Source organism: Actinomadura sp. NBRC 104412 (assembly GCF_030269515.1).
In the GTDB taxonomy this organism is placed as follows: Bacteria; Actinomycetota; Actinomycetes; order Streptosporangiales; family Streptosporangiaceae; genus Spirillospora.
Window position 1 is genome coordinate 335,274 of record NZ_BSTM01000003.1, and the last position, 56,591, is coordinate 391,864.

The 56,591-nt window shown below is 72.8% G+C and carries 52 protein-coding genes and 2 pseudogenes (1 of these 54 only partly in view); 27 read left to right on the plus strand and 27 right to left on the minus strand.

The features are described 5' to 3' along the window. From QSK21_RS05960 to QSK21_RS06020, 13 genes and pseudogenes are all read left to right on the plus strand, one after another. Positions 1-863 (plus strand): annotated as a pseudogene (locus QSK21_RS05960) (chromosome segregation ATPase); the annotation flags it as partial. 331 nt (positions 864-1,194) lie between these two features. Continuing rightward, positions 1,195-2,913, plus strand: coding sequence for a CTP synthase (pyrG, locus tag QSK21_RS05965; RefSeq protein ID WP_285694217.1), 1,719 nt, complete (start codon positions 1,195-1,197; stop codon positions 2,911-2,913). After that, complete coding sequence (locus tag QSK21_RS05970) at positions 2,910-3,575, plus strand: NUDIX domain-containing protein (RefSeq protein WP_285694218.1); 666 nt, start codon at positions 2,910-2,912, stop codon at positions 3,573-3,575. Before pyrG ends, QSK21_RS05970 begins: the two co-directional genes overlap by 4 nt. Positions 3,576-3,762: 187 nt before the next feature. After that, positions 3,763-4,692 (plus strand): site-specific tyrosine recombinase XerD, encoded by a 930-nt coding sequence (gene xerD / locus QSK21_RS05975; RefSeq protein ID WP_285694300.1) that lies wholly within the window; start codon positions 3,763-3,765, stop codon positions 4,690-4,692. A 93-nt stretch (positions 4,693-4,785) separates the two neighbouring features. Then, positions 4,786-5,772, plus strand: coding sequence for a ParA family protein (locus QSK21_RS05980; protein ID WP_502871515.1), 987 nt, complete (start codon positions 4,786-4,788; stop codon positions 5,770-5,772). Between the two features lie 115 nt (positions 5,773-5,887). Then, the gene (locus QSK21_RS05985; RefSeq protein ID WP_285694219.1) at positions 5,888-6,748 is read left to right on the plus strand and encodes a segregation and condensation protein A; all 861 of its coding nucleotides are present in this window, start codon (positions 5,888-5,890) and stop codon (positions 6,746-6,748) included. After that, the gene (gene scpB / locus QSK21_RS05990; protein ID WP_285694220.1) at positions 6,741-7,346 is read left to right on the plus strand and encodes an SMC-Scp complex subunit ScpB; all 606 of its coding nucleotides are present in this window, start codon (positions 6,741-6,743) and stop codon (positions 7,344-7,346) included. The genes QSK21_RS05985 and scpB overlap by 8 nt, the downstream gene beginning before the upstream one ends. After that, entirely contained in the window at positions 7,343-8,074 is a 732-nt protein-coding gene (locus tag QSK21_RS05995; RefSeq protein ID WP_285694221.1) for a pseudouridine synthase, read from the plus strand. Before scpB ends, QSK21_RS05995 begins: the two co-directional genes overlap by 4 nt. Positions 8,075-8,109: 35 nt before the next feature. Then, positions 8,110-8,472 carry a chorismate mutase gene (gene aroH / locus QSK21_RS06000; protein WP_285694223.1) on the plus strand — a complete coding sequence of 121 codons (363 nt, stop codon included), beginning with the start codon at positions 8,110-8,112 and terminating at the stop codon, positions 8,470-8,472. 39 nt (positions 8,473-8,511) lie between these two features. Then, entirely contained in the window at positions 8,512-9,615 is a 1,104-nt protein-coding gene (locus QSK21_RS06005) for a prephenate dehydrogenase (RefSeq protein WP_285694224.1), read from the plus strand. A 423-nt stretch (positions 9,616-10,038) separates the two neighbouring features. After that, positions 10,039-10,740, plus strand: a complete 702-nt coding sequence (cmk, locus tag QSK21_RS06010) for a (d)CMP kinase (protein WP_285694225.1) — start codon at positions 10,039-10,041, stop codon at positions 10,738-10,740. After that, positions 10,737-12,122, plus strand: a complete 1,386-nt coding sequence (gene der, locus QSK21_RS06015) for a ribosome biogenesis GTPase Der (protein WP_502871516.1) — start codon at positions 10,737-10,739, stop codon at positions 12,120-12,122. Before cmk ends, der begins: the two co-directional genes overlap by 4 nt. 83 nt (positions 12,123-12,205) lie before the next feature. After that, positions 12,206-12,409: a hypothetical protein gene (locus QSK21_RS06020; RefSeq protein ID WP_285694226.1), complete on the plus strand. Its 204-nt coding sequence runs from the start codon at positions 12,206-12,208 to the stop codon at positions 12,407-12,409. Between the two features lie 26 nt (positions 12,410-12,435). Here the strand turns inward: QSK21_RS06020 and QSK21_RS06025 are convergent, their stop codons facing one another. Beyond that, positions 12,436-13,152 carry a hypothetical protein gene (locus tag QSK21_RS06025; RefSeq protein WP_285694227.1) on the minus strand — a complete coding sequence of 239 codons (717 nt, stop codon included), beginning with the start codon at positions 13,150-13,152 and terminating at the stop codon, positions 12,436-12,438. A 137-nt stretch (positions 13,153-13,289) separates the two neighbouring features. Between QSK21_RS06025 and QSK21_RS06030 the strand changes: the two genes are divergently transcribed. From QSK21_RS06030 to soxR, 5 genes and pseudogenes are all read left to right on the plus strand, one after another. Continuing rightward, positions 13,290-14,459 (plus strand): nucleoside 2-deoxyribosyltransferase domain-containing protein, encoded by a 1,170-nt coding sequence (locus QSK21_RS06030; RefSeq protein WP_285694228.1) that lies wholly within the window; start codon positions 13,290-13,292, stop codon positions 14,457-14,459. Positions 14,460-14,650: 191 nt separating this feature from the next. Further along, the gene (locus QSK21_RS06035; protein ID WP_285694303.1) at positions 14,651-15,394 is read left to right on the plus strand and encodes an ABC transporter permease; all 744 of its coding nucleotides are present in this window, start codon (positions 14,651-14,653) and stop codon (positions 15,392-15,394) included. Beyond that, positions 15,391-16,440 carry an ABC transporter ATP-binding protein gene (locus QSK21_RS06040; RefSeq protein ID WP_285694229.1) on the plus strand — a complete coding sequence of 350 codons (1,050 nt, stop codon included), beginning with the start codon at positions 15,391-15,393 and terminating at the stop codon, positions 16,438-16,440. The genes QSK21_RS06035 and QSK21_RS06040 overlap by 4 nt, the downstream gene beginning before the upstream one ends. 173 nt (positions 16,441-16,613) lie before the next feature. Then, entirely contained in the window at positions 16,614-18,443 is a 1,830-nt protein-coding gene (locus QSK21_RS06045; RefSeq protein ID WP_285694230.1) for a phosphoenolpyruvate carboxykinase (GTP), read from the plus strand. 117 nt (positions 18,444-18,560) lie between these two features. Then, positions 18,561-19,028: pseudogene (gene soxR / locus QSK21_RS06050) on the plus strand (redox-sensitive transcriptional activator SoxR); the annotation flags it as partial. A gap of 131 nt (positions 19,029-19,159) precedes the next feature. Here the strand turns inward: soxR and QSK21_RS06055 are convergent. Both QSK21_RS06055 and QSK21_RS06060 read right to left on the minus strand, forming a co-directional pair. Further along, complete coding sequence (locus QSK21_RS06055) at positions 19,160-21,580, minus strand: glycoside hydrolase family 65 protein (protein ID WP_285694231.1); 2,421 nt, start codon at positions 21,578-21,580, stop codon at positions 19,160-19,162. Then, positions 21,577-22,329 (minus strand): HAD family hydrolase, encoded by a 753-nt coding sequence (locus tag QSK21_RS06060; RefSeq protein WP_285694232.1) that lies wholly within the window; start codon positions 22,327-22,329, stop codon positions 21,577-21,579. Before QSK21_RS06060 ends, QSK21_RS06055 begins: the two co-directional genes overlap by 4 nt. Before the next feature lie 248 nt (positions 22,330-22,577). Between QSK21_RS06060 and gnd the strand changes: the two genes are divergently transcribed. The 3 genes from gnd (at position 22,578) to QSK21_RS06075 (ending at position 27,579) form a co-directional block, all read left to right on the plus strand. Next, a complete protein-coding gene (gnd, locus tag QSK21_RS06065) occupies positions 22,578-24,017 on the plus strand; it encodes an NADP-dependent phosphogluconate dehydrogenase (protein WP_285694233.1) in 1,440 nt (479 codons plus the stop codon). A 60-nt stretch (positions 24,018-24,077) separates the two neighbouring features. Further along, entirely contained in the window at positions 24,078-26,591 is a 2,514-nt protein-coding gene (locus tag QSK21_RS06070) for a DEAD/DEAH box helicase (protein ID WP_285694234.1), read from the plus strand. A 178-nt stretch (positions 26,592-26,769) separates the two neighbouring features. Further along, positions 26,770-27,579, plus strand: a complete 810-nt coding sequence (locus QSK21_RS06075; RefSeq protein ID WP_285694235.1) for a carbon-nitrogen hydrolase family protein — start codon at positions 26,770-26,772, stop codon at positions 27,577-27,579. Positions 27,580-27,588: 9 nt separating this feature from the next. Here the strand turns inward: QSK21_RS06075 and QSK21_RS06080 are convergent, their stop codons facing one another. The 5 genes from QSK21_RS06080 to QSK21_RS06100 form a co-directional block, all read right to left on the minus strand. Beyond that, the gene (locus QSK21_RS06080; RefSeq protein ID WP_285694236.1) at positions 27,589-28,641 is read right to left on the minus strand and encodes an NAD-dependent epimerase/dehydratase family protein; all 1,053 of its coding nucleotides are present in this window, start codon (positions 28,639-28,641) and stop codon (positions 27,589-27,591) included. Positions 28,642-28,706: 65 nt separating this feature from the next. After that, entirely contained in the window at positions 28,707-30,077 is a 1,371-nt protein-coding gene (locus QSK21_RS06085) for an FAD-binding oxidoreductase (protein ID WP_285694237.1), read from the minus strand. 107 nt (positions 30,078-30,184) lie between these two features. Beyond that, positions 30,185-30,322: a helix-turn-helix domain-containing protein gene (locus QSK21_RS06090; RefSeq protein ID WP_502871517.1), complete on the minus strand. Its 138-nt coding sequence runs from the start codon at positions 30,320-30,322 to the stop codon at positions 30,185-30,187. Positions 30,323-30,404: 82 nt separating this feature from the next. Then, positions 30,405-31,424 (minus strand): hemolysin family protein, encoded by a 1,020-nt coding sequence (locus QSK21_RS06095; protein ID WP_285694238.1) that lies wholly within the window; start codon positions 31,422-31,424, stop codon positions 30,405-30,407. 7 nt (positions 31,425-31,431) lie between these two features. After that, a complete protein-coding gene (locus tag QSK21_RS06100; RefSeq protein ID WP_285694239.1) occupies positions 31,432-32,778 on the minus strand; it encodes a hemolysin family protein in 1,347 nt (448 codons plus the stop codon). A gap of 110 nt (positions 32,779-32,888) precedes the next feature. Between QSK21_RS06100 and QSK21_RS06105 the strand changes: the two genes are divergently transcribed. Beyond that, positions 32,889-33,848 (plus strand): MBL fold metallo-hydrolase, encoded by a 960-nt coding sequence (locus QSK21_RS06105; protein ID WP_285694240.1) that lies wholly within the window; start codon positions 32,889-32,891, stop codon positions 33,846-33,848. A gap of 57 nt (positions 33,849-33,905) precedes the next feature. Continuing rightward, positions 33,906-34,940, plus strand: a complete 1,035-nt coding sequence (locus QSK21_RS06110; protein WP_285694241.1) for a hypothetical protein — start codon at positions 33,906-33,908, stop codon at positions 34,938-34,940. A gap of 472 nt (positions 34,941-35,412) precedes the next feature. On the opposite strand, the gene QSK21_RS06115 is transcribed toward QSK21_RS06110, so the two are convergent. The 10 genes from QSK21_RS06115 to QSK21_RS06160 all read right to left on the minus strand — a co-directional run bounded on the left by QSK21_RS06115 (position 35,413) and on the right by QSK21_RS06160 (position 43,088). Then, positions 35,413-36,222 (minus strand): acyl-CoA thioesterase, encoded by an 810-nt coding sequence (locus tag QSK21_RS06115; protein ID WP_285694242.1) that lies wholly within the window; start codon positions 36,220-36,222, stop codon positions 35,413-35,415. An 85-nt stretch (positions 36,223-36,307) separates the two neighbouring features. Continuing rightward, entirely contained in the window at positions 36,308-37,069 is a 762-nt protein-coding gene (locus QSK21_RS06120; RefSeq protein WP_285694305.1) for a DeoR/GlpR family DNA-binding transcription regulator, read from the minus strand. 74 nt (positions 37,070-37,143) lie between these two features. After that, positions 37,144-37,437: an HPr family phosphocarrier protein gene (locus QSK21_RS06125; protein ID WP_285694243.1), complete on the minus strand. Its 294-nt coding sequence runs from the start codon at positions 37,435-37,437 to the stop codon at positions 37,144-37,146. A gap of 24 nt (positions 37,438-37,461) precedes the next feature. After that, positions 37,462-38,502, minus strand: coding sequence for a zinc-dependent dehydrogenase (locus QSK21_RS06130; RefSeq protein ID WP_285694244.1), 1,041 nt, complete (start codon positions 38,500-38,502; stop codon positions 37,462-37,464). Positions 38,503-38,536: 34 nt separating this feature from the next. Beyond that, the gene (locus QSK21_RS06135; protein WP_285694245.1) at positions 38,537-39,004 is read right to left on the minus strand and encodes a PTS mannitol transporter subunit IIA; all 468 of its coding nucleotides are present in this window, start codon (positions 39,002-39,004) and stop codon (positions 38,537-38,539) included. Next, the gene (locus QSK21_RS06140; RefSeq protein WP_285694246.1) at positions 38,997-39,308 is read right to left on the minus strand and encodes a PTS lactose transporter subunit IIB; all 312 of its coding nucleotides are present in this window, start codon (positions 39,306-39,308) and stop codon (positions 38,997-38,999) included. The genes QSK21_RS06135 and QSK21_RS06140 overlap by 8 nt, the downstream gene beginning before the upstream one ends. Before the next feature lie 42 nt (positions 39,309-39,350). Further along, the gene (mtlA, locus tag QSK21_RS06145; RefSeq protein ID WP_285694247.1) at positions 39,351-40,574 is read right to left on the minus strand and encodes a mannitol-specific PTS transporter subunit IIC; all 1,224 of its coding nucleotides are present in this window, start codon (positions 40,572-40,574) and stop codon (positions 39,351-39,353) included. 33 nt (positions 40,575-40,607) lie between these two features. Further along, positions 40,608-41,534 (minus strand): 1-phosphofructokinase, encoded by a 927-nt coding sequence (gene pfkB, locus QSK21_RS06150; protein ID WP_285694248.1) that lies wholly within the window; start codon positions 41,532-41,534, stop codon positions 40,608-40,610. 198 nt (positions 41,535-41,732) lie between these two features. Further along, entirely contained in the window at positions 41,733-42,233 is a 501-nt protein-coding gene (locus tag QSK21_RS36065) for an HU family DNA-binding protein (protein ID WP_352231255.1), read from the minus strand. A gap of 96 nt (positions 42,234-42,329) precedes the next feature. Continuing rightward, positions 42,330-43,088: an IclR family transcriptional regulator gene (locus QSK21_RS06160; RefSeq protein WP_285694249.1), complete on the minus strand. Its 759-nt coding sequence runs from the start codon at positions 43,086-43,088 to the stop codon at positions 42,330-42,332. Positions 43,089-43,202: 114 nt separating this feature from the next. On the opposite strand from QSK21_RS06160, the gene QSK21_RS06165 reads away from it, so the two are divergent. From QSK21_RS06165 to QSK21_RS06180, 4 genes are all read left to right on the plus strand, one after another. Continuing rightward, on the plus strand, positions 43,203-43,994 hold the full coding sequence (locus QSK21_RS06165) for a 2-keto-4-pentenoate hydratase (RefSeq protein ID WP_285694250.1): 792 nt from the start codon (positions 43,203-43,205) through the stop codon (positions 43,992-43,994). Continuing rightward, positions 43,991-44,923, plus strand: coding sequence for an acetaldehyde dehydrogenase (acetylating) (locus QSK21_RS06170; protein WP_285694251.1), 933 nt, complete (start codon positions 43,991-43,993; stop codon positions 44,921-44,923). The genes QSK21_RS06165 and QSK21_RS06170 overlap by 4 nt, the downstream gene beginning before the upstream one ends. Next, positions 44,920-45,969 carry a 4-hydroxy-2-oxovalerate aldolase gene (dmpG, locus tag QSK21_RS06175; protein WP_285694252.1) on the plus strand — a complete coding sequence of 350 codons (1,050 nt, stop codon included), beginning with the start codon at positions 44,920-44,922 and terminating at the stop codon, positions 45,967-45,969. The genes QSK21_RS06170 and dmpG overlap by 4 nt, the downstream gene beginning before the upstream one ends. 81 nt (positions 45,970-46,050) lie before the next feature. After that, entirely contained in the window at positions 46,051-46,899 is an 849-nt protein-coding gene (locus QSK21_RS06180; RefSeq protein WP_285694253.1) for an MOSC domain-containing protein, read from the plus strand. A gap of 72 nt (positions 46,900-46,971) precedes the next feature. On the opposite strand, the gene QSK21_RS06185 is transcribed toward QSK21_RS06180, so the two are convergent. The 9 genes from QSK21_RS06185 to QSK21_RS06225 all read right to left on the minus strand — a co-directional run. Next, positions 46,972-47,793, minus strand: a complete 822-nt coding sequence (locus QSK21_RS06185; protein WP_285694254.1) for a class I SAM-dependent methyltransferase — start codon at positions 47,791-47,793, stop codon at positions 46,972-46,974. Positions 47,794-47,933: 140 nt separating this feature from the next. After that, the gene (locus tag QSK21_RS06190; protein WP_285694255.1) at positions 47,934-48,788 is read right to left on the minus strand and encodes an SMP-30/gluconolactonase/LRE family protein; all 855 of its coding nucleotides are present in this window, start codon (positions 48,786-48,788) and stop codon (positions 47,934-47,936) included. Between the two features lie 63 nt (positions 48,789-48,851). Next, entirely contained in the window at positions 48,852-50,048 is a 1,197-nt protein-coding gene (locus tag QSK21_RS06195) for an aldose epimerase family protein (protein ID WP_285694257.1), read from the minus strand. A 58-nt stretch (positions 50,049-50,106) separates the two neighbouring features. Further along, the gene (gene mmsB / locus QSK21_RS06200) at positions 50,107-51,369 is read right to left on the minus strand and encodes a multiple monosaccharide ABC transporter permease (RefSeq protein ID WP_285694259.1); all 1,263 of its coding nucleotides are present in this window, start codon (positions 51,367-51,369) and stop codon (positions 50,107-50,109) included. Next, the gene (locus tag QSK21_RS06205) at positions 51,366-53,015 is read right to left on the minus strand and encodes an ATP-binding cassette domain-containing protein (protein ID WP_285694261.1); all 1,650 of its coding nucleotides are present in this window, start codon (positions 53,013-53,015) and stop codon (positions 51,366-51,368) included. The genes mmsB and QSK21_RS06205 overlap by 4 nt, the downstream gene beginning before the upstream one ends. 2 nt (positions 53,016-53,017) lie before the next feature. Next, positions 53,018-54,148 (minus strand): multiple monosaccharide ABC transporter substrate-binding protein, encoded by a 1,131-nt coding sequence (gene chvE, locus QSK21_RS06210; protein WP_285694262.1) that lies wholly within the window; start codon positions 54,146-54,148, stop codon positions 53,018-53,020. After that, entirely contained in the window at positions 54,145-55,122 is a 978-nt protein-coding gene (locus tag QSK21_RS06215) for a hypothetical protein (RefSeq protein ID WP_285694264.1), read from the minus strand. Before QSK21_RS06215 ends, chvE begins: the two co-directional genes overlap by 4 nt. Then, positions 55,122-56,204 carry a zinc-dependent alcohol dehydrogenase gene (locus QSK21_RS06220; protein WP_285694265.1) on the minus strand — a complete coding sequence of 361 codons (1,083 nt, stop codon included), beginning with the start codon at positions 56,202-56,204 and terminating at the stop codon, positions 55,122-55,124. Before QSK21_RS06220 ends, QSK21_RS06215 begins: the two co-directional genes overlap by 1 nt. Continuing rightward, positions 56,201-56,591, minus strand: partial view of a mandelate racemase/muconate lactonizing enzyme family protein gene (locus tag QSK21_RS06225; protein ID WP_285694266.1) — the final stretch only. 782 nt of this gene lie beyond the right edge of the window; the window shows 391 of its 1,173 coding nt (coding positions 783-1,173); the start codon falls outside the window, past its right edge — the gene reads right to left on this strand; the stop codon is at positions 56,201-56,203. The genes QSK21_RS06220 and QSK21_RS06225 overlap by 4 nt, the downstream gene beginning before the upstream one ends.

The following is a 56,591-nucleotide window of genomic DNA, read 5'->3' on the forward strand; positions in this document are numbered from 1 at the left end:
CGCAGAAGGAGGCCGCCGCCCAGATCCAGGCCATCCAGGCCGAGAAGACCGCGCAGGTCCAGGCCATCCAGGCGGAGAAGACCGCCCAGGTCCAGGCGATCCAGGCCGAGAAGGAGTCCGCGCAGCGCGACGCGGCGGCGGCCTGGAACCAGGCCCAGCAGGGCCGCGCCCAGGCCGACCAGGCCCGAGCCCAGGCCGAGAAGGCCCAGGCGGGGCTGGAGCAGGCCGAGCGGGCCCTTGAGGAGGCCGCCAGCGCCAGGCGCGCCGTCGAGGCCGAGCGCGACCGGCTCAAGGACCAGGCCGCCGAGCTCTCGCGGGCGCTGGAGGCGGCGCACGCCGATCTGTCCGGCCTGCGCGCCAAGCTCACCGACGCGGAGATGAAGACCCAGAACCTCCAGCACTCCGCCGCGGCCGCCGCCAAGGAGGCCGAGGACGCCCGGCGCCGCGCCCAGACCGCCGAGGCCGAGCGCCAGCAGGCCCTCGACACCGCCGCGCAGTCGCTTGAGGCCGCCAAGAAGGCCGAGCGCGAGCGCGACACCGCCGTCCAGGCCCAGGCCCGCGCGGAGTCGGAGACCACGCTGGCGCGCGGGCAGGCCGAGCAGGCCGGCCGGGAGCGCGACCAGGCCGCGAGCGCGATGCGGCAGGTCGCCGCCGAGCGCGACGCGATCAGCGAGAAGCTCAAGGAACGCGACCAGTGGGTCGACCAGCTCGCCCAGGCGGTCACCGAGCAGCGCGCCGCGATCGCCGAGCTGTCCCAGGAGCGCGACGCCGCCCGCCAGGCCGCCGACCAGGCCCGGTCGCTGATCGACGAGCTCACCCGGCAGCTCCGCACGATCATGCCGACCGCCGCCCCGCGGATCTGACCCGCTCTGATCCGCCCGCCCCGCTCCCGGCCTCCCCGGGACGCGGGGACGGCGCCGACGGGGCCCGGCCGCCGGATCGTCGGCCGTGAACGTCCCGTCACGCCCGATTCGTCCGTGGGAGCGGGCGGGGCGTCCATGACGCGCGGCCGGTCGCGCCCGGACGGGCACGACGCGGACGCCGCCCCCTTCCGGCCCTGTTATCCTGGTGGCCCGTGGACCTTGAGTCTCTCGTACCCGGCCCGCCCAGGGGCGCGGCAGCGTCCGGCCCGCGGAGGCCGGTGAGGGCTCAGCGCGGTACCGTCCGCATCGCTACGACCACGGGAGCGCCTCCTTGCCTTCGGCAGCCACTGGTAGAACTCGTCCTACCAAGCATCTCTTCGTCACCGGCGGCGTCGCCTCCAGCCTCGGCAAGGGCCTGACGGCGTCCAGCCTTGGCCGGCTGCTCACGCTGCGCGGCCTGCGCGTCACGATGCAGAAGCTCGACCCCTATCTCAACGTCGACCCCGGCACGATGAACCCGTTCCAGCACGGCGAGGTCTTCGTGACCGACGACGGAGCCGAGACCGACCTGGACGTCGGCCACTACGAGCGGTTCCTCGACACCGACCTGCACGGATCGGCCAATGTCACCACCGGCCAGGTCTACTCCAACGTGATCGCCAAGGAGCGGCGCGGCGCCTACCTCGGCGACACCGTCCAGGTGATCCCGCACATCACCAACGAGATCAAGGACCGGATCCGGGGCATGGCCACCGCCGGGGGGTCGTCCTCCCGGGCGGGGCACGCCGAACCCGAGGTGGACATCGTGATCACCGAGGTGGGCGGCACGGTCGGCGACATCGAGTCGCAGCCGTTCCTGGAGTCGGTCCGCCAGATCCGGCACGAGATCGGCCGGGAGAACTGCTTCTTCCTGCACGTGTCGCTGCTGCCCTACATCGGGCCCTCGGGCGAGCTGAAGACCAAGCCCACCCAGCACTCGGTGGCCGCGCTGCGCTCCATCGGCATCCAGCCCGACGCGATCGTGTGCCGCTCGGACCGGCCGATCAGCGACGGGCTGAAGAACAAGATCAGCCTGATGTGCGACGTCGACCGGGAGGCCGTGGTCTCGGCGGTGGACGCCCCCAGCATCTACGACATCCCCAAGGTGCTGCACGCCGAGGGCCTGGACGCCTACGTCGTGCGCCGCCTGGACCTGCCGTTCCGCGACGTCGACTGGGGCGCCTGGGACGAGCTGCTGCGCCGCGTGCACCGCCCGGCGCGCGAGGTGACGATCGCGCTGGTCGGCAAGTACATCGACCTGCCCGACGCGTACCTGTCGGTGACCGAGGCGCTGCGGCACGGCGGGTTCGGCAACGACGCCCGCGTCAACATCCGCTGGGTCAAGAGCGACGACTGTGAGACCCCCGAAGGGGCCCGCCGCGAGCTGGACGGCGTCGACGGCGTGCTCATCCCCGGCGGGTTCGGGGTCCGCGGGATCGAGGGCAAGCTGGGCGCGATCCGGCACGCCCGCGAGAACCGCGTCCCGCTGCTGGGGATCTGCCTGGGCCTGCAATGCATGGTCATCGAGGCGGCCCGGAACCAGGGCGGCCTGCCCGAGGCGGGCAGCGCCGAGTTCGACCCGGCCACCCCGCACCCGGTGGTGGCGACCATGGCCGACCAGGTCGACGTGGTGGCGGGCGAGCGCGACATGGGCGGGACCATGCGGCTCGGCCTGTACCCGGCCGACCTGGAGGAGGGGTCGATCGTGCGGGAACTGTACGGGAGCGCGAAGGTCTCCGAACGGCACCGGCACCGGTACGAGGTCAACAACGCCTACCGCGACCAGTTGGAGAAGGCGGGGCTGCGCTTCAGCGGCCTGTCGCCGGACGGCCGGCTGGTGGAGTACGTGGAGCTGCCCCGCGAGACGCACCCGTTCTTCGTGGGAACCCAGGCGCACCCGGAGTTCCGCTCCCGCCCGACCCGCCCGCACCCGCTGTTCGCCGGGCTGGTCGCCGCCGCGCTCGACTACGCCGAGGCGCGCGGCGGCGCGGGCGCGGTGACCACCTCATGACGGCGGAGGGGAGCGGCGGGGGTTCCGCCGTGCTCGGCGTGGAGGACGTGCGGGACCGCCCGGAACGGTGGGAGGTCGTGCAGGCGTCCCGCGAGTTCCAGGGCCGGGTCTTCAGCGTCCGCCGCGACTCGGTGAGGATGCCGAACGGCGACGCCACCGAGGTCGTCCACCGGGACGTGATCGAGCATCCGGGGTCGGTCGGCATCCTGGCCGTGGACGCCGCCGACCGGGTGCTGCTGCTCCGCCAGTACCGGCACCCCGCCGGGTACCTGCTGTGGGAGGCCCCGGCCGGGCTGCGCGACGTCCCGGGCGAGCCGCTGCACGTGCTGGCCGCGCGGGAGCTGCTGGAGGAGGCCGGGTACCGGGCCGGCCGGTGGGACGTGCTGGTCGACCTGTTCCCCTCTTCGGGGATGTCGGACGAGCGCGTCCGGATCTTCCTGGCCCGCGACCCGGAGGAGGTGCCCGCCGACGAGATCGACTTCAGGCGGGTGCACGAGGAGGCGGACATGCCGCTGGTGTGGGTGCCGCTGGACGAGGCGGTCCGCAAGGTGCTGGCCGGTGAGATCCACAACATGATCGCCGCGGCCGGGATCCTGGCCGTCCACGCCGCGCGCGCCCGCGGCTATCGCGGCCTGCGCCCGGTGGGAGCACCCGAGGGCTGAGCCCGGCGGCCGGAGCCGGCGTTGGCGTCCCCTCACCCTGCGCGAGGGGGCATGATGGGCAGCGACCCACTCGGCCACCCCGCCCGGGAATGAGGTGCCGCAACTGTCACCGAGCACGACCGGCCGGAGCCTCGCGCGGCCCGGCGCCGGCCAGCCGCACGACGGGACCGCCGGAGACCCCTCGCCCCTGGCCGCGGCCGTGCGGACCTACCTGGGGCATCTGGCCGTGGAGCGGGGCCTGGCCGCCAACACCCTCAGCTCCTACCGCCGCGACCTGCGCCGGTACGTCAGCGTCCTGGCGGGGCGGGGCCGCACCGCCATCGGCCAGGTCACCGAGGACGACGTCCGGGAGTTCCTGGTCGGGCTGCGCGAGGGCGACGACGAGCACCCGCCGCTGGCGGCCGGGTCGGCGGCCAGGGCCGTGGTCGCCGTCCGCGGGCTGCACCGGTTCGCGCTGCGCGAGGGCATGACCGCCACCGACCCGGCGCGCGAGGTCAAGCCGCCCACGCCGCCGCGGCGCCTGCCCAAGGCCATCTCGATCGGCGAGGTGGAACGGCTGCTGGCCGCGGCGGGGGCCGGGGGCGAGGCGGGCGGCGCCGAGGCGGCGCGGGCGCTGCGCGACCGTGCCCTGCTGGAGCTGCTGTACGGGTCGGGCGCACGCATCTCCGAGGCCGTCGGCCTGGACGTCGACGACCTCGACCTGGACGAGGGCTTCGCGCGGGTCGCGGGCAAGGGCGGCAAGTCCCGCGTCGTCCCCATCGGCGACTACGCGCGGCGCGCGGTGGAGAACTACCTCGTCCGGGCGCGTCCCGAGCTGGCGAAGGCGGGACGCGGCGGGCCGGCCCTGTTCCTCAACGCGCGCGGCGGGCGGCTGTCGCGGCAGGGCGCGTGGATGGTGCTGCGCGCCGCGGCCGAACGCGCCCAGTTGTCCAACGTCTCCCCGCACACGCTGCGGCACTCGTTCGCCACGCACCTGCTGGACGGGGGCGCCGACGTGCGGGTGGTGCAGGAGTTGCTCGGACACGCCTCCGTGACGACCACGCAGGTCTACACTCTGGTGACGGTGCAGCTACTGCGCGAGGTCTACGCGACCTCCCACCCACGCGCGCGAGGCTGACCCGAGCGTGACCGGGCGCCGAGGGGAGGCGTACGGCGCTGCCCGGGGGCAACCCGGCAAATCGCTACCAATGCGCGCGTCGGCTTGTGACGGGTGGTGTCAACCCCTAGAGTCCCGGTCCTGGATGGCATCTTCGCGCCACCGGGGAGGGATCTGGTGACGAGCACACAGACCACAGGGGGGGTCCTCTCCTCTGCCACCATTGAGACCGATCCGAGTCGCGCCCTCGGGCCGACCCAGCGTCCCGTGCCCGAGTTCCCCGAGCCGGCGCCGCTGGCCGAGCACGGCCCGGCCCGTATCGTCTCCATCTGCAACCAGAAGGGCGGGGTCGGCAAGACCACCACCACCATCAACCTGGGCGCCGCGCTCGCCGAGTACGGCCGCCGGGTCCTGCTGGTGGACTTCGACCCGCAGGGCGCCCTGTCGGTCGGGCTGGGCAAGGGCGACCCGCGCCAGCTCGACATGACGATCCACAACCTCCTGCTGGAGTCGGACACCGACTGGGAGGACGTCGTCATCGACACCGGCGTCGACGGCATGGACCTGCTCCCCAGCAACATCGACCTGTCCGGCGCCGAGGTGCAGCTGGTGCACGAGGTCGGCCGCGAGTACATCCTGTCGCAGGCGCTGAAGTCGGCGGTGCCGCACTACGACTACATCCTCATCGACTGCCAGCCGTCGCTGGGCCTGCTCACCGTCAACGCGCTGGCCGCCAGCCACGGGGTGCTGATCCCGCTGGAGTGCGAGTACTTCGCGATGCGCGGCGTGGCGCTGCTGATGGAGACCATCGACAAGGTGCAGGGCAGGATCAACCCCGGCTTGGTGATCGACGGCGTGCTCGGCACCATGTACGACTCGCGGACCCTGCACACCCGGGAGGTGCTGGGCCGCATCGTCGAGGCGTTCGGCGACCAGGTGTTCCACACGGTCATCAACCGCACCGTGCGGTTCCCCGACGCCACCGTGGCGGGCGAGCCGATCACCTTCTTCGACCCCAACTCCATGGGCGCCAACGCCTATCGCGGCCTGGCCCGCGAGGTCCTGGTGCGCTGGCGCGAGCTGGAGAAGGCCAAGGTCTGACACACCGCGCGCGGGGCCGGTGCGGGATCTGACCCGCACCGGCCCCGCGCTGCCGTAAGCTGTGGCGTCGCGTTCTTTGGAGGGGTATCGGGTGGGCTCGGCTACCGTGAGTGACGTGGACGAGACCTCGCCGGAGCCGGGCGCCGAGAAAGCGCGCGGCTTCCAGGTCCACCTGGACAACTTCGAGGGACCGTTCGACCTGCTGCTGGGATTGATCTCCAAGCACAAGCTGGACATCACCGAGGTCGCGCTGCACAAGGTCACCGACGACTTCATCGCCCACATCCGGTCCCACGGCAAGGAGTGGGACCTGGACCAGGCCAGCCATTTCCTGCTGGTCGCGGCCACCCTGCTCGACCTCAAGGCGGCCAGGCTGCTGCCGTCCGGCCAGGTCGACGACGAGGAGGACCTGGCCCTGCTGGAGGCCCGCGACCTGCTGTTCGCGCGGCTGTTGCAGTACCGCGCGTACAAGGAGGTCGCCAAGGTCTTCGCCGCCCGCATCGCCGAGCAGGGACGCCGCTTCCCGCGGACGGTGCCGATGGAGCCGCGGTTCGCGAACCTGCTGCCCGAGGTGCTGCTGGGCCTGGGCCCCGACCAGTTCGCCCGGCTGGCCGCCGGGGCGCTGACCCCCAAGGCGCCGCCGTCGGTGTCGGTCGAGCACATCTACCAGGCGCAGACCACCGTCAGGGAGCAGGCCGCCGTCGTCGTGGAGCGGCTGCGGGCCCTGCGCGCCACGACCTTCCAGGTGCTCATCGAGGACTGCGAGGGGACGTTCGAGATCGTCGCGCGGTTCCTGGCGCTGCTGGAGCTGTACCGGGAGCGGGCGGTGGCGTTCGAGCAGCCCGAGCCGCTGGGCGAGCTGCGTGTCACCTGGACGGGGACCGACGAGGGCGAGATCGAGATCGGGGACGCCTACGAGGGCTCACCGCCCCGGGACGCCGATCGAAAGGAGCGGAAGGACGATTCCGATGCATGAGGGACCCCCTGACCGGCCCGCCGCCGACGGCGGCGGCACCCCCGGCGGTGAGGGGCTGCCGGGGCTGCGCGCCTCCATCGAGGCGATCCTGCTGGTGGTGGACGAGCCCGTGGCCGAGATCACGCTGGCGCAGCTACTGGAGCGGCCCACCCACGAGGTCGCCGCCACCCTGCGCGAGCTGTCGGCGGAATACACCGAGCAGGGCCGGGGGTTCGACCTCAGAGAGGTCGCCGGCGGCTGGCGGTTCTACACCAGGGACGCCTGCGCCCCTGTCGTGGAGCGCTTCGTCACCGACGGCCGGCAGGCCCGGCTCACCCAGGCGGCGCTGGAGACGCTGGCCGTGATCGCCTACCGGCAGCCGGTGAGCCGCGCCCGGGTCTCGGCGATCCGGGGCGTCAACAGCGACGGGGTGATCCGCACACTGGCCCTGCGCGGCCTGATCGAGGACGCCGGCCAGGACCCGGAGACCCAGGCGCACCTGTACCGCACCACCGGGTACTTCCTGGAACGGCTGGGCCTGCGGAATCTGGACGAACTGCCGGAGCTGGCGCCCTACCTGCCCGACGACCTGCCAGAAGACATCATTGAGGGACAGTGAAGGACAACGAGGGCGTACGACTGCAGAAGGTCCTGGCCGAGGCCGGGATCGGCAGCCGCCGCCACTGCGAGGAACTGATCGGCGAGGGCCGCGTCACCGTCAACGGGGAGAAGGTGTTCCGCTTCGGCGAACGTGTCGACCCGCAACGCGACGTGATCCACGTCGACGGCCGCCGGGTGGAGACCCGCGCCGAGATGCGCTACTACGCCATCAACAAGCCGCGCGGCGTGGTGAGCACCATGTCCGATGAGCGGGGACGCAAGTCGCTGGCCGACTTCGTGGAGGTGCCCGAGCGGCTGTTCCACGTCGGCCGGCTCGACACCGACACCGAGGGGCTGATCCTGCTCACCAACGACGGCGAGCTCTCGCACCGGCTCAGCCACCCGAGCTGGGGCGTCCCCAAGACCTATCTGGCCGAGATCCACGGGCCGATCCCGCGCGACCTGGGCAGGCGGCTGCGCGCCGGGCTGACGCTGGACGACGGCCCGGCCAAGGCCGACCAGTTCAGGGTGTTCGACCAGGTGGGCAAGCGGGTGCTGGTGGAGATCACCCTGCACGAGGGCCGCAAGCACATCGTCCGGCGGCTGCTGAAGGCGGCGGGCTTCCCCGTCCAGCGGCTGGCCCGCGTCCAGTTCGGGCCGATCAGGCTGGGCTCGCTGCGGCCGGGCACCATGCGCGCGCTGACCGTCACCGAGGTCGGCGAGCTGTACAAGGCCGTGGACCTGTAGCCGGGACGGCGGCGAGGACGAGGAGGGACGACGACGTGGCGGTACGCGCGATCCGGGGGGCGACGCAGGTCGACGCCGACGACCGGGACCAGATCCTGGCGGCGACCACGGAGCTGGTCACCGAGGTGATGGCGCGCAACAGGCTCACCACCGACGACGTGATCAGCGTGCTGTTCACGACGACACCCGACCTGGTGGCCGAGTTCCCGGCGCTGGCGGCGCGCAAGCTCGGCTTCCAGGAGGTGCCGCTGCTGTGCGCGTCGGAGATCGCGGTGCCGCACGCCCTGCCCCGGGCGATCCGGCTGATGGCGCACGTGGAGACCGACCTGCCCCGCGAGAGGATCCAGCACGTCTACCTGCGCGGCGCGACCGCGTTGCGGCTGGACATCGCCCAGTAGCGCCCGGAACGGTGCTCCGGTGCCACTACGCTTGGTGCCGTGGCTGACGAGGGGACACCAGCACGGATCGTCGTGATCGGGACCGGGCTGATCGGGACGTCGATCGCCCTGGCCATGCGCGGGCGGGGCACCGAGGTCCTGCTGGCCGACCGTGACGAGGCCGCGCTGCGGATCGCGGTGGAGCTGGGCGCGGGCGAGGCGCTGCCCGACGGTGCGACCGGGGGGTCACCCGCGGGGCCGGCCGACCTGGCCGTGCTCGCGGTGCCGCCCGCAGCCGTCGCCGTCACCCTCCTGGACGCCCAGAAACGCGGCCTGGCCACCGCGTACACGGACGTGGCCAGCGTCAAGGCGCTGCCGCTGCGCCAGGCGGCCGAGCTGGGCTGCGACCTGTCGTCCTATGTCGCGGGCCACCCGCTCGCCGGGCGCGAGCGGTCCGGACCCGCCGCCGCCCGCGCCGACCTGTTCCTGGGACGCCCCTGGGCGCTGTGCCCGACCGGGGAGACCTCGCCCGAGGCACTGAAGGCCGTCACCGCGCTGGCCCGCGCCTGCGGGGCCGAGCCCGTGGAGGTGGGGCCCGAGGAGCACGACCGCGCCGTGGCGCTGGTCTCGCACGGGCCGCACGTGGTGTCGGCCGCCGTCGCCGCCCGGCTCACCGGCGCCGACGACGTGGCGCTGGGCCTGGCCGGGCAGGGCGTGCGGGACGTGACCCGGATCGCGGCCAGCGACCCCCGGCTGTGGATCGGCATCCTGTCGGCCAACGCCCGTCCCGTCGCGGACGTGCTGGAGGCCGTCGCCACCGACCTGGCCGTGGCCGCCTCGCTGCTGCGCGACGGCAGCGACGAGGCCGCCACGCACGTGGCCGACCTGCTGCTGCGCGGCAACGCGGGCCGTTCCCGCATCCCCGGCAAGCACGGCGGCGAGCAGACCAGCTACGCCGTGGTGCAGGTCGTGATCCCGGACCGTCCCGGCGAGCTGGGCATGATCTTCCAGGCGGCGGGCGTCGCGGGGGTCAACATCGAGGACGTCAGCATCGAGCACTCGCCCGGACGCCCGCTGGGCATCCTGGAGATCTCCGTCAGGCCCGAGGCGGCCGAGACCCTCGCCGCCGAACTACGCGCCCGCGGCTGGTCCGTGCCTGGCTGAGCCCCGCCCGGAGCGCAGCGGAGGGCGGGGCTCAGCCTGCCCGTCGTGGGGGTGTGGGGGTTATCCCCCACTGGGGTGTTGGCCGCCGCCCGGAGCGCAGCGGAGGGCGGCGGTCAGCCCGCTTTTGGTGGGGGTGTGGGGGTTATCCCCCACTGGGGTGTTGGCCGCCGCCCGGAGCGGAGTGGAGGGCGGTGGTCAGCCTGCTTGTGGTGGGGGTGTGGGGGTTATCCCCCACGGGGGTGCTGAGCGGAGCGGGCCTTCCTCCGCGAGGGCGCCGGTTCTCGCCGTGGCGCGGGGGGTGGGCATGGGACGGTAGCCTGACGCGTTAGGACTCACCGGGGGCACAGCAGGCAGCGGCGATCGGGGGCGGCGGCCGCATGCCCCGCCGCCCGCCTCGTCACGCCGCGAAGAAAGGGAACATCCGTGCCGCTCGTCATCGCCATGGACGGCCCGTCAGGGTCGGGGAAGTCCAGCGTGTCCAAGGGCGTCGCCAGGGCGCTGGGCCTGCGCTACCTCGACACCGGCGCGATGTACCGCGCGATGACCTGGTGGATGCTGCGCCAGGGCGTCCCGGTGGAGGACGCCGAGGCGGTCGCGGCCCGCGCCGGAGAGCCGGTGATCGAGGTCGGCACCGACCCCGATCATCCGACCATCACCGTGGACGGGACGGACGTGTCCAAGCCCATCCGCACCCGCGAGGTGACCAACGCGGTCAGCGCGGTCAGCCGGGTGCCGGAGGTGCGGGAGCGGCTGGTGGCGCTGCAACGCCGGATCATCGGCGACGGGCGGATCGTGGTCGAGGGACGCGACATCGGCACGGTCGTCGCGCCCGACGCGCCGGTCAAGGTGTTCCTGACCGCCAGCGAGAAGATCCGCGCCGAGCGCCGCGCCAAGGATCTGGCCGCCGAGCCGGGCGCCACCCTTGAGGTGACGCAGGCCGAGCAGGCCCGCCGCGACCGGCTCGACTCCACCCGTACCGCGTCCCCCCTGCTCAAGGCGGCGGACGCGGAGGAGATCGACTCCTCCGCGATGAGCCTTGAGGAGGTCGTCGCGGCAGTCGTCCGCCTCGCCGAGTCCGCGACCGAGACCACAGCAGCGACCAGAGCCGAAGAGCGAACACAGTGACCGAATACGAGATCGAGACGGTCCCCGGGGACCTGGACGGCGCCGTGCCCGAGGAGCCGCCGACGCCGGTGGTGGCGGTGGTGGGGCGTCCCAACGTCGGCAAGTCGACGCTGGTCAACCGGATCATCGGGCGCCGCGAGGCGGTCGTGGAGGACGTGCCCGGCGTGACCCGCGACCGGGTCGCCTACGACGCGACCTGGAACGGGCGCCGCTTCACCGTCGTCGACACCGGCGGCTGGCTGCCGGAGTCCTCCGGGCTGGCCGCCGCGATCGCCGAGCAGGCCCGGATGGCGGTCGACCTGGCCGACGTGGTGCTGTTCGTCGTGGACGCGACGGTCGGCGCCACCGATGTGGACGAGGCCGTGGTGGAGATCCTGCGCCGCTCGGGCAAGCCGGTGGTGCTGGCCGCCAACAAGGTCGACGACCAGGCCGGGGAGGCCGACGCCGCGCTGCTGTGGGGCCTGGGCATCGGCGAGCCGTGGCCGGTCAGCGCCCTGCACGGGCGGGGCAGCGGCGACCTGCTCGACGCGGTGCTCGACGCGCTGCCGCGGGAGGCTCCGCCGGAGACGTTCGAGGAGGCCGGGGGGCCGCGCCGGGTGGCGCTGCTGGGCCGTCCCAACGTCGGCAAGTCGAGCCTGCTCAACCAGCTCGCGGGGGAGAACAGGGCGGTCGTGGACGCGGTCGCCGGCACCACCCGCGACCCGGTGGACGAGCTGATCGAGCTGGGCGGGAGGACCTGGCGGTTCATCGACACGGCGGGGATCAGGCGGCGGTACCGCGAGAACCAGGGCGCCGACTTCTACGCGACGCTGCGGACCCGGTCGGCGCTGGAACGCGCGGAGGTGGCGGTGGTGCTGGTGGACACCAGCGAGCCGCTGGCCGAGCAGGACCTGCGCATCGTGTCCATGGTGATCGACTCGGGCCGGGCCCTGGTCATGGCGTACAACAAGTGGGACCTGCTGGACGAGGAGCGCCGCTACTACCTGGAGCGCGAGATCGACCGGCAGTTGCACCACGTGCGCTGGGCGCCGCGGGTGAACATCTCGGCCCGCACGGGGCGGCACATGGAGAAGCTGGTCCCGGCGATCGAGACGGCGCTGGACGGCTGGGGCACCCGGGTGCCGACGTCCAAGCTCAACCAGTTCTTCACCGACCTGGTGAACTCGCATCCGCATCCGATCCGCGGCGGCAGGCAGCCCAGGATCCTGTTCGCCACGCAGGCGGGGGTGCGTCCGCCCCGGTTCGTGCTGTTCACGACGGGGTTCCTGGAGGAGGGCTACCGGCGGTTCATCGAGCGGCGGCTGCGCGAGGAGTTCGGCTTCCCCGGCACCCCGCTGGACATCACCATGAAGATCCGGGAGAAGCGCGGCAAGCGCAGGTAGCGCCACCCCGCGGCCCCTCGGCTCCCGGGCCGAAACGCGATAACCTATCGCTTACTTGGTGATCGACGATCGAGGGGTCCGGCGTGAAGCTGTTGCTCTTGCTGGCGGTCGCGGTGGGGTGCGTGGCGCTCGGCTTCACCTGGAAGCAGCCGTGGATCGGCGGGGTCGGGCTGCTGGTGGCCTTCGTCGCGATGTTCACCGACCGCGACGACATCCCGCTGGACGACGAGAAGCGCAGCTACGAGACCACTCACAGCGTCCGCAAGATGCGCACCAGGCGCCGCTGACGCGGCCTCACGAGGTGGGCCGGAGTTCAGGTGCGCGGCTGGTCGCGGTGCTCTCCCGCCACATGCCGGTCGGCGGGGTCGGGCAGGCCGCCCTGGTACGGGGGAGGGTCGCCCGGACCGGCCGTGGCCTCGCGCGAGTACCGTCCGAACGACGGCGCGGGAATGGGCTGCGTGGTGCCGCTCGGGCCCGTCGGGGCGGTGCCGCTCGCGGGGGTCGCCGGGCGGTAGCCCGCGCCCAGACCGCCGTCACCGTAGTCGTAGCCGGCATCCTCGTCCAGCTCCGCGACGTCCCGGATGCCGACCACGGCGAGGCGGCCCAGCGCCAGCGCGGCCAGGAACACCACGACCACCCCGAGCCCGGCGAATCCGGACAGTTGCTCGGCGAGCCGCCGCCCCTCACCGGTGCCCAGCGGCGCCCCGGGGCCCGGCACGTCCCACAGCGCCGCGACCTGGGTCCCGACCACGAACCAGGCGCCGCCCAGCGCGGCCAGCCCGGCGCCGATCATCGCGATCGCGCGGTTGGCCGCGAGCAGGGTGACCAGGCCGCCGAGCGCGGTGGCCGCGGCGGGGGCCACGCTGAGCTGGAGCCGGTCGGTGTCGTAGACCCAGGTCTCGTCGGGGGCGAAGCCGAAGTCGACGTACGGGCCGGCGAAGGGCAGCAGGCCGCCCCACAGGCCCAGCAGCACGAGCAGGATCCCGCTGACGGCGCCCCGGCTGCGCGGTACTCGCACGGTCCCAGTCATGACCTTCTCCTCTTGACCGGGCGATCTCGTCCTGTTGTGAAGCCCTTTACCCGTGGGGCATCCGTCCAAGCACGGCCCGCGTCTCACTGTGCGTCCTGTCGCCGCCGTGGCGGCTCTCTCTCCGGGAGGTACGTCCGATGGGCCCCGAAGTGATCACCGTGTCCGCGCTGGAGGAGCCGCCGGACGGCTGGGATGCCGCGATCTTCCTGGCGGGGCCGACGCCGCGCTCGCCGCAGGTCGCCTCCTGGCGGCCCGCAGCCCTGGACGAGCTGCGCGAACGCTGGCGGCACGAGGGGCGCCTGGTGGTGTTCGTCCCCGAGTACCGGAACGGCGCGCACGACGACCACGCCGCCCAGATCGAGTGGGAGGAACGCTGCCTGCACCTGGCCGACGAGGTGCTGTTCTACGTGCCGCGCGAGCTGAGGACCATGCCCGCCTTCACCACCAACGTCGAATGGGGCATGTGGCACGACAGCGGGCGCGCGGTGTTCGGCGCCCCGCCCGACGCGCCCAAGAACCGCTACCTGCTGCACTACGCCGCCAAGCACGGCGTGCCCACGGCCACCGACCTTCCCGGCACCGTGGCCGCGGCGCTGGACCGGATCGGCGCGGGAGCGTCCCGTAACGGCGGCGAAAGGGAGGTGCCGCTGCTGCTGTGGCGTACCGACACGTTCCAGCGGTGGTACGGGGCGCAGCGCGAGGCGGGCAACACCCTGCTCGGCGCCCGCGTCGTCTGGCGCTTCGGCCTGCACTGGGGACTGCACGTGAGGATGCGGGTAGCGGCGGAGGACCGGATCAAGGACAACGAGATGGTGATCGCCCGTCCGGGCATCTGCGTCGTCGTGCCCTACCGGCCGGGACCCAGTCCGGATGAGACCACGGTGGTGCTGGTGCGCGAGTACCGCAGCCCCGCCGCGACGCCCGACGGCTACGTCCACGAGCCTCCCGGCGGGCACAACCCGCTCGCCGCCACCGACCCGCGGCGGGCCGCCCTGGCCGAGCTGGCCGAGGAGACCGGCCTCACGCTCCCGCCCGGACGGCTGCGCGACCACGGGACGCGCCAGCTCAACCCGACGCTGTCGGCGCACACCGCGCACGTCTTCGGCGCCGAGATCACCGAGGAGGAGCTGGACCGGCTGCGCTCGGCGCCCGGCCCGTACGGCGTCGCCGGGGACGGGGAGCGCACCTTCGTGGAGATCGCCACGCTCGCGGAGATCCGGCGGGGCCGGCTTGTGGACTGGAGCGCCCTCGGCATGATCACCGATGTGGTGCTGGAGGGGCTCCGTTCGCGCGATTACGAGGACTAGCCTCCGATCACCCTCGTATTTTCGGGCGATTCGAGGGCTTCCCTTCGTAGATGCGATCGTTAGACTGCGTCCGTGGCGATGCTCCTGATCAGTGCGGCGGGCGGGGTTCGAGGCGTGGGGGCCCGCGCCACGTGGTGACCGCCCGGGAACGGCCGCCTCGACGCCCGCCGTGGATCCTGCTGGTGCCCGCGATGGCGGGCCTGGCACTGCTCGTCCTGCCGCTGGCCGGGCTGCTGTTCCGCGCGCCGTGGTCGACGCTGGGGACGCGGCTGGGCGAGCCGCAGGTGCTGGAGGCGCTGCGGCTGTCGCTGGTCAGCGCCACGATCGCCACGGTGGTCTGCCTGCTCCTCGGGGTGCCGCTGGCATGGCTGCTGGCGCGCGTGCCGTTCCCGGGGGCCCGGCTGGTGCGGGCGCTGGTCACCGTCCCGCTGGTGCTGCCTCCCGTGGTGGGCGGCGTGGCGCTGCTGCTGGTGCTGGGACGGCGCGGGCTGGTCGGCCGGTGGCTGGACGCCGCGTTCGGCATCACGCTCCCGTTCACCACCGCCGGTGTGGTGCTGGCGGAGACGTTCGTGGCGATGCCGTTCCTGGTGATCAGCGTGGAGGGCGCGCTGCGCGCCGTCGACGCGCGGTACGAGGAGGCCGCGGCCACCCTCGGCGCGACCCGCTGGACCACGTTCCGCCGTGTCACCCTGCCGATGGTCGCGCCCGGCATCGCGGCGGGCGCGATCCTGTGCTGGGCGCGGGCGCTGGGGGAGTTCGGCGCGACGATCACGTTCGCGGGCAACTTCCCCGGGCGCACCCAGACCATGCCGCTCGCGGTCTACCTCGCGCTGGAGACCGACCCGCAGGCCGCGATCGTCCTCAGCCTGGTGCTGCTGGCCGTGTCGGTGCTGGTCCTGGCGGCGCTGCGCGATCGTTGGGTGGACGCCCGATGAAGGGGAGCGGGCTGGAGGCGCGGCTGGTCGTGCGGCGCGGGGCGTTCGAGCTCGGCATCGAGCTGGCGGTCGCGCCCGGCGAGGTGGCGGCGCTGCTCGGGCCGAACGGGGCGGGCAAGACCACCGCGCTGCGCGCCCTGGCCGGGCTCACGCCGATCGCGGACGGGCATGTCCGGGTGGACGGCGAAGCGATCCATCGGCTGCCGCCCGAGCGGCGGGGGATCGGCATGGTCTTCCAGGACTACCTGCTGTTCCCGCACCTCAGCACCCTGGAGAACGTGGCCTTCGGGTTGCGCAGCCAGGGGATGCCCCGGCGCGAGGCGCGGCGCGAGGCCGCCGGATGGCTGGAACGGGTCGGTCTCGCCGAGCACGCCTCCGCCCGTCCCAGAGCGCTGTCGGGCGGGCAGGCGCAGCGCGTGGCGCTGGCCCGCGCCCTGGCCCCGCGGCCGCGCCTGCTGCTGCTGGACGAGCCGCTGTCGGCACTGGACGCGCACACCCGGCTGGAGATCCGGGCCGCGCTGCGCCGCCATCTGGCCGGGTTCGAGGGCGCCGCCGTCCTGGTCACCCACGACCCGCTGGACGCGATGGTGCTGGCCGACCGGCTGGTGGTGGTGGAAGGCGGGAGGGTCGTCCAGGAGGGCGAGCCCGCCGAGGTGGCGCGGCGGCCCAGGACCGGGTACGTGGCGCGGCTGGTCGGCCTGAACCTTTACCGCGGTCACGCGTCCGGCGGGACGGTCACGCTGGCCGACGGCGGTGCCCGCCTGGACACCGTTGACCGTGTGGAAGGTGATGTTTTCCTCACCTTCGCTCCCTCGGCCGTGGCGCTGCACCGCGCCAGGCCCGAGGGCAGCCCCCGTAACCTGTGGCCCGCCACGGTCGCCGCGATCGAACGGCACGGGGACCGGGTGCGGGTCCGGCTGGACGGCCCGCCGCTGCCCGCCGCGGCGGACGTCACGCCCGGTGCCGTCGCCGAACTGCAATTGACCGAAGGCAGCCGGGTATGGGCCGCGGTGAAGGCCACCGAAACCCATGTTTACCCCGCCTGAACTCCGCCAGGCGAAACTCCGGCCGCCCCGCCGGTGACGATGTACTGGTGATATCAGTCACAAAAACCCATGGCAACCCCCTAAAGCGGCGCCGATTGGTCCAGACCAAATGGAAAACACGTGCGTTTTTGTTCATGATGCAAAGATCCTGCGAACAGCTGAAGGAGTTGCCCGTGTCCAAACAGGTCAGCGCGTCGTCGACAGCGGCCACCGACCAGCCCCCCACCAGTCACGCCGGACTGGTCGAGTGGGTCCGCGGGATCGCCGAGCTCACCAAGCCCGACCGCGTCGAATGGTGCGACGGTTCGGAAACGGAATGGGAGCGGCTCACCTCGCTCCTGGTGGAGCAGGGCACGTTCAAACGGCTTAACCCGGAGAAACGGCCCAACAGCTTCTACGCCGCCTCCGATCCCAGCGATGTCGCCCGAGTAGAGGACCGCACGTTCATCTGCTCGGAAAATGAGGCCGACGCGGGTCCCACGAACAACTGGATCGCGCCCGCCGAGATGCGTGCCACCTTCGGCGAGCTCTTCGACGGCTGCATGCGCGGCCGCACCATGTACGTCGTCCCGTTCTGCATGGGCCCGCTGGGCGGTAACATCTCCCAGCTCGGCGTCGAGATCACCGACTCGGCCTATGTCGCGGTCTCGATGCGGATCATGACCAGGATGGGCACCGACGCCCTGCGGCTCATCGAGGAGCGCGGCTCGTTCGTCAAGTGCGTCCACTCCGTGGGCGCGCCCCTGGAGCCCGGCCAGAAGGACGTGCCGTGGCCGTGCAACTCCACCAAGTACATCTCGCACTTCCCCGAGACCCGGGAGATCTGGTCCTACGGGTCCGGGTACGGCGGCAACGCGCTGCTGGGCAAGAAGTGCTACGCGCTGCGCATCGCCTCGACCATGGCCCGTGACGAGGGCTGGATGGCCGAGCACATGCTCATCCTCAAGCTGACCCCGCCGCAGGGCGAGACCCGGTACGTCGCCGCCGCGTTCCCGTCCGCCTGCGGCAAGACCAACCTGGCCATGCTCCAGCCGACCATCCCGGGCTGGAAGGTCGAGACGATCGGCGACGACATCGCCTGGATGCGGTTCGGCGAGGACGGCCGGCTGTACGCGATCAACCCCGAGGCCGGGTTCTTCGGCGTCGCGCCCGGCACCGGCGCCGCCACCAACGCCAACGCGGTGCAGACGCTCTGGGGCAACAGCATCTTCACCAACGTCGCCCTCACCGATGACGGCGACGTGTGGTGGGAGGGCCTCACCGAGGAGCCGCCCGCGCATCTGACCGACTGGAAGGGCAACGACTGGACGCCGGAGTCGGAGACTCCTGCCGCGCATCCCAACGCCCGCTTCACCACCCCTGCCGGCCAGTGCCCGATCATCGCGCCCGAGTGGGAGGACCCCAAGGGCGTGCCGATCTCGGCGATCCTGTTCGGCGGCCGCCGCGCCACCGCCGTCCCGCTGGTCACCGAGTCCTTCGACTGGCAGCAGGGGGTGTTCCTGGGCGCCAACGTCGCCTCGGAGAAGACCGCCGCCGCCGAGGGCACGGTCGGCGAGCTGCGCCGCGACCCGTTCGCGATGCTGCCGTTCTGCGGCTACAACATGGGCGACTACTTCGGTCACTGGCTGAAGATCGGCCGGTCCACCGAGGCCGAGAAGCTGCCCCGCATCTACTACGTCAACTGGTTCCGCAAGAACGCCGACGGGAAGTTCATCTGGCCCGGCTTCGGCGAGAACAGCCGCGTGCTCAAGTGGATCGTGGAGCGGCTGAACGGCAAGGCCGACGCCGCCAAGACCCCCATCGGGCACGTGCCGACCAGGGAGGCCCTCGACACCGAGGGGCTGGAGATCGACCCCGCCGACCTCGACACCCTCCTCTCGGTCGACACCGAGGTCTGGAAGCAGGAGGCCGCGCTGGTCCCCGAGTTCTTCGAGAAGTTCGGCGACCACCTGCCCAAGGAGCTGTGGGACGAGTACAACGCCCTGGTGAACCGCCTGGGCTGACGACGTGCGGGGGCGGGCGGACCGGCCCGTCCCCGCGCCGGTCGCCGACGGACGGCGACGGAGGGCGACGGACGGCGGCGGGCCGGGCCCGGCGGAAACCTCAATTATTGTTGGGGTATGACGCGACTGGAGTACAAGGTCCATGAACTGACCGTCGGGCAGCTCGCCCAGCGCAGCGGGGTGGCCGTGTCCGCGCTGCACTTCTACGAGTCCAAGGGCCTGATCAGCAGCCGCAGGACGGCGGGCAACCAGCGGCGGTACAGCCGCGACACGCTGCGCCGGGTGTCGTTCATCAAGATCTCGCAGCGGGTCGGCATCCCGCTGAAGGAGATCAAGGAGGCCCTCGCCACCCTCCCGGAGGAGCGCACCCCCACGGTGGAGGACTGGGCGCGCCTCTCCAAGGGCTGGCGTGCCCATCTGGACCAGCGCATCCGGCAACTGGAACGCCTCCGCGACGACCTCACCGACTGCATCGGCTGCGGCTGCCTGTCCCTGAAGACCTGCGCCCTGGCCAACCCGTACGACCGCCTGGGCGACGAGGGCCCCGGGCCGCGGCGCCTCATGGTGGAGCCCGCTCGCGACACTGCGGCGGGCACTGCGGCGGGCACTGTGGCGGGCACTGCTGCGGGCACGGACGCGAAGGCCGCGCCCGACCGCGGCCCCCGCGTCCCGGACGGCCAGGCCCAGCCGTGCGCCGGCGAGGCCCCGGCCGGGTGCTAGGCCGTGCCGTCGGCGGTGACGGAGGCGTTGTCGCGCAGGTGCGGGTCGGTACGGCGCGGGAGCGGCTCGCGGCCTTGCGGCTGGGCCGGGCGGGGAAGCGGCGGGATGGGTTCGATGGGCAGCTTGGCGGGCTCGTCGGCGCCCAGGCTGAACTCCTCGCCGTGGTGGCGGAGCCTCAGCCCGGGGCCTTCGAGCAGCTCGTAGACGGCGTGGTCGTGGCGGACGGTGACGCGGAGGCGGCTGCCCCGGTAGCGCATGCGGAAGGACAGGCGGCTGATGCCTCCGGGGAGGCGGGGGGCGAAGGACAGGCAGCCGTTGGAGGCGCGCATCCCGCCGAAACCGGCGACCAGGCCGCTCCACGCCCCGGCCATCGAGGCGATGTGGAGGCCGTCCTTGGTGTTGCGGGCCAGGTCGTGCAGGTCCATCAGGGCGGTCTCGCCCAGGTAGTCGTGGGCGAGGTCGAGATGGCCGCACTCGGCGGCCATCACGGCCTGGCTCTGGGCTGACAGGGACGAGTCGCGCACGGTCACGGCCTCGTAGTACTCGAAGTTGCGGCGCTTCTGCTCGTCCGTGAACGCCTCCCCGCACAGGTGCATCGCCAGCACCAGGTCGGCCTGCTTGACGACCTGTTTGCGGTACAGGTCGAAGTAGGGGAAGTTCAGCAGAAGCGGGTAGTGCTCGGGTTTGGTCGCGGCGAAGTCCCACTTGGCGTGGTTGGTGAAGCCTTCGCTCTGCGGGTGCACGCCGAGCCGTTCGTCGTACGGGACGAGCATGGCCGCGGCCGCGTTGCGCCAGGAGGCGGCCTCGTCGGTGGTCACTCCCAGGCGTTCGGCCAGGTCCGGATGGCGCATCGCCATCGCCGCGGCCTCCTGGAGGTTCCGGCGCGCCATGAGGTTGGTGTAGACGTTGTTGTCGGCGACCGCGCTGTACTCGTCCGGGCCGGTCACGCCGTCGATGCGGAACACGCCCTCCACGTCGTGGTGGCCCAGGTCGCGCCACAGCCGGGCGGTCTCCACCAGCAGCGGCAGCCCCACCTCGCGCTCGAAGCGCTCGTCCTGGGTGGCGTCGACGTACCGGACGACGGCGTCGGCGATGTCGGCGTTGATATGGAACGCGGCCGTGCCCGCGGGCCAGTACCCCGACGACTCCTGCCCGCGGATCGTCCGCCACGGGAAGGCGGCGCCGGCCAGCCCGAGCTGGCGGGCGCGTTCGGTCGCCAGCGGCAGCGTCATGTGCCGCCAGGCCAGCGCGTCGGCCGCCGAGCCCGGATGGGTGTAGATCAGCACCGGCAGGACGAAGGTCTCGGTGTCCCAGAACGTGTGCCCGTCATACCCGGGACCGGTCAGGCCCTTGGCGGGGATCATCCGCCGTTCGGCGCGGGCCCCGGCCTGGAGGATGTGGAACAGCCCGAACCGCGTCGCCTGCTGGATCTCCGCGTCGCCGTCGATCTCGATGTCCGCGCCTCGCCAGAAGTCGCGCAGGTAGTCGCGCTGCTGCTTGAGCAGTCCCGCCCAGCCGGTGTGCCGGGCCGCGGCCAGCGCCGCCACCACCTGGTCGTGCAGCGCGGGACGGGACCGCTGCGACGACCACCCGTAGGCGAGGTACTTCACGATCCGCAGCCGCTGGCCCGGTTCGAGCTCGGTCGCCACGGTCACCCGGCCCACGTCGGGGGAGCTCTCGGCGTCCACCGCCATCCGCCCCGGGCCCTCGATGTCGTGCGACATGCCCGCGGCCATCCGCAGCCCGCTCTTGCGGGTGGCGTGCACCAGGATGACCTTGGTGCCGTTGTGCACGTGCTCCTCGCTGACCAGCGGCGCCTCCAGAGCGGCCGCCACCCGCGGGTCGTCGCCCAGGTCGGGCAGCGACTCGTTGGCCACCAGCTCCGACTGCGCCACCACCCGGAGCGACTGGTCGACCGGCTCGACGTCGTAGCAGATCGCCGCGATCGCCCGCTGGGTCAGCGACACCAGCCGGGTGGAGGTGATCTTGACCCGGCATCCGGCGGGCGAGGTCCACTCCACCGTCCGGGTCAGCGTGCCGGCCCGCAGGTCCAGTACCCGCTCGTGCGCGTGCAGCCGCCCGTACCGGACGTCGAACGGCTCGTCGTCGACCAGCAGCCGGATCAGCTTGCCGTTGGTCACGTTGATCACGGTCTGGCCGGACTCCGGGTAGCCGTAGCCGGCCTCCGCGTACGGCAGCGGGCGCTGCTCGAAGAACGAGTTGAGGTAGCTTCCGGGCAGCCCGTGCGGCTCGCCTTCGTCGAGGTTGCCGCGCAGCCCCAGGTGCCCGTTGGACAGGGCGAACACCGACTCGCTCTGCGCCAGGCGGTCGAGCCGCAGCTCCGGCTCGCGCACGCACCACGGCTCCACCGCGTACACGGGCCGGTCGGTCGCGCTCCGAGGGTCCCGCTCCGTCACCTATTACCCCCCAGCAGCTCGGAGAGGTCGTCCACCACCACGTCCGCGCCCCGTTCGGCCAGTGCCGCCGCGTGCTCGGCGTTGACCCGGTTGACGCCCACCACGTACGCGAACCCGCCGGCCCGGCCGGCCTCGACGCCAGCGAGGGCGTCCTCGAAGACGACCGCGTGCTCGGGCCCCACGCCGAGTTCCCGCGCCCCCTCGAGGAACGTGTCGGGCGCCGGTTTGCCCGGCAGGTTCCGCTCGGCCGCGACCACCCCGTCCACCCGGGCGTCGAAGAGGTCGGTGATGCCGACGACGCGCAGGACCTGGACGGTGTTCCTGCTGGACGACACCACCGCCGTCTTCAGCCCCGCCTGCCGCGCCCGCCGCACGTAGTCGATGGATCCCTCGAAGGTCTCCACGCCCTTCTCTTCGATCAGCTTGAGGACCAGCGCGTTCTTCCGGTTGCCGAGTCCCCGTATCGTCTCGGTCTCCGGCGGGTCGCCCGGATCGCCCTCGGGCAGGGTGATGCCGCGCGACTCCAGGAAAGAGCGCGTCCCGTCCTCCCGCCGCTTGCCGTCCACGTACCGGCCGTAGTCCTTGACCGTGTCGAACGGGACGAACGTGTCGCCCGTGCGCTCGGCCCTCGCGCGCAGGAACCCGTCGAACATCTCCTTCCACGCGGCGGCGTGCACGGCCGCGGTACGGGTCAGCACCCCGTCGAGGTCGAACAGGCAGGCCCGTGCCTCCTCCGGAAGTCCCAGCATCGCTCCTCTTCTCGACGGCGTCCCGGCGCCGGACGTGTGATCTCCACGATCGGGTCCGTTCCCGGCCGGAACAAGGCCATGCCCGCGCGAGTTGCCGGAAACGTGGGCACGGGCGCGGCTCCGGACGGTGCGCGGCCCCGGAGGGCAGGGTGTCACGCGGAGGGCGGCTTCGTGGGCCGGTTCCGCGAACGTGATCGCGTTCCGCGGCGTACAACACGGGTAGGGCGACGACGAGGAGGAGAGGGACTATGGGGAACGCCGGCAGGGGCAGCGCGCGCATCGGGGTGACCGGGCTGGCGGTGATGGGGCGCAACCTGGCACGCAACCTCGCCAGGCACGGCCATCCCGTGGCCGTCCACAACAGGACGCCGGCCCGTACCAAGGCGCTGATCGGGGAGTTCGGGGACGAGGGGACGTTCGTCCCGGCCGAGACGCCGGAAGAGTTCGTCGCGTCGCTGGAACGGCCGCGGCGGCTGGTGATCATGGTGAAGGCGGGCGCGCCCACCGACGCGGTGATCGACGAGTTCGCGCCGCTGCTGGAGCCCGGCGACATGATCGTGGACGGCGGCAACGCCCACTTCGCCGACACCCGCAGGCGCGAGGCGGCGCTGCGGGAGCGGGGGCTGCACTTCGTCGGCACCGGCATCTCCGGCGGCGAGGAGGGCGCCCTGCACGGCCCCAGCATCATGCCGGGCGGGTCCGAGGAGTCCTACGCCGCGCTCGCCCCGATGCTGGAGGACATCGCGGCCAAGGTGGACGGGACGCCGTGCTGCGTCCACGTCGGTCCCGACGGCGCCGGCCACTTCGTGAAGATGGTGCACAACGGCATCGAGTACGCCGACATGCAGCTGATCGCCGAGTCCTACGACCTGCTGCGGCACGCGGCCGGCCTGTCCCCGGCCGAGATCGCCGAGGTCTTCCGCACCTGGAACACCGGCCGGCTGGAGTCGTATCTGATCGAGATCACCGCCGAGGTCCTGGCGCACACCGACGCCGCCACCGGGCGCCCGTTCGTGGACGTCGTCCTGGACCAGGCCGAGCAGAAGGGCACCGGCCGCTGGACCGTCCAGTCCGCCCTCGACCTGGGCGTCCCGGTCGGCGGGATCGCCGAGGCCGTGTTCGCCCGGTCGGTGTCGGGCCACGCCGCGCTGCGCGAGGCCGCCCAGGGGCTGCCGGGGCCCGAGCGGTCCACGGCGGCGGGCTCGGAGTTCGCGGACGCGGTCGAACGGGCCCTGTACGCCTCCAAGATCGTCGCCTATGCGCAGGGCTTCCACCAGATCCAGGCCGGCAGCGCCGAGTACGGCTGGGACATCGACCCGGGCGCGATGGCCACCATCTGGCGCGGCGGCTGCATCATCCGCGCCCGCTTCCTGGACCGCATCCGCGCCGCGTACGAGGCCGACCCGCACACCCCGACGCTCCTCACCGACGACCACTTCGCCGAGGCCCTCGGCGAGGCCCAGGACGCCTGGCGCGAGGTCGTCGCCACCTCCGCCCGCCTCGGCATCCCCGCGCCCGGTTTCTCCACCGCCCTGGCCTACTACGACTCGCTCCGGACGCAGCGCCTGCCCGCGTCCCTCACCCAGGGCCAGCGGGACTTCTTCGGCGCCCACACCTACCGCCGCACCGACCGGGACGGCTCGTACCACACCCTGTGGGGTGGTGACCGGACCGAGGTCGAGGCTTAGGCCCCTGGGGCGGGCCGCTCCCCGGCGCGGGCAGTGCCCGGCGGAGGGCAGGATGGAAGGGTGACCTCTCTCATCGATCAGCTTCCCTCCGCCGACGCCGTCGACGCCGACTCGCTGTACGAGTCGTTCGAGCGATGGGTGTCCGGGCGCGGCATCACGCTGTACCCGGCGCAGGAGGAGGCGCTGATCGAGGTCGTGTCCGGGGCCAACGTGATCCTGTCCACCCCGACCGGGTCGGGCAAGAGCCTGGTGGCCGCCGGGGCGCTGTTCGCCGCGCTGGGACGGGACCAGGTCGGCTTCTACACCGCGCCGATCAAGGCGCTGGTGTCGGAGAAGTTCTTCGACCTGTGCGAGATGTTCGGCCGCGAGAACGTCGGGATGATGACCGGCGACGCCAGCGTCAACGCCGACGCCCCGATCATCTGCTGCACCGCCGAGGTGCTGGCCAACATCGCGCTGCGGGACGGCGCCGACGCCGACATCGGCGTGGTGGTGATGGACGAGTTCCACTTCTACGCCGAGCCCGAGCGCGGCTGGGCCTGGCAGATCCCCCTGCTGGAGCTGCCGCAGTGCCAGTTCCTGCTGATGTCGGCGACGCTGGGCGACGTCACCTTCTTCGAGAAGGACCTCACCCGCCGCACCGGCCGCCCGACCGCCGTGGTGACCTCGGCGGAACGGCCCGTCCCGCTGAAGTACGACTACCGGGTCACGCCGCTGCACGAGACCGTCGAGGAACTGCTCGGCGAGCAGAAGGCCCCGATCTACCTGGTGCACTTCACGCAGGCCGCCGCGATGGAACGGGCGCAGGCGCTGATGAGCATCAACGTGTGCACCAAGGAGGAGAAGGCCAGGATCGCCGAGCTGATCGGCGGCTTCCGGTTCACCACCCGGTTCGGCCGCAACCTGTCGCGGTTCGTCCGGCACGGCATCGGCGTCCACCACGCGGGGATGCTGCCGAAGTACCGGCGGCTGGTGGAACGGCTCGCGCAGGCCGGGCTGCTCAAGGTCATCTGCGGCACCGACACCCTCGGCGTCGGCGTGAACGTCCCGATCCGCACCGTGGTGTTCACCGCGCTCAGCAAGTACGACGGGCACCGGGTGCGGCGGCTGCGGGCCCGCGAGTTCCACCAGATCGCCGGGCGCGCGGGCCGGGCCGGGTTCGACGTCGTCGGGTACGTGGTCGCGCAGGCCCCCGAGCATGTGGTGGAGAACGAGAAGGCGCTGGCCAAGGCGGGCGACGACCCGAAGAAGCGGCGCAAGGTGCAGCGCCGCAAGCCGCCGGAGGGCTTCGTCGGCTGGGACGAGGACACCTTCCGCAAGCTTCAGGCGGCCGAGCCGGAGATGCTCAAGTCCCGGTTCCAGGTCAGCCACGCCATGCTGCTGTCGGTGATCGCCCGTCCCGGCAACGCGTTCCAGGCGATGAAGCGGCTGCTCACCGACAACCACGAGGAGCCGGCCGCGCGCCGCAGGCACATCTCCCGGGCCATCGCGATCTACCGGTCCCTGCTGGCCGGCGGCGTGGTCGAGACCCTGGACGAGCCGGACGAGCAGGGCCGTTACGCCCGCCTCACCGTGGACCTCCAGGAGGACTTCGCGCTCAACCAGCCGCTGTCCACCTTCGCGCTGGCCGCCTTCGAGGTGCTGGACCCCTCCTCGCCCACCTACGCGCTGGACATCCTGTCGGTGATCGAGGCGACGCTGGACGACCCCAGGCAGATCCTGGCCGCCCAGCTCAATCGGGCTAAGGGCGAGGCCGTCCAGGAGATGAAGGCCGAGGGCATCGAGTACGAGGAGCGCATGGAGCTGCTCCAGGACGTCGACTACCCCAAGCCCCTCGAGGAGGAGCTGGAGGCCGCCTACGAGATCTACCGCGCCGGGCACCCGTGGGTCGGCGACCACCCGCTGCGTCCCAAGTCGGTGGCGCGCGACCTGTACGAGCGGGCGATGACGTTCACCGAGTACATCGCCTTCTACGAGCTGGCGCGCGCCGAGGGCCTGGTCCTGCGGTACCTGTCGGGCGCGTACCGGGCGCTGCAGCAGACCGTCCCGGACTCGATCAAGAACGACGATCTGATCGATCTGATCGAGTGGCTGGGCGAGCTGGTCCGCCAGGTCGACTCCAGCCTGCTGGACGAGTGGGAGCAGCTCGCGAACCCGCGGGAGGAGGAGGATCTCGAGGAGGCCCTGGAGGAGCGGGTCACCAAGGTCACCGCGAACGCCCGTGCGTTCCGGGTGCTGGTGCGCAACGCGATGTTCCGCCGCGTGGAGCTGGCCGCGCTGGAGCGCTACGCCGAACTGGGCGAGCTCGACCCCGGCCTCGGCGAGGACGGCTGGCGGGAGGCCATGGCCGCGTACTGGGACGAGCACGACGACCTCAACACCGGCCCGGACGCGCGCGGCCCCCGGCTGCTGCTCATCGAGGAGGTCCCCGAGGACGCGCTGTGGCGCGTCCGCCAGGTCTTCGACGATCCGGAGGGCCACCGCGACTGGGGCATCACCGCCGAGGTCGACCTGGCCGGCTCGGACGAGGCCGGCGAGGCCGTCATCAAGGTCGTCTCCGTCGACCGGCTCTGAGATCGGCGGGGCCGGGGACTCGGTAGGGCCGGGGACTCGGTAGGGCCGGGGACTCGGTAGGGCCGGGGACTCGGTAGGGCCGGGGACTCGGTGGGGCCGGGGACTCGGTGGGGGCGAGGGGCACCAGTAGGGTCGGAAGGGTATACCCGCCGGTTGCCGCCGTCATGGGGAGGCGCAGATGGTCCAGGTCGCCGTGGCGCAGTTCGCGTCCTCAGAGGACAAGGAGCGGAACCTTGCGGAGGCCGCGAAGCTGGTCGCCGACGCGGCCGGGCGCGGGGCGCGGCTGGTGGTGCTCCCCGAATACGCGATGTTCATCGCGCCGACGATGGACGAGCGGTTCGTCACGTCCGCCGAGCCGCTGGACGGCCCGTTCGTGCGGGGGCTGGCGGAGCTGGCCTCCCGGCACGGCGTGCACGTCGTCGCGGGGGTGAACGAGCGGCTGGACGACGAGCCGGGACGCATGTCCAACACCCTCGTGGCGATCGACCCGTCCGGCGCGATCGTGGCCACCTATCGCAAGCTTCATCTGTACGACGCGTTCGGCTACAAGGAGTCGGACGTGGTGCGCGCCGGGGACATCGGCACGCCGGAGACCTTCGCCGTCGGCGGGGTCACCGTCGGCATGCAGACCTGCTACGACGTGCGGTTCCCCGAGGTGACCCGGATGCTGGTGGACGCGGGCGCCGACCTGCTGGCGCTGCCCGCCGCCTGGGTGCCGGGGCCGCTGAAGGAGGACCACTGGCGCACCCTGGTCCGGGCGCGCGCCATCGAGAACACGATCTACGTCGCCGCGGCCGGGCAGAGCGCCCCGATGGGCGCGGGCAACAGCCTGCTCGCCGACCCGATGGGCGTGGTCGTGGCCTCGCTCGGGGAGGGGACGGGCATCGCGTCCGGCGAGGTCTCGCCCGACCGCGTCACCGAGGTCCGCGACAAGAACCCCGCCCTGCGCCTGCGCCGCTTCACCGTGACCCCGGCCGGAGGGGTCTAGGGAAGGGGCCTAGGGGCGGCGGCCGACGCCGGTGACCAGTTCCCGCAGCCGCATCGGGCCGCTGGTGGCCTGGGACAGCGGCGGGGTCTCCAGGTCCGCGCCCGTGCGCAGCCCCTCGAAGAACTCGCCCATCGCCTCGGTTCCGCTGTGGGCGGGGGTCCAGCCCAGCTCCTCCCGGGCGCGCGAGGTGTCCATGATCGGAACGTGCAGGGCCAGGTCCAGCAGTTCCGCCGAGGCCGGCACCAGCCCCAGGCTCCAGGCCACGCGCAGCGCGCTGTGCGCGGCCAGGGGAGGCACGCTGATCGGCCGGGCGCCCATCAGCCGGGCCAGCTCCTCCGGGCCGATCGGCGGCTCGGCCGCGATGTTGATCGGTCCGCGGGCCCGCTCGTTCGTGACCGCGCGGCGGAACGCGTCGCCCGCGTCCGCGGTGTGCAGCGCCTGGAACCGCAGCCCCGGTATCGCCGGGACGAACGGCAGCCGCCCCGGCTGCACCAGCCTGCCCGGCAGGAACGGCCCGCCGAACAGGCGCCGCTGCTCGTGGGCCGCCTCCCGCTTGAACATGAACCCCGGGCGCAGCCGTACCACGCGGCAGTCCGGGTGATCGGACTCGAAACCGTCCAGGAGCCGCTCCACGTACGCCTTCTCACGGCTGTAGGCGGCGCCGGGCCAGCCGTGCGTGGGCCACTCCTCGTCCACGGCGCGGTCCTTGGGTCCCGGAGAGTACGCCCCCACCGAGGAGGAGTACACCAGGCACGGGACGCCCGCCTCGGCGACGGCGAGGAACACCCGGGCGCTGCCCAGCACGTTCGTGCGCCAGGTCACCGCGGGGGAGCGGGTCGGCTGGAACAGCCAGGACAGGTGGACGACCGCGTCCGCGCCACGGAAGTGCGAGACCAGGTCGGTGTCGTTCACGTCGGCCCGTTCCCACCGGACCTTGTCGATCTCCAACCGGGGCTCCCGGCGGGCCAGTCCCAGGACCGATGTCACCTTCGGATCGGCGGCCAGCGCCTGCGCGGTGCTGGTCCCCACGTTCCCGGTCGCCCCGACGACCACGACGTGCATGTGCGCCCCCCTCACAAGTGGGTGTGGGATCGCCCCTACCCGAGGAAGGCGGCGCCATGCGGCCGTCAGGGTTCGCCGAAGACCTTCCCGGGGTTGAAGATCCCGGCGGGGTCGAGCGCCCGCTTGACGCCGTGGTGGAGGGCGACGACGGCCGGGTCGAGCTCCGCGTGCAGGCCGCGGCGCTTGAGCAGGCCGACGCCGTGCTCGCCGGTGACCGTGCCGCCCAGGGCGATCGCGTCGTCCACGATCCGGTCGAAGGCGCGCTCGGCGCGCTCGCGGGCGGCCTCGTCACCGGGAACGCCGATGATCAGCGGATGCAGGTTGCCGTCGCCCGCATGCGCGATGTTGGCGATGTGGGTGTCGTTGTCCCTGGCGGCGCGCTCGATGCGGGTCAGCATCTCCGGCACCAGGGAGCGCGGCACGCAGACGTCCTCGGTCAGCACCGGCCCGAGCCGTTCCAGGGCCGGGTAGGCCAGGCGGCGCGCCGCGAACAGGGCCTCGGCCTCCTCCTCGTCGGTGGAGCGGGCGCTCCAGGTGGCCCCGGCGTCCTTGAAACAGCGCACGATCGCGTCCGCCTCGGCGTCGTCGGCGGTGTCGCTTCGGGCCAGCAGCAGGACGTCGGCGTCCGCGGACAGGCCCATGTTCTTCCAGGCGTCCACCGCCTGGAGGCAGTAGCGGTCGATCAGCTCCAGCGCGCTGGGCACGATCCCGGCGGCGGTGACCGCGCTGACGGCCTCACCCGCCGCGTGCAGGGTGTCGAAGTAGCCCACGATCGTGCGTTCGGGCGGGCGGGCGCCGCGCAGGCGGACGGTGATCTCGGTGATGACGCCCAGGGTGCCCTCGGAGCCGACCATCAGGCCGCACAGGTCGTATCCGACGACCCCCTTGGCGGTGCGCCGCCCGAGGCGCACCACCTCGCCGCGCCCGACGACCGCCTCGACGGCCAGCACGTAGTCGCGGGTGACGCCGTACTTCACGCAGCACACGCCGCCGGCGTTGGTGGCCACGTTGCCGCCGATGGTGGACCAGGGCGCGCTGGCGGGGTCCGGCGGGTACCACAGGCCGTGCCGGGCGGCCTCGGCGCGCAGGTCGTCGTTGACCACGCCCGGTTGCACGACCGCCAGGCGCTCGTGCGGGTCGATCTCGACGATCTCGTTCATCCGCTCCAGGGACAGCAGCACGCAGCCGTCCAGGGCGTTGGCGCCGCCGGAGAGGCCGGTGCCCGCGCCGCGCGGGACGATCGGCACGCCCCGCGCGGCGCAGACCTCGACCAGTGCCCGCACCTCTTCGGTGGAGCCGGCGCGGACCAGCGCGGCGGGTGTTCCGTACGGTGCCCATGCCGCCTCGTCATGCGCGTAGGCGGAGATCACGTCGGGATCGGTGGCGATGCGGTCGGCCGGGATGCGCCGCTGGAGGGCGTCCACCAAGTCGGTCATGCCCCCCAAAATAGGCCGGTCAGGCCGCTTTCGTCGTGATCGCCTTCGGCTATCCGCCTTGGACGACCGCGAACCTCGCCTCCTTGGTGAAGCGCTCGAACATCCTTTCACCTTTCCCTGTTGAGAAGGGACCGGCCGCCGCCGTGCTTCTTGTGGACGGCCTGGCGGCTCACACCGAGACAGACCGCGATCTCCTGCCAGGACCAGCCCTGCTCCCGCGCGGAGGCGACCCGCAGGGCCTCCAACCGCTCGGACAGCTCGCGCAGATGTAGGTTGACATCAGGGCCGTGTCAACATGAGTTGACAGATGCGAGGTCGGGACGCGGCTCAGGCGGGGGTCAGCAGCGTGCTGACCAGGGTGTCCAGCTCGACCAGGCCCGCGATCCTGCCGTCGGCGTGCCGTACCAGGCCCAGGTGGCTGCGCCGCTCGCGCAGGATCGCCACCGCGTCGGTGACCGGCGCGCCCGCCGGGATGACCGGCACCGGGTGCGACAGCTCGCGTGCCGTCGTGGGCATGCCCCGCGCCCTGGCCAGGTAGGCGTCGCGGACGTGCACCATGCGCGGGGACCCGCCCCGCGCCGCGCCGCGCACCATCAGCCGCAGCCTGCCCGTGCGCGCCGCGGTCTCCACGATCTCCGCCGGCGCGGCGGACGGCGACACCGTGACGATGCGTCCCTCCGGCACGACCAGGCCGGTCAAGGGGGTCTTCGGCGCGTCCAGCGCGGCGGTGAGCAGGTGCAGGTCGCTCTCCGCGATCAGCCCGAGCCGCCGCGACTCCAGCACCAGGCTGCGCAACTGCTCGGGGGTGCGGGACACGCCGACCGCGTCCCGGGGCGACACCCGCACCAGCCGCAGCAGCAGGTTGGTGATCGCGTTCAGGCCCGCCAGCACCGGCCGCACCGCCCGGGTGAACGCGCGGAACGGCACCGCCAGGATCATCGCCGACCGCTCCGGCATGATGATCGCCCACGACTTGGGCGCCATCTCGCCCACCACCGTGTGCAGGAACGTCACCAGTCCCAGGGCCAGCACGAACGCCAGCGCGTGCGCGGCGGAGTCCGGCAGCCCCGCGGAGTGGAACAGCGGGGTCAGCGTGTGCGCGATCACCGGTTCGGACACCAGGCCGAGCCCCAGCGAGCTCATCGTGATGCCGAGCTGGGCGCCCGCCAGCATCAGCGACAGCTCGGAGATCCCCGCCACCGCCGAGGCGGCGGTCCTGCTGCCCCGGGCCGCGGCCCGTTCGAGCCGCGGGCGCCTGGCCGCCACCAGCGCGAACTCCGAGGCGACGAAGAAGCCGTTGAGGACCAGCAGCGCGAACGTCACCAGCAGCGCGGTGGTCAGGTCCATCCGCCCGTCACCCGCCCCGCTCGTCCGGAGAGTGCTCGCCGGCCACCGTCCGCATCCGGATCAGCTCGGGCACGTGCCGCTTGATGGACAGCACCTCGATCACCGCCCGCAGCGGCGGCTCGCCCGGCCGGTGCGGCGCCAGGTCGACCGAGACCACGTCACCGGGCTCGGCGATGCGGCCGAGCCGGCTGTGCAGCAGCCCGGCGACCGTCTCGTAGTCGCCCTCGGGCAGGGCGATGCCGGTCTCGTGCTCGACCTCGTCCACCCGCAGGCCCGCGTCGACGGTCCACCAGTCGCCGCGCCGCACCGCCTGCTCCTCGCTCACCTCGTTCTCGTCGGCGATCTCCCCGACCAGTTCCTCTGCCACGTCCTCCCAGGCGATGAGGCCGGCGAAGCCGCCGTACTCGTCCACCACGCAGGCCAGCGAGCCGCCGTCGCCGCTGAGCCGCGCCACCACGTCCGGCAGCGGCAGCGTGTCGGGCACCAGCGGCGCCGGACGGGCGAGCTCGCGCACCGTCGTGCGGTCGGCCTCCCGCGGGGACAGCCGGACGAGCTGGTCGAGCCCGACCACCCCGACGACGTCGTCCACGCTGTCGCCGACCACGGGGTAGCGGGTGTGGCCGTGCGCGGTGATGACCTCGGTCAGCTCGCCCGCCCGCGCCGTCTGCGGGACGGTGATCACGTCCACACGGGGCACCATCACCTCGCCGGCCGTCCGGTCGGAGAACATCAGCGCGCGCCCCAGCAGGTCCGCCTGATCCGCCCGCAGCTCCGCGCCGGACTCCCCGATGATGTGGCCCAGCTCCTCCAGCGTGGCGCCGTGGTGCAGCTCCTCGACCGGCTCGATCCCGGCCAGCCGCAGCAGCCCCGCGGCGGAGGCGTCGAACAGCCTGATCACCGGGGAGGCCACCGACAGGTACGTCAGTGTGGAGCCGGCCAGCGCCTTGGCCAGCGGGTCGGCCTTGGCCAGCGCCAGGTTCTTGGGGAACAGCTCGCCCAGCACCATCTGGATGATCGTGGCGATCGCGAACCCGGCCGCCACCGAGATCCCCGTGACCGCGCCGGGCGACATCCCCGCCGCCTCCAGCGGCGGCGCGACCAGCCCGCCCAGCGCGGGCTCGGCGACGAACCCCACCACCAGGGCGGTCGCGGTGATGCCGAGCTGGGCGCCGGACAGCATGAACGACACGCGCTCCATCACGCGCACCGCCCGCGCCGCCCTCCGGTCGCCCTCCCTGGCCTGCCGCTCCAGCTCCGGCCTGTCCGCGGTGACGAAGGCGAACTCCTGGGCGACGAACCAGCCGGTCGCCGCCGTCAGCAGCAGCACGGCCAGCAGGCCCAGCGCGACGGTCACCCTGGCATCATTTCCCCGCCCCTGATCTTTCTCACGCGGGATTGCCGGGGGTGGACGAGTGGGAATGATTGGTTGTGGTATGTCCGCCGCGAGTTCCGAGGGGGCGACCGATGCCCAGGCCGTTCGCGTCCTCCGCCGACCTGGCGGAGAAGGAGCAGACCCTCGAGGTGCTCGCCGACGGGGTTTACGCCCTCACGGCCGAGGGCGACCCGAACGTCGGCGCGATCGAGGGCGAGGACTTCCTGGTCTGCTTCGAGGCCCTCGCCACCCCGGCCGCGGCCCGCCGGTGGCTCGCCAGGCTCCGCGAGCACACCGCCAAGCCGGTCAAGTACCTGGTGCTGTCCCACTACCACGCGGTGCGAACGCTGGGGGCCGCCGCGTTCGGGGACGCCACGATCATCGCGCACGACCGCACCGCCGCCCTGATCCGCGAGCGCGGCAAGGAGGACTGGGAGTCGGAGTACGCCCGGATGCCCCGGCTGTTCGAGGAGCCCGCGGGCATCCCCGGTCTCACCTGGCCGAACGTCACCTTCTCCAGCACCCTCACCATCGACCTGGGCGGCGACCGCGGCGACCTCGACCTGGCGTACTGCGGGCGCGGCCACACCGAGGGCGACATCGTGGCGTGGCTGCCCCGGCAGCACATCCTGTTCGCCGGCGACCTGGTGGAGACCCGGGCCGCCCTCTACACCGGCGACGCCTTCCACCAGGAGTGGGTGTCGGGCACCCTCGACCAGGTCGAGTCGTTCGGCGCCCGGACCCTGGTCGGCGGGCGCGGCGCCGTCGCGCACGGCCGGGAGGCGGTGCGCGACGCCATCGCGCAGACCCGGCGCTTCCTGGAGGTGATGATCGGCGAGGTACGGGAGGTCAGGGACGGCGGAGGCACCCTCAAGGACGCCTTCGCCGCCGTGCACGCCGCCCTCGCCCCCGACTACGGCCGCTGGCCCATCTTCGAGCACTGCCTCCCGTTCGACGTCTCCCGGCTCTGGGACGAGCTGGACGGCGTCGAGCGGCCCCGCGTGTGGACGCCCGAGCGGGACCGGGAGGTCTGGGCCGAGCTCCAGGACTGACCGCGATGGAAGGGCCGGCGGGTTGTCATGTTCGCATCGCGAGCGGTGGGAGTTCCCATGACCGACGACAGGCATCCCCGGCCGGTGTTCGACCCCGAGATCCCCCGTGAGGACCGCGCCCTCCTGGCCGCCGCGCCGGAAAGGCTGGTCGCGGCCCATCTCCCCGCCCCGTCCCCGCCCCGGCTCCGGCCCGCCGCGCTGATCGGCCGCGCCCTGTGGGTCCCCATGGTCGCCTTCTTCTACGGCGTGCTGCCCGGCGGCTGGATTCGGCTGTGCCTCCTGGCCCCGGACGAGGAGGAGGACGACCTGGTCGACGGGGTGTTCCGGTGGGGCGGCACGGCGGTGGCCGCCATGATGATCACGCCGGCGCTGCAGATCTCGCTGATCCTGCTGCGGCTGGGGGAGGTGGCCGCGCTGCTGGCCCTGGCCAGCTTCACCTGCTGGGCCGTCGCCGCCGTGCGCCGTCTGCGGGAGCCTGCCGCCGCCCGCGCCGCCCGCGTGCATCACGGCCGTTACCTGCTGCCCGGCGACTTCGACCGGGTGGCGACCCGGCTGCTGCTGCGGGCGCAGCGGGCCTGCGACGCGGTGCTGGGCTCGGTCTCGCACCGCGCCGGTCTCCTGGACGACGCCGGCGGCCCGGCGGCGCTGTCCCGCGAGGAATGGGCGATCGCCTCCACGCTGGCCGAGCACACCCGGCTGCGCCGCGACCAGGAGAAGCGGCTGCCCGAGCACCCGTCCCCGCGGCTGCGGGCGCTGATGGTGCCGCAGCGCCGCGCCCTGGACGCCTCGGTCGGCTCGGTCACCGCCCGCGTCGAGGCGCTGGAAACGTACGCGCGGCGGACGCTGGAGCTGGACGAGGCGTACCGGGAATGGCAGGCCGTCCAGCGCCTCCCCGAACGGAACGAGCGCTACCGCGAGCTGCTGGCCGCCACCGTCCGGGACGACCTGGCCCGCGAGGAACTCGGCAGGCTGGCCGAAGACGCACGTCGCGTCCGCGCCGTACTACTGGAGGAGACCCGCAGAGCGTCCCAACACGGCGACGCCCTAGCCGTCCCGCCGTCGACCTCAAGCCCCGCCAACACACCCGCATAGCGAGTCCCCAGTCGAGGAGCGCAGCTCGCACCCGCCACAAAAGCCCTTCTCAACTACCTCAACCCCCAACCCCAGCCCCGAACGACGCCCAAACGCTGCGATCGCGTCCGAAGGCAGGGGCGAGCGCGAGCGAGACCCTGATCGCGCAGCGAGCCTCTAGGCGAGTCGGAGCGATGCAGCGATCGCCGCAGGCGCGACAAGCGACGAGCCGTCAAGGCGAGGAGCGCAGCTCGCGCCTGCCATAAGCACAGTCGCACCCACCCCAATCCCCAACCCCAGCCCCGAACGATGCCCAAGCGTTGCGATCGCGTCCGAAGGCAGATTCGAGCGAAGCGAGAATCTGATCGCGTAGCGAGCCTCTGGGCGAGTCGGAGCGATGCAGCGATCGCCGCAGGCGCGACAAGCGACGAGCCGTCAAGGCGAGGAGCGCAGCTCGCGCCTGCCATAAGCACAGCGCAGCTCGCGGTTGCAATCAAACGGGCCGCAGAAGTGCTTCTTGGGCGATGGAGGCGACGAGTTTTCCGTCGCGGGTGTGCAGGGTGCCGTGGGCGAGGCCGCGGGCGCCGTGGTTGGTGGCCGGGTCGACCGAGAACAGCAGCCAGTCGTCGATCCGGGCGGGGCGGTGGAACCACAGCGCGTGGTCCAGGCTGACGGCCATCGCCAGCTCGCGCGGGGAGCCGGGCGCCCGTGCGCCGCTGACCAGCGCCATGTCGGACAGGTAGGCGATGAGGCTCGCGTGGACGGCGGGGTCGTCGGGCAGCGGCTCCCGGTGCCGGATCCAGAACGGGTGCGGGGACCAGATCCCGTCGGCGCGTTCCCGCCGCATCGCCCGCATCTCGAACCCGGTGGGGTGCCGGATGAACGCGGGGAAGTCCGGCGGCTCCAGCTCCTCGGGCGGTGGAACGTCCGGCGGTCCCTGTGGCTGCCAGTCGTAGCCCGGTTCGGGGTCGTGGAAGGAGGCGATCATCTCGAAGATCGGCTTGCCGCCCTGGGAGGCGGTGACGTGCCGGGTGGAGAACGCGCGCCCGTCCCGGGTGCGGGCCACGTCGAACCGCAGCGTCTCCTCATAGGTGCCCGGCCTGATGAAGTACGCGTGCAGCGAGTGGGGGAGCCGTCCCTGATCGACCGTGTGGCAGGCGGCGCGCAGGCTCTGCGCCGCCACCTGGCCGCCGAACAGGCGGACCCGGGCGAGCCCGGCGACCTCCGCCCCCAGGTAGGTGTCCTCGTCCAGCGGCCGCAGGTCGAGCAGCCGCACGATCCGGGGTGGGGACTCCTCGCTCATCCGCTGCCTCCCGCGCCGCCGGCCGGCGGACTCCGCAAACCGGATCAACGGTACATCCGGCGTCCCGCCCGGTCGCACGGCGGGGTCAGGCCCGCACGACCTCCGGGCCCGCGGCGGCCAGTTCGGCGGCCGCCTCGGTGTCCAGGCCGGTGTCGGTGATCAGCACGTCGATCTCCGACAGCGCGGCGAACCGCACCAGATTGTCGTTTCCGATCTTGGTGCGGTCGGCCAGCAGCACCCGCCGCCGGGACGAGGCGATCATCGCCCGCTTCACCGCGGCCTCGGCCTGGTCGGAGGTGGTGAGCCCGTGCGCCGCCGAGCAGCCGTTGGTGGCCATGAACGCCACGTCCGCCCACAGGTCGGCCAGCGGGCGCAGCACCCAGTCGTCCACCGTGGCCAGCGTGCGCGGCCGCACCCGGCCGCCCAGCATGATGACGTTGAGGTTGGACTGCGCGGCCAGCGCGGTGGCGTGCGGCGGCGAGTTGACGATCACCGTCAGCTCGCGGTCGGCGGGCAGCAGCCGCACCAGCCGGGCGGTGGTGGTGCCCGCATCGATGATCACCGAGCCCTCGGCGGGCAGCTCGGCCAGCGCCGCCTTGGCGATCCGCTCCTTCTCCTCGGTCAGCACCGCGTCCCTGGCGGCCAGCGCGGGCTCGAAGCCCAGCCGCTCCACCGGGATCGCTCCGCCGTGCACCCGGCGCAGCGTGCCGGCCCGCTCCAGCACGGTCAGGTCGCGCCGGATCGTCTCGGTGGTCACCGAGAACCGCTCGGCCAGCGCCACCACGTCGACGCGGCCTTCGGCGCGCGCCAGCTCCAGGATCGCCTGCTGCCGTTCCTCGGCGTACATGGGGGTGAGGTCACCTGCTCCCGCTGTGGTCATGACGGCGACCATTGTCTTACGGGTCGGCTCTGTCCTACGGGTCAGGTCCGCTCGGGCTCGGGCTCCTCGGCGTCCAGGTCCCGTTCGATGAGGGCGGCCAGCTCCTCCAGCGCCCGCTCGCCCTGCTCGCCGTCCTCGGCGCTCAGCGTCACCTCGTCGCCCTGGCGCGCGCCGAGCGCCAGCACCGCCAGGATGCTGGCGGCCGGGACGGGCGCCTTGCCGCCCGCGCTGATGTGCACCGGCACGGGCTGCCGTGCCGCCTCCTGCACGAAGATCTTGGCCGGACGGGCGTGCAGGCCCTGCGCCGACCCGATGACGACGGTGCGTTCCGCCATGTGCCTTCCCTCCTCAGGCCCTCCTCAGGGCTCGACGGTGACCTTGATCGCCTCGCCGCGCGCGACGAGGTCCAGCGCCCGGTGCACGTCCGCGAGCGGGACGCGGTGGGTGACGAGGTCGTGGACGGGCACCTCGCCCGAGCCGATCAGCTCCAGCGCGCGGGCGTTGTGCGCCGGGCTCGACCCGTTGGCGCCGACGATGCTCAGCTCCCGGTAGTGCACCTGGTTGGAGTCGCAGGAGATGACCGGGTCGTTCTTGGGCAGCCCGCCGAAGAAGCTGATCCGGCCGCCCGGCGCCGCCATCCACTGCGCCTGCTGCTGCGGGGTGTGCGCCGCCGCGGCCGTGATGATCACATCGGCGCCGCGGCCGCCGGTGAGACCCCGGACCGCCTCGATCGGGTCGGTGTCCCCGGCGAGGATCGCCGCGTCCGGTTTGACCAGCTCGGACGCCCGGTGCAGCCGGTCGGCGTTCAGTTCGATCAGGAACACCCGGGCCGCGCCGCGCGCCCGCGCCACCCGCACGTGCAGGCACCCGATCGGCCCGGAGCCGAACACCACCACGTCGTCGCCCTCGCCGACCCGGGCCAGCTCCTGCCCGTTCAGGACGCAGGCCAGGGGCTCGGCCACCGACGCCTCGGCGAACGAGACGCCCTCGGGTATCCGGTTCACCCCGGCCACCGCCAGGACCTTCGCCGGGACGATCATGTACTCGGCGAACGCCCCGTCGTAGTGGTAGCCCATCGACTCCTGCCGCGAGCACACGGTCATCCGGCCGCGCCGGCACTCCGCGCAGGTCCCGCAGGGGATGGCCGCGATCACCTGGACCCGGTCGCCCGGCGCCCAGCCCTCCGTTCCGGCGCCCGCCGCCACCACCTCCCCGGCGATCTCGTGGCCCATCACCCGCGGCGGGACGATGTGGTGGTGGCCGAACCGGGAGATCTTGACGTCCGTGCCGCAGGTGGAGCAGTTGCGGACGCGGAGCTTCAGCTCCTCGGGGCCCGGCTCGGGCTCGGGGGCCTCTTCGAGCCGGATGTCCCCGGGCGCGTGGAAGCGGGCGACCTTCATCGTGTGGGGTTCCTGTTCTCTGTCGTCAGTGTCGTCAGTCGTCGGATGCTTCGGCGGGGGTGAGGAGCCCGGCGATCCGCTCGGCCGTGGTGGCCTCGCGCAGCGCCCGCGCCCGCGCGGGGTCGAGCAGGATCTGCGCGAGCTCGCCGAGGATCGCCATGTGCCCGTCCCCGCGCGCCGCGATGCCGATGGCGAGCGTGACCTTCGCGCCGTTCCAGTCCGCGCCCTCGGGGAAGCGCACCACGGCCAGCGCGTCGCGCAGCACCGCGTCCTTGCCCTCGGCCGTGCCGTGCGGGATGGCCACGCCCTCGGCGAGGTAGGTGGAGATCGAACGCTCGCGGTCGAGCATGCTCTGGATGTACGGCTCGGTCACCGCGCCGATCTCCACGAGCAGCCTGCCGCACTGCCGTATCGCGTCGTCCCGCCCGTCGGCGCGCGCGTCCAGCCGGACGGCGGCGGGGTCGAGCAGCGCGCCGGGCCCGGAGGCCACGCCGCTACCCACCGACCACACCGCCGTCCTTGATCGCCTTGACGACCCCGTCGATCGCGGGATCGCCGATGTAGACGTCGAACGGGACGACCACGGCGTCCGGCGCGCCCCGGCGGGCCCGCTCGGCGAGCCCGGAGTGGCAGACGACCACGTCGGCGTCCGCGGGGATGGAGCCGACCGGGGTGTGCTTGACCTCGACCTGCTGCTTCTTGAGCGCCTTGCGCAGCTGGCCGGCCAGCATGACGCTGCTGCCCATGCCCGCGTCGCAGGCGATGATGAGCTTGCGGACGTCCTTGCCTTCGATCGTGGTGCCCATGACGGGGTCCTTCCGAGGGGGTGGATGGATCCGGCGGCCCGGTCAGCGGCTCGCCGGTTGCTCTGTGGCCTTCTCAGTGTCGCCGGCACCGGTGTCCCCGGTGACCTCGGCCTTCTCCGTCCGTTCCGGCGTGCCCTCGGCGTCCTCGGCCATCCCGGTCCCGGGCTCGGCGGCCGTGCCGCCGGAGTCGTCCGCCGAGCCGTCGGACTCGTCGGCGAGCCTGCCGAAGCCCAGCAGCGCGGCGCCGACGCCGAACGTCACGGCGACCGAGGCGAGCATCCCGCCGTACACGCCGATCCAGTTGCCCACGCCGCGCGGGGTCTGGGCGAGATAGGCGAAGATGCTGCCGGGGGACGGGGTGGCGACCAGGCCGGTCCCGGTGGCCACGAAGATCGCGATCCCGGTGCCGGCGCCGGCCATGACCGCCAGGATCATCCGCGGCTTCATCAGCACGTACGGGAAGTAGATCTCGTGGATACCGCCGAAGAAGTGGATGATCGCGGCGGTCGGGGTGCTGGGACGCAGCCGGCGGGGGCCGAAGAACATGTAGGCCAGCAGCAGGCCGAGCCCGGGCCCGGGGTTGGACTCCAGCATGAACAGCACGGACTTGCCGGACTCGGCGGCCTGCTGGACGCCCAGCGGCCCGAGCACGCCGTGGTTGACGGCGTTGTTGAGGAACAGCACCTTGGCCGGCTCGATCAGCACCGAGGTCAGCGGCAGCACGTTGTTGTCGACCAGCCAGCCGACCGCGTCCTCGGCGAGATCGCTGAAGGTGCTGACGACCGGGCCGATCGCCCGGTTGCCGGCGATCGCCATCGCGGCGGCCAGGATGCCCGCGGAGAAGTTGTCCACCAGCATCTCGAAGCCGGTGCGGACCCGGTCCTCGATCAGCTTGTCGAACAGCCTCATCAGGTACGCGGCCAGCGGACCGATGATCATCGCGCCCAGGAACATCGGCACGTCCGCGCCGACCACCAGGCCCATGGTGGCCACGGCGCCGACCACCGCGCCGCGCTGGCCGTGCACCATCCGGCCGCCGGTGTAGCCGATCAGCAGCGGCAGCAGGATCTTGATCATCGGGTCGACCAGCGCGCCCAGCTCCTTGTTGGGCAGCCAGCCGGTGGGGATGAACAGGGCGGTGATGAGGCCCCAGGCGATGAACGCGCCGATGTTGGGCATCACCATCCCGGCGAGATGGCCGCCGAGGCGCTGCACGCGCGCCCGGACTCCGTCGCCGGTCGGTCGGGGGGTGTAGTCAGTGGCCATCGCGGCCTCCCGGGGTTCGGGTGGGGTACGGGATCAGGGGACGAGGGGTCGGTCGAGGTCGGGCACGGCATGGATGCGGACGAGGTCGCGGCGCAGGTCGGCGGGCCGTGGCATCCGGCTGGCGGGCAGCCGTACCGCCGCGGCGCCCCAGGCCAGCGCCTCGGCGAGGGCGCCGGCGCCACGGGCCCCTGCCGCCAGGAACCCGGCGAGCAGCGCGTCGCCCGCCCCCACCGTGCTCCTGGGCCGGTCGACCGGTGACTCGCCGGCGACGACGCCGTCGTCGTCGACCAGCACCGCGCCGTCCGCGCCCAGGCTCACCAGGACCGCGCGGGCGCCGAGCGAGCGCAGTTCGCGCGCCGCCTCCACCACGTCGGCGAGGGTGCCGACGGGGCGCCCGACGGCCTCGGCCAGCTCCTCACGGTTCGGCTTGACCAGGTCGGGGCCGGCGGGCAGGGCCGCCCGCAGCGCCGGCCCGCTGGAGTCGATCGCGACCCGGATGCCCGCCGCGGTGAGGCGGGCGCACAGATCGGCGTAGAGGTCGTCGGGGACGCCCGGAGGGAGGCTGCCGCAGCCGGCGACCCAGCCCGCCGCCACGGACTCGGCGGCGATCACCTCGGCCACCTCGGCGAGCTCGGCGGCCGACAGCCGCCCGCCGGGCTCGTTGAGCTTGGTGACCACCCCGCCGGGCTCGGCGATCGCCACGTTGGACCGGGTGTGCCCGTGCACGGGGACGGCCCGCACGGTCAGCCCCTCGTCGCTCAGCAGCCGCCGGAGCTGGTCGCCCTCCGGCCCGCCGATGGTGACGACCGCCGTGGACGGGACGCCGGCCGCGAGCAGCGCGCGGGAGACGTTGACGCCCTTGCCGCCCGGGTCGAGCCGGGCCGACCTGGTGCGGATCATCGCCCCCCTGGTCAGCCGGTCCACCTCGATCGTCCGGTCCAGGCTCGGGTTGAGCGTCACCGTGACGATCATGCGCCGCCCGTCCGGGGCACCACCGACTCCATGTTGGTTCCTTCCTGTTTTGTTTGTTTCTCCTTTGTTTACGCCCGAATACGTCCGTACGTCAACACCCGAAGGCCCGTGTGACGCGGGCGAATGGGGTGGAACGTTCCAAAATGGGGAGAAAACCGGCGGCGGGAGCCGGGTTGGGGGGAGCGGTCAGCGAGCCTTGGCGGCCTTCTTGCCGGAGCCCTTCTTGGCGGACTTCTTGGCCGCCTTCTTCGCGGCCTGCTTGGTGGTGGCCTTCTTGCCCTTCTTGGGCTTCTTCGCCTTCTTCGCCGGAACGGCCTCGGGTGTGACCTCGGGGACGACCTCGGTCACGACCGGGGCCTGGGCGACCTCGGCGGCCGCGATCTCCGCGGGGGCGGCCCCGGCGCCGCCGGACACTCCCGCGACGCGGTTCTTGAAGGTCTGCCCGAACCGGAACCTCGGCACCGCGCCCGCCGCGACCTCGATCCGCTCTCCCGTGCGCGGATTGCGGGCGGTACGGGCCGCGCGGTCGAACCGGTCGAACGTGCCGAAGCCGGTGACCAGCACGCGGTCGCCGGAGGCGACGGCGTCGACGATAGCCTCGAAGACCGCGTCCACATGGCGGCGGGCCACCGCCCTGTCGCTGCCCGCCCGCTCCGCGACGATCTCCACGAGCTCGCTTCTGTTCATCGGCCGTCCCTTCCGCCTTCACCTGCCCGCCGTGTGCAGGTCAGGCTAGACCAGGAGGACCCGCCCGGCCACCGGGACGATTCGCGGGGCCGGCGGTCAGGGTGTCCGGCCGTCGCCGCCGAGCGTCCGGGAGAGCGCGAGCGCGGCGGTGTGGACGGCCGGCGCGACGTGCCTGAGCGGCATCCGGTTGCTCCAGCCCGACACCGACAGGGCCCCGAGCACCTCCCCGCCCGGACCGAGGACGGGGCTGGCCGCGCACACCACGCCCTGCCCCGACTCCTCGTGGTCGTAGGCGACGCCCTCTTTGCGGATCACCGCCAGCTCACGCGCGAGCAGGCCGGGCGCGACCGTGCTGCGCGTGCTGAGCCGGGGCAGCTCACCGTCCAGCACGGCGCGGCTCACCTCGGGCGGGGAGAAGGCCAGGATCGCCTTGCCGACCCCGGTCGCGTGCGCGGGCAGCCGCCCGCCGACGCGGGACGGCAGCGGCGGGCCGCCGGGGGAGGCGAGGATCTCCACATAGACGACCTCGCTGCCCTCCAGCACGGCCAGGTGGACGGTCTGCCGGGTCGCCTCGCGCAGGTCGGACATGTAGGGCAGCGCCGCGTCCCGCAGCGCCCGCTGCCGGGGGACGCGCTGCCCGAGCTCGAACAGCCGCAGCCCCAGCCGTACCCCGGATCCGTGCCGTTCGAGCAGCCGCGCCTCCACCAGTGACAGCGCGATGCGGTGCACGGTGGACTTGGGCAGGCCGGTGCGGCGGGCCAGCTCCGCGACGCCGACCGCGTCCTCTTCGGCGCGGAAGGCGTCGAGGACGGACACGATGCGGCTGAGATAGGTCTCTTCGGTCGCTGCGGCCATTCCCACAGGTTAGGGGCGATATGTGATGCCGCGTCCCGTCACGTGGGACGCGATCGTTGGCTGGGGGCGTCCCCGGAGAGCAGTATTCACCCGCGGAGACCAGAAAGGACGGCCATGGACCCCGAATCGGTGGAGAAGGCGGCCGCGAGCCTGCTGGACGCCTATGCGTCGCGCGTTCCCATCAGGCCGCTGACCGAGACCGAGCCCGAGCTGTCGCTCGACGCCGCGTACGCGATCCAGCGCGCCCAGGTCGAACGGTGGGTGGCGGACGGTGCGGTGATCAAAGGCCACAAGGTCGGGCTGACCTCGGCCGCGATGCAGCGGCAGCTAGGGGTGGACCAGCCCGACTACGGGCACCTGCTGGACACCATGTTCCACACCGACGGCGCGCCCATCGACACGGGGCGGTTCCTCCAGCCCAGGATCGAGCCGGAGATCGCGTTCGTGCTGGGACGTGATCTGCGGGGCCCGGTGTCGGCCGCCGACGCGGTCGCCGCGGTCGACTTCGTGCTGCCCGCGCTGGAGATCATCGACTCCCGGATCGCCGACTGGAGGATCACCCTGCCCGACACGGTGGCCGACAACGCCTCCAGCGGCGGCCTGGTGCTCGGCACCACCCCCGTCCGTCCCGAGGGGCTGGACCTGGCGCTCACCGGCTGCCTGCTGCACCGCAACGGCGAGCTCGTCCAGACCGGCGCGGGCGGCGCGGTGCTGGGCTCGCCGCTGAACGCCCTGATCTGGCTGGCCAACGTGCTGGGGCCGATGGGCGTGACGCTGGAGGCCGGGCATGTGGTGCTGCCCGGCTCGATCACCGCGGCGATCCCGGTCACCGCCGGGGACACCGTGGTCGCCTCGTTCGCCGGCATCGGCAACGTGACCGCGCGCTTCGCGAAGGGAGCGTCATGAGCAAGCTGACCGCGGCCATCGTCGGGCCCGGCAACATCGGCACGGACCTGCTGGTCAAGCTGATGCGCAGCGACCTGATCGAGGTGCACTCCATGGTCGGGGTGGACCCGGAGTCGGACGGGCTGGCGCGCGCCAGGTCCATGGGCGTCGAGGCGTCGGCGGGCGGCGTGGACTGGCTGCTGGCCCAGGACACCCTGCCCGACCTGGTCTTCGAGGCCACCTCCGCCAAGGCGCACCTGGCCAACGCGCCCCGGTACGCCGAGGCCGGGATCCAGGCCATCGACCTCACGCCCGCCGCGGCCGGGCCGTTCGTGTGCCCGCCGGTCAACCTGGACGGCCTGGCCGGCGCCCCCAACCTCAACATGATCACCTGCGGCGGCCAGGCCACCATCCCGATCGTGCACGCGGTCGCGTCGGTGGCGCCGGTGCCGTACGCGGAGATCGTCGCGTCCATCGCGTCCCGCTCGGCCGGGCCGGGGACGCGCGCCAACATCGACGAGTTCACCCAGACCACGGCCCGCGCCATCGAGTCGGTGGGCGGCGCGGACCGGGGCAAGGCGATCATCATCCTGAACCCGGTGCACCCGCCGATGATCATGCGGGACACGGTGTTCTGCGCGATCCCGGCGGACGCCGACACCGAGGCGATCAGCGCGTCGATCCACACGATGGTGGAGCGCGTCGCCGCCTACGTCCCGGGGTACACGCTGCGCGCCGAGCCGCAGTTCGACGGGCCCCGCGACATCTGGAACGACCTGGCCCGCGTGGCGGTGTTCCTGGAGGTCCGCGGCAACGGCGACTACCTACCGCCGTGGGCCGGCAACCTCGACATCATGACCGCCGCCGCGGCGAGCGTGGGGGAGCGGCTCGCCTCGGGCCGGGTCGACGGCCGTGCCGAAGGGCGCAGGGAAGGGAAGGTGACCGCGTGAACGAGCCGGTCCGGGAGAAGGTCAGGCTGACCGACTCGACGCTGCGGGACGGCAGCCACGCCATGGCCCACCGCTTCACCGAGGGCCAGGTGCGCGGCATCGTGCACGCCCTCGACCGCGCGGGCGTGGAGGTCATCGAGGTCTCGCACGGCGACGGGCTGGGCGGCTCGTCGTTCAACTACGGGTTCTCCCTCGAGGACGAGATCAAGCTGATCGAGGCCGCCGTGGACGAGGCGGAGCAGGCCGCCATCGCCGTCCTGCTGCTGCCCGGACTCGGCACGGTCGAGGACCTCAAGCGCGCGCACGGCGCGGGCGCGTCCGTCGCGCGGATCGCCACGCACTGCACCGAGGCGGACGTGTCGGCCCAGCACTTCGCCGCGGCACGCGAGCTGGGGATGGAGACGGTCGGGTTCCTGATGCTGTCGCACCGCATCGGCCCCGCCGAGCTGGCGGCGCAGGCGCGGATCATGGTGGACGCGGGGGCGCAGTGCGTGTACGTGGTCGACTCGGCCGGCGCGCTGGTGCTGGGCGACGCGCAGGAGCGGGTCGCCGCGCTGGTCAAGGAGATCGGGCACGAGGCGCAGGTCGGCTTCCACGGGCACCAGAACCTGTCGCTGGGCGTGGCCAACTCCGTCCTGGCCGTCCAGAACGGGGCGCGCCAGATCGACGGGGCGCTGTGCGCGCTCGGAGCGGGCGCGGGCAACGCCCCGACCGAGGTCGTGGCCGCCACCTTCGACCGGATGGGCATTGCCACCGGCGTCGACATCCAGGGCGTCATGGCCGCCGCGCAGGACGTGGTGCAGCCGTTCCTGTCGCGGCTGCCGTTCGCGGACCGGTCCGCCATCACCCAGGGGTACGCGGGGGTCTACTCCAGCTTCCTGCTGCACGCCGAGCGGGCCGCCGAGCGCTACGGCGTTCCCGCGCACGCGATTCTGCAGAAGGTCGGCGAGGCCGGGTACGTGGGCGGCCAGGAAGACATGATCATCGATGTGGCGCTGCAACTGGCCGCCGAACGGGAACGGGACGGCGCCCCCACCGCGTCCTGAGCCCGGTATCTGACGAATCGGTGTCAGATACCCGCCCGCTCGCTGGCCCGCGGCGCTGGAGGGCCGTAGCGTTCCGGACCTATGGCCGTCATCGTGGAGCTGGTGTCGTATCCGATCAAGGGCTGTGCCGGCACGCCGCTGCCCCGGGCGCGGATCGGATGGGCCGGGCTCGACCACGACCGCTCCTTCATGGTCGTGGACGAGCACGGCACCTTCCGCAGCCAGCGGCGCGATCCGAGGCTCGCGCTCGTCCGGCCCGAGGTGGCCGCGGACGGACGGCGGCTGGTGCTGCGCGCGCCCGGAATGGACGCCGTGGAGATCGCGGTCGACACCACGTCCGCCCCGCGCGGGGTATCGCTGTTCCGCACCGCGTACGAAGGCGTCGACCAGGGGCCGGAGGCGGCGGCCTGGCTGTCGGAGTTCCTCGGTGCGCCCAGCTCGCTGGTCCGGGTGCCGCCGGGGCACGCCCGCGTCACCTCCGGGCTGACGCCTGGGACCAGCGGGTACGCCGACAGCGGCGCCGTCCACCTCATCTCCCGGCCGAGCCTGGACGTCCTGAACCGGCGGCTCGCGGAGGCCGGCCGCCCGGCGGTGCCGATGGAACGCTTCCGCCCCAACATCGTGGTCGACGGCTGGGAGGAGCCGCATGCCGAGGACGAGGTGCGGCGGGCCCGCGTCGGCACGGCCGAGCTGGGGTTCGCCAAGCTCGCCCTCCGCTGCGTGGTGACCACCGTCGACCAGCGGACCGGGGCCAGGGCGGGGCCCGAGCCGCTGCGGACGCTGGCCTCGTACCGGCGCGTCCCGGAGGGTCAGGTCGCGTTCGGCGCCAAGTTCGCGGTCGTGCGTCCCGGCCGGGCCGCGCTCGGGGACGAGGTGCTCGTGGACGTGTGGAGCGAGGGGACGGCGGGCCTCGCGGACGCCGTCCGGTGATCCGCGGGTGAGCGGGCGGCGGCCGTGCCCGCGGCGCCGTGCGGCGGGACGCGGGCACGTGCAGGGGCCGCCTCAGTCGTTGAAGCCCTGGATGAAGGCGAAGCGGTCGGTGTAGCTCAGCTCGTGCTCGGGGTGGCGGAGCCGGATCGTCTCGACGCCTTCCTCGATCTCCTCGGGGGAGAACGTCGACAGCACCGACATCCACTGGTTGCGCACCAGGCCGATCCACTGCTCGCGGTCGATCGTGACCGCGTACTCCTCGAAGCGGTGCTCGGTGCGCAGTCCGGCCGCGCGCATCGCCCCGGCGATGTCGGCCGGGTCGGGCTGGTTGGCGGCGAAACGGTCCAGCGCCTCGGGGAACAGCGGGTACTCCAGCCGCGGCGGCAGCGTCACGATGAGGATCCGCCCGCCCGGCGCCAGCCGGGCCGCGAGCCCCCGCAGCGTCCCCGGGATGTCCTTGACATGGTGGATCGCCTCCTTGAAGACGAAGGCGTCCACCTGGTCGTACCGGATCGGCACCTCCCCCGAGGCGATCTGCTCCGCGGTGGCGCGCACCGGGGACAGCCGGGCGTCGTCGGGGAGGAGGTCCAGCATGTGCTGGGACGGGTCCACGCAGAGGATGGGGGTCTGCGGGGACGCCGCGTCCAGCAGCTTGCTCAGGAAGAGGCCGGTGCCCGAGCCGATGTCGGCGATCCGGTCGCCCGGCGAGGGGCGCAGCCAGGACATGATGCGGTCGGCCATCCAGACGACGTACTCGGGACGGTCGGCCCAGTTGCGCTCGTAGGTCTCGGCGATTCGCTGGTAGTGCTCGTCGGTGACGTCGATGACGCGGCTTCCTTTCGGTCGGCCCCCGGCCCGCGGGCGTGATGCCGCGTCGCATCGGCCGGCGGACACTCCGGGGGGAACGGGACCTTTCAGGAGGTTTAGGAGCTTTTCGGATTGTTCCCTTCCCTGGGGGACGCCGGGGACAAACCTTCCGCTCGTCAGAGGCGCGCGAGGCGTGCGCGGGCGCGCCGGTTCGCCGTCGTCCCCTCTCAGCCGGGGAAGGCCGGGCTCGCCAGCCCACGACCGGCGTCCGGGACGACGAACAGCGAGCCCGCATGCGGCGTGCCCGATGGCGTTCCGACCGAGGCCGTTGTGACGTAGAGGTCGCGCAGATCCGTGCCGCCGAACGCGCACGCCGTGGTCCGCTCCGCGGGGATCTCCACGATCCGGTCGACCCTGCCGGACGGGGTGTGACGCACGACGCGGCCACCGCCCCACACCGCGACCCACACGCAGCCGTCCGCGTCCACGGTCAGGCCGTCCGGGCTCCCGGGAGGCGGCACATGCGCGAACGGCCGGCGGTTGCGCGGCTCGAACGTGCCGGGCTCGCAGTCGAAGACGTCCACCCGCCCGGTCGGGGTGTCGATGTAGTACATGAACCGCCGGTCGGGACTCCAGCCCAGGCCGTTGCTGATCGTCACGGCGTCCAGGACGTCCTCGACCCGCCCGTCCGGGTGGACGCGCCGCAGCCTGCCGCCGCCTTCGCCCTCGTCGTAGCGCATGGTCCCGGCCCAGAACGCGCCGTCCGGGCCGACCGCGGCGTCGTTGCCGCGCACGCCCTCCTCGGGACGCTCGGCCAGCCAGCGGAACGCGCCGTCCGGCTCGTACAGGCCCACGCCGTCGCGCAGGTTCACCACCAGCCCGCCGCCTGCGCGCGGCCTGACCGCGCCCACGTGCTGGCCCGTGCGCCAGACGACGTCGTCGGCGCCCGCGGACGGGTCGAAGGCGTGCACCTCGGCGGACAGGATGTCCACCCACAGCAGCCTTCGCGCGGCCGGATCCCACACGGGGCCCTCGCCCAGCGTCGCGCCCGCGGCGACGGCGACCTCGGGTCGGTCGGTCATCGGTCGGCTCCCGGTACGGAGAGGGAACGGCCGGGCGTCGTGCCCGGCCGTCCCGTGCGGTGGTCAGCGCGCGCTGAACGCGTAGACCGTCGTCGTGTCATAGACCTGCCCCGGCCGCAGCGTCGTGGACGGGAACCGCGGCTGGTTCGGCGAGTCGGGGAAGTGCTGCGTCTCCAGGCAGAACCCGTCGCCCTGCCGGTACGCCTTCCCGCTCGTCCCGACCAGGGTGCCGGCCAGGAAGTTGCCCGAGTAGAACTGCACCCCGGGCTCGGTGGTGTAGACGTCCATCACCCGGCCGCTGCGGGGCTCGGTGACCCGCGCCGCCCGCTCCAGGCCGCCGCCCTCGCGGTCCAGGACGTAGTTGTGGTCGTAGCCCTGCCCGATCACGATCTGCGGGTGGCCGTCCCGGATCCGCTCCCCGATGGCGTGCGGCGCGGTGAAGTCGAACGGGGTGCCCTTCACCGGGGCCAGCTCGCCGGTGGGGATCAGCGTGGCGTCGACCGGCGTGTAGCGGCGCGCGTCGATCTGCAGCCGGTGGTCGTAGACGTCGCCCGACCCCTCGCCCGCCAGGTTGAAGTAGGTGTGGTTGGTCAGGTTCACGACCGTGGGCTTGTCGGTCGTGGCGCGGTAGGCGATGCGCAGCTCGTTCTTCCGCGTGAGCGTGTAGGTGACGGTGGTGGTGAGCGTGCCGGGGTAGCCCTCCTCGCCGTCCGGGCTGGTACGGGACAGCCGCAGCGCGACGTCGCCGTTCACCCGGGCGGGCTCGGCCTTCCACACCCTCTTGTCGAAGCCCCGGTCGCCGCCGTGCAGGCTGTTGGGGCCGTTGTTGGCGGCGAGCTCGTAGGTCGTGCCGTCCAGGGTGAACCGGGCCTTGGCGATGCGGTTCCCGTAGCGGCCGATGAGCGCGCCGAAGTACGGGTTGGCCTCGGCGTAGGCGTCGCTGGTGTACCCGTCCAGCGAGCCGAAGCCGAGCGCCACGTTGCCCGCCCTTCCCCGGCGGTCGGGCACCTCCAGGCTCTGCACGATGCCGCCGTAGGTGAGCACCCGGACCCGCATGCCGCGGCCGTTGCTCAACGTGTACCGCTCGATCCGCGTGCCGTCGGCCAGGGTGCCGAACGGCTCCTTGTCGATCCGCGGCGCGCTCTCCGGGCTTCCCATGCCGGACAGCGTAGGCGCCGGGCCCGCGGAGGCCGGAATCGAGGCCGCCACTAACGCGGTGGCCAGCACGGCGGTGCCGGCCAGGGGTGGGATGAACCTCATGGTGCTCCTCTCCTAGAGGTGGAGGGTTCTGAGAGGTGGAGGATCCTTGCCGTACGGCTCAGCGCAGGAGGGGAGCGCCCGCGCGGCGTTTCGTCCAGACGTCGAAGGCGACCGCGGCCAGCAGCACGATGCCCTTGACCAGCATCACCCGCTCGCTGGGCGCGCCCACCAGCGACATCCCGTTGTTGATCACGCCCATGATCAGGCCGCCGGTGATCGCGCCGACCACCTTGCCGACCCCGCCCTGGACGGCGGCGCCGCCGATGAACGCGGCGGCGATCGCGTCCAGCTCGAAGGTGTTGCCCGCGGTCGGGCCGGCCTGGTTGAGCCGGCCGGCGAAGATGACCCCGGCCAGCGCCGACAGCACGCCCATGTTGACGAAGATCCAGAACACGATGGACCGGGCGTTCACCCCCGACAGCGTGGCCGCCTGGAGGTTGCCGCCGACCGCGTAGATGCGGCGCCCGAACACCGCCCGGTTGGTCAGCAGCGTGTACCCCAGCACCAGCGCCGCCAGCAGCACCAGCACCCAGGGCAGGTTCCGGAACCTGGCCAGTTGCACGGTCATCGCCATGATGAGCGCGGCGGCCGCGGCGATCTTCAGCAGGAACACCGGGTACGGGTCGACCGACTGCCCGTAGCCCAGGCGCGCCGCGCGGGCGCGCCACTGCGCGACCGCGAAGCCCCCGCACGCGGCGAGCCCGCACAGCAGGCTGAACAGGTCCGCGCCGCCCAGCACGCCGAGCCCGACGTTGCCCAGGTAACCGGCGGTGAAGCCGTTCGACAGCGTGCGGATCTCGCTGGGGAACGGGCCGATGCCCTGGTTGCCCAGCACGGTCAGCGTCAGCGCGCGGAACAGCAGCATCCCCGCCAGCGTGACGATGAACGACGGGATGCCGAAGTAGGCGATCCAGTAGCCCTGCCACGCCCCGATCAGCGCGCCCGCCCCCAGCGTGACCACGAGCGCCAGCGGCCAGGCCACGTCGTGGTTCACCATCAGCACCGCCGCGATCGCGCCGGTCACCGCCACCACCGAGCCCACCGACAGATCGATGTGCCCGGAGATGATCACCAGGATCATCCCGATCGCCAGGATCAGGATGTAGGAGTTCTGCACGATGATGTTGGAGATGTTCTGCGGCTGTAGCAGGTCGCCCCCGGTCAGCACCGTGAACAGGACGACGATCAGGGCGAAGGCGACGTAGATCCCGCTCTGCCGCAGGTTGAGGGACAGCCGGTAGACCGGGTCCGGCCCGGCCTTCGCCCCGCGCGGGCCGCCGCCCGGCCCGGCCTTGGCGGTCTCGGCGCTGGTCGTGCTCATGGCGCCTCCTTGCGCACGCGGCCGTTGCGGTTCAGGGTCATGTAGGTCATGAGGCGTTCCTGGGTGGCCTCGGCGCGGGGCACCTCGGCGGTGATCCGGCCGGCCGCCATCGTGTAGATCCGGTCGCACAGCCCCAGCAGCTCGGGCAGCTCGGAGGAGATCAGCAGGATGGCGGTGCCCCGCTCGGCCAGCCGGTTGACGATCGAGTAGATCTCGTACTTGGCGCCCACGTCGATGCCGCGGGTGGGTTCGTCCAGGATCAGCACCTCGGGCTCGGTGAAGATCCACTTGGCCAGCACGACCTTCTGCTGGTTGCCGCCGCTGAGCTTGCCGGTCTCGCTCAGCACGCTGGGCGCGCGGATGCCCAGGTCGCGGCGGAACCCGTCGGCGACCCGGTACTCCTCGTTCGCGTTCACCCAGCCGCGGCGGGCCAGCCTGCCCAGCCCCGCCGCCGACACGTTGCGCTTGACGTCCTCGATCAGGTTGAGGCCGTAGCGCTTGCGGTCCTCGGTGGCGTAGGCGATGCCGTGCCGGATGGCGTCCCGGACGGTGCGCGCCTCGATCGGCTTCCCGTCCTTGTAGAGCCGGCCGGAGATGCCCGTCCCGTACGAGTGGCCGAACACGCTCATCGCCAGCTCGGTGCGGCCCGCGCCCATCAGCCCCGCCAGCCCGACGATCTCGCCCCGGCGCAGCGTCAGGCCGGCGCCGTCGACCACCACCCGGCCGTGCTGGGTGGGGCTGTGCACCGTCCAGTCCTCGATGCGCAGCACCTCGTCCCCGATCCGCGGCTCGTGCGGCGGGAACCGGTGCTCCAGGTCGCGGCCCACCATCCCGGCGATGATCCGGTCCTCGGTGACCTCGCCGGACGCCTCCGACAGGTCCAGGGTCTCGATCATCCGGCCGTCCCGGAGGATGGTGACCCGGTCGGCGATGGCCAGCACCTCGTTCAGCTTGTGCGAGATGATCACGCAGGTGATGCCCTCGTCGCGGAGCCCGCGCACCAGGTCGAGCAGGTGCGCGGAGTCCTCGTCGTTGAGGGCGGCGGTCGGCTCGTCCAGGATCAGCAGCCGCACCCGCTTGGCCAGCGCCTTGGCGATCTCGACGAGCTGCTGCTTGCCCACGCCCAGGTCCGCGATCGGCGTGACCGGCGACTCGGGCAGCCCGACCCGCTCCAGCAGCCGGGCCGCCTCGTGGTTGGTGCGGTTCCAGTCGATCAGCCGCAGCACGGACCGGAGGCCCCGGCGGCCGTGCTCCCCCCGCGAGGGGTCCGGGGGGTGCGCGGGGTCGTCACGGCGTGAGCGGAACGGCCCGCGGGCCGCCTGCTCGTTGCCGAGGAAGATGTTCTCCGCGATCGACAACTGCGGGCACAGCGCCAGCTCCTGGTGGATGATGACGATCCCGCGCCGCTCACTGTCGCGGATCCCGGCGAACCGGCACGGCTCGCCGTCGAAGAGGATCTCCCCCTCGTACGAGCCGTGCGGGTACACCCCGGACAGCACCTTCATCAGCGTGGACTTGCCCGCGCCGTTCTCGCCGCAGATGGCATGGATCTCGCCGCGCCGCACCGACAGGTCGACCTGCCGCAACGCGTGCACACCCGGGAAGGACTTGGTGATCCCCAGCATCCGCAGGATGTCGCCGGTCATGGTCAGCTCAGCTGCGACTGCTTGTAGTAGCCGCTGTCCACCAGCACCCGCTGCACCGAGGACTTCTCGACGATCACCGGCTCCAGGAGCTGGGACGGGACGACCTTGACGCCGTTGTCGTAGTCCTTGGTGTTGTTCACCGTGGGCTTGCCGCCCTTGAGCACGGTGTCGACCATCTTCACGGTCTCGGCGGCCAGCTTCCGGGTGTCCTTGAAGATGGTGGAGTACTGCTCGCCCGCCAGAATCGACTTGACCGAGGCGACCTCGGCGTCCTGCCCGGTCACCACCGGGTACGCCTGGCCCGCGGTGCCGTAGCCGTTGCTCTTCAGCGCCGACAGGATGCCGATGGACAGCCCGTCATAGGGCGACAGCACGCCCTGCACCTTCGTGCCGCTGCTGTAGTACCGGGTGAGCAGGTCCTCCATGCGCTTCTGCGCGGTGGCCGCGTCCCAGCGCAGGATCGCCATGGTCTTGAAGTCGGTCTGGCCGCTGGGCACCTTCAGCGTGCCCCTGTCGATGTACGGCTTGAGCACCGACATCGCGCCGTTGTAGAAGAACGTGGCGTTGTTGTCGTCCGGGGACCCGGCGAACAGCTCGATGTTGAACGGGCCCTTGGCGCTGCCCTCGGAGCCGTCGGGGTTCTTCACCTTCAGCCCGATCAGCAGCGAGGTGGCCTGCTGCACGCCGACCTTGAAGTTGTCGAAGGTGGCGTAGTAGTCCACGTTGGGCGTCTCCCGGATCAGCCGGTCGTAGGCGATCACCGGGATCTTCTTGTCGGCGGCCTGCTGGAGCTGGCTGGTCAGCGCGGTGCCGTCGATGGAGGCCACCACCAGCGCCCGCGCGCCCTTGGTGATCTGGTTCTCGATCTGGCTGGCCTGGGTGGGGATGCTGTCCTCGGCGTACTGGAGGTCCACCTTGTAGCCGAGCTTCTCCAGACCGGCCTTGACGTTGTTGCCGTCGCTGATCCAGCGCTCGGACGACCGGGTCGGCATGGTGATGCCGATCAGCGAGCCCTTCCCGGCGGCCTGCCTGGCCTCCCGGTCGACGGTCTTCTCGCTGGAGCCGCAGGCGGTGGTGAGGGCGGCGGTCAGGACGAGGGCGGGCAGCGCAGTGGTGAGGCTCCGGAGTCTCATGGGGTTCTCCTTGGAGGGTGGGGGAGTGTGGGAAAGCGCTGAAGCGTGCCCGGGTCGCTCGACCCGGGCGGTGACATCCCCTCGTCCGCCCCGAGCCGGGCGAGGGTGTCGAGGACGAGCCGGCCGCGCCGCACCCGTTCGCGGCCCGTCTCGACGGCGGCGGTGAGCAGGTGGCGGCCCACCGGATACAGGCCGGGCACGTTGCGCAGCCCGAACTTCAGGTAGATCGGCGCGCCGCAGCGGATCAGCTCGGCCGCGTCGTAGATGCGGACGTAGCCGCCCAGGTCGTCGGGGGCCTCGACATAGAAGTCCATGGGCGCGGCGCTGAGCGCCCGGATCTCGGCGAGCTGCGCCACGGTCAGGTCGCTGGGCACGTTGACGGAGTCGGCGCCGAGCCGCTCCCAGATCGAGAACGACACCGGGTTGACCGGGCCGACCAGCGCCGACACCTTGAACCTGGTGTCGGCCGGCAGCCGCCCGGAGGCGCGGAGGCAGTGCAGCGTCCACAGGACGCCCTCGTCCGCGACGAGCAGGGAACGCACGCCGAGCGCGGTGGCGCGCTCGGCGTCCTCCACGCACTGGGCGAGCTGGTCGCGGCCACGCGCGCGCGGGCCGGACGCGCTGTACGTGCGCGCGCCCGCGCCGGGCTCCCACGTGCCGCGCGGTCCGAGGAACAGGCTGAGCTCGATGCCGCGCTCGGCGCAGCCGGCCAGCATCAGGGCGATCTCGTCGTCGGTGAGCATCCACACGCCGCTGCCCTGGCTGATGCGGTGCAGCGGGACGTCCAGGCGGGCGCTCTCGTCCAGCACCGCCTCCAGGACGGCGGGCCCCTCGCATGAGGGCAGCTCGGTGCGCCAGGCGCCGCCGTCGGGGAACCGCACCGCGGACGCGGGCGGCGGCTCGGGCCGTGCCGGGAACCCCAGCGCGTGGAGCGCGTCCTCGCCGGGAGCGCGGGGGCCGTCCGGTGAATCCATCACACCTCCCTGGTCGGGGATGTCGGGACGTCAGGGACGTCGGGGAGGTCAGGGGCGTCGGGGAGGTCGGGGAGGTCGGGGAGGTCGGGGAGAAGGAGCACCTTGCCCGCGTCGGGCGCGGCGCTCAGCTTCAGTGCCGTCTCGAAGCCGGCCAGCGGCAGCTCATGGGTGACGAGCGGGGCCGGGCGCAGCACGCCGGTGCCGAACGCGCGCACCGCGTACGCCCAGTCGGCCGGGCCGGCGCCGAAGACCGTGTGGACGGTGAGGGCCCGGGTGACCAGCAGCGTGGTGGGCACCGCGTCGGACGCGTCGCCCGTGATGCCGGTGAGCACCACCCGTCCGCCGCGGCGGGCGAGCGCGACCGCCGCGCGTGCCGTCCCGGGCCTGCCCGCGGTCTCGACGACCACGTCGAACGCGGCCTCGCCGGGCTCGCCCGGAAGGCACACGGTGGTGGCACCGGCCGCCAGCGCCGGCTCGGCCCGTCCCGGACGGGGGTCGATCGCCACCAGCAGCGACGGCGAGGCCGCGGCCAGCAGTTGCAGCGCGAGCATGCCGAGGGTGCCCGCGCCGACCACCGCCGCGGTCTCGCCGGGCCGCGGCGCCGCGTGCCGCACCGCGGCGGCGATCACCGCCGCCGGTTCCAGCAGCGCCGCCGCGCGCAGGTCCGCGTCCTCCGGCAGGACGTGCAGGAGCCGCGCGGGGACCAGCAGGTGGTCGGCGAACGCCCCGGGCCGGGTGAAGCCTGTCTCGTCGTAGCCGTTCGCGCACAGGTTGGGCGCGCCGTCCCGGCAGCGCGCGCAGCGCTGGCAGCCGCGGTACCCCTCGCCGACGACCTTCGCGCCGGTCAGGGCGGGGTCGGTGCCCTCGCCGACGGCCACGACCGTGCCCGACCACTCGTGCCCGGGGACGATCGGGTACGAGACGAACCCGGGCGGGCGCGAGCCCTCGTACAGCTCGCGGTCGCTGCCGCACAGACCGGCGGCGGCCACGCGCACCAGCGCCTCGCCGTGGCCGGGTCCGGGCACCGCGGACTCGGCCAGCCGGAACCGGCCGGGCGCCTCCACCACGACGGAACGGTTCACCTCGTCTCCTCGGGATGGCTCGGCCGTTCCTCGCGTTTGTGCCAGTCCTCGGCGAACAGGTCGAAGTCGGCCTTGCGGCGGGGGAACTCGGCGACGGCGTCCAGATCCAGCTCGACGCCCAGGCCGGGCGCCTGCGGCACGGCGAAGTAGCCGTCCACCACGGCGGGCGCGCCCTTGGCCACGCTGGTGATCCGCGCATCGGCGAAGTCGTTGAAGTGCTCCAGGATCTTGAAGTTGGGCACGCAGACGCCCAGTTGCAGCGACGCGGCGGTGAGCACGGGGCCGCCCACGTTGTGCGGCGCGAGCTGCACGTAGTACGTCTCCGCGGTGGCGGCCAGCTTGCGGGTCTCGGCGATCCCGCCCAGGTGCCCCACGTCCGGCTGGACG

Excerpts from the sequence above, each read along its gene's own strand:
- QSK21_RS06115 (WP_285694242.1), bottom strand. The coding sequence starts at position 36,222 with ATGAGCGAGGAGTCCCCACCCCGGATCGTGCGGCTGCTCGACCTGCGG.
- QSK21_RS06170 (WP_285694251.1), top strand. The coding sequence starts at position 43,991 with ATGAGCAAGCTGACCGCGGCCATCGTCGGGCCCGGCAACATCGGCACG.
- mtlA (WP_285694247.1), bottom strand. The coding sequence starts at position 40,574 with ATGGCCACTGACTACACCCCCCGACCGACCGGCGACGGAGTCCGGGCG.
- QSK21_RS06195 (WP_285694257.1), bottom strand. The coding sequence starts at position 50,048 with ATGAGGTTCATCCCACCCCTGGCCGGCACCGCCGTGCTGGCCACCGCG.
- QSK21_RS06140 (WP_285694246.1), bottom strand. The coding sequence starts at position 39,308 with ATGGGCACCACGATCGAAGGCAAGGACGTCCGCAAGCTCATCATCGCC.
- chvE (WP_285694262.1), bottom strand. The coding sequence starts at position 54,148 with ATGAGACTCCGGAGCCTCACCACTGCGCTGCCCGCCCTCGTCCTGACC.
- QSK21_RS06040 (WP_285694229.1), top strand. The coding sequence starts at position 15,391 with ATGAAGGGGAGCGGGCTGGAGGCGCGGCTGGTCGTGCGGCGCGGGGCG.
- QSK21_RS06180 (WP_285694253.1), top strand. The coding sequence starts at position 46,051 with ATGGCCGTCATCGTGGAGCTGGTGTCGTATCCGATCAAGGGCTGTGCC.
- QSK21_RS06060 (WP_285694232.1), bottom strand. The coding sequence starts at position 22,329 with ATGCTGGGACTTCCGGAGGAGGCACGGGCCTGCCTGTTCGACCTCGAC.
- QSK21_RS06085 (WP_285694237.1), bottom strand. The coding sequence starts at position 30,077 with ATGACCGACTTGGTGGACGCCCTCCAGCGGCGCATCCCGGCCGACCGC.
- QSK21_RS05970 (WP_285694218.1), top strand. The coding sequence starts at position 2,910 with ATGACGGCGGAGGGGAGCGGCGGGGGTTCCGCCGTGCTCGGCGTGGAG.
- QSK21_RS06095 (WP_285694238.1), bottom strand. The coding sequence starts at position 31,424 with ATGGACCTGACCACCGCGCTGCTGGTGACGTTCGCGCTGCTGGTCCTC.
- QSK21_RS06075 (WP_285694235.1), top strand. The coding sequence starts at position 26,770 with ATGGTCCAGGTCGCCGTGGCGCAGTTCGCGTCCTCAGAGGACAAGGAG.
- QSK21_RS06215 (WP_285694264.1), bottom strand. The coding sequence starts at position 55,122 with ATGGATTCACCGGACGGCCCCCGCGCTCCCGGCGAGGACGCGCTCCAC.
- QSK21_RS06130 (WP_285694244.1), bottom strand. The coding sequence starts at position 38,502 with ATGAAGGTCGCCCGCTTCCACGCGCCCGGGGACATCCGGCTCGAAGAG.
- QSK21_RS06165 (WP_285694250.1), top strand. The coding sequence starts at position 43,203 with ATGGACCCCGAATCGGTGGAGAAGGCGGCCGCGAGCCTGCTGGACGCC.
- QSK21_RS06205 (WP_285694261.1), bottom strand. The coding sequence starts at position 53,015 with ATGACCGGCGACATCCTGCGGATGCTGGGGATCACCAAGTCCTTCCCG.
- QSK21_RS06120 (WP_285694305.1), bottom strand. The coding sequence starts at position 37,069 with ATGTACGCCGAGGAACGGCAGCAGGCGATCCTGGAGCTGGCGCGCGCC.
- QSK21_RS06190 (WP_285694255.1), bottom strand. The coding sequence starts at position 48,788 with ATGACCGACCGACCCGAGGTCGCCGTCGCCGCGGGCGCGACGCTGGGC.
- QSK21_RS06160 (WP_285694249.1), bottom strand. The coding sequence starts at position 43,088 with ATGGCCGCAGCGACCGAAGAGACCTATCTCAGCCGCATCGTGTCCGTC.
- gnd (WP_285694233.1), top strand. The coding sequence starts at position 22,578 with ATGGGGAACGCCGGCAGGGGCAGCGCGCGCATCGGGGTGACCGGGCTG.
- QSK21_RS06030 (WP_285694228.1), top strand. The coding sequence starts at position 13,290 with ATGGGCCCCGAAGTGATCACCGTGTCCGCGCTGGAGGAGCCGCCGGAC.
- QSK21_RS06125 (WP_285694243.1), bottom strand. The coding sequence starts at position 37,437 with ATGGCGGAACGCACCGTCGTCATCGGGTCGGCGCAGGGCCTGCACGCC.
- QSK21_RS06025 (WP_285694227.1), bottom strand. The coding sequence starts at position 13,152 with ATGACTGGGACCGTGCGAGTACCGCGCAGCCGGGGCGCCGTCAGCGGG.
- scpB (WP_285694220.1), top strand. The coding sequence starts at position 6,741 with ATGCATGAGGGACCCCCTGACCGGCCCGCCGCCGACGGCGGCGGCACC.
- QSK21_RS06110 (WP_285694241.1), top strand. The coding sequence starts at position 33,906 with ATGACCGACGACAGGCATCCCCGGCCGGTGTTCGACCCCGAGATCCCC.
- QSK21_RS06035 (WP_285694303.1), top strand. The coding sequence starts at position 14,651 with ATGGCGGGCCTGGCACTGCTCGTCCTGCCGCTGGCCGGGCTGCTGTTC.
- QSK21_RS06080 (WP_285694236.1), bottom strand. The coding sequence starts at position 28,641 with ATGCACGTCGTGGTCGTCGGGGCGACCGGGAACGTGGGGACCAGCACC.
- mmsB (WP_285694259.1), bottom strand. The coding sequence starts at position 51,369 with ATGAGCACGACCAGCGCCGAGACCGCCAAGGCCGGGCCGGGCGGCGGC.
- QSK21_RS06105 (WP_285694240.1), top strand. The coding sequence starts at position 32,889 with ATGCCCAGGCCGTTCGCGTCCTCCGCCGACCTGGCGGAGAAGGAGCAG.
- QSK21_RS36065 (WP_352231255.1), bottom strand. The coding sequence starts at position 42,233 with ATGAACAGAAGCGAGCTCGTGGAGATCGTCGCGGAGCGGGCGGGCAGC.